Origin of the sequence: Bacillus multifaciens (assembly GCF_030756675.1) — a bacterium.
In the GTDB taxonomy this organism is placed as follows: domain Bacteria; phylum Bacillota; class Bacilli; order Bacillales; family Bacillaceae_G; genus Bacillus_A; species Bacillus_A multifaciens.
Map to the genome: position 1 here is coordinate 1 of NZ_JAVBXD010000028.1, position 57,671 is coordinate 57,671.

Genomic DNA, 57,671 nt, shown 5'->3' on the forward strand with positions numbered 1-57,671 from the left:
TTCCTACTTTCAGTCAATCAGTTGTTGTTATCAAGTTGATAACCCTCCTACTTCATGCTTACACATTTATAAGGAAACGTGTCGCGCAAATAACGATTTTGTTTAGTTTTCTAACCTGTTTCATCGACGTTTTGTTCTATATATTAACAGACCAATATATGTTAAAATATACAATTGTAACTATTTATTACTAGGAGGCTTAATTATGTCATTTGCAGTAGGAAGTGCAATTTTTATGACTTTAGTTGGAGCAATATCTGGAGCAATATTCGGTACAATTTCCTCTAAAAATAAGAGTAAAAGTACCAATTAGAAACTCCAAATAATAAATGTTAATATCTATTTGAATGACAGCTGATACGTCTTTGACATTTCAGCTGTCATTTTCTATTAAAATAAGGATTTTGTTTAGTTTTCAGAATGTATTTCTGCACAATATACTGTAATCTCTTCTCCATCGAAATCAGGATCATCAGCAGGTTTCCACTCTTCTTCTCCGACAATTATTTCTGTTACATGCGGTTTAATAACAGTTTCTCGGCAACCTTTATTTTCTAATAGATATTTTTCAGCCTGTTCAACGAATTCTTTTTTACTTTTAAAATTTCTAACGTCGCTCAAAATGATTTGGCCGTCATAGTCTTCGAAAAAACCTTGAACTGGCTTTCTTTTTTCTATTTGAGCTTTTTGCCCTTCGATTACCTTGTCCCTTAAATGTTCTGGAATATCTTCAGCTAAAATATTTACATAGCATCTTTTTTGATGGAGTTCCAAACTCTTGTGTGCTTTTTCGATATTTTTACGTAACATATACTGTGCTTTAAGAAACGCTTTATATGCACTAACTAGTGAATGAGCAACAATTTTACCTGTTGTCATTTCAGTTATGACAAACATTCTTTTTGACACGCTATATCGTGAGAAAAGATGAATTCCTTCAATATTTCCGCAATACTCTTGCGTCTCCACAAATACACCATCAATTGCTCCAAAAACAACTTTATTAATAATCACGCCAACATCGTACTTTTCTCCTACAATCAACGGACCTTGAATTGCATTAAAGTAACGGTCTTCCTCATTGAACATGTTTGCTACCATTCCTGCGAATCTCATAATCTACATCCCCTTTTCTATCTAATAACTATTTTATTAAAAATCTTTAATGAGCTAATCCTTACAGTTTTGTAATACTAATGTCACTAAAATCAATTTTTTCACTATAAACTCTTTACTATAATTTTCCTTATACACAAACAAGAATTAATTAAGAAACCGTTAAGCCTCAGTTTAAAAATTTTTCACATAATAAAGTTATAGACACACAATAAGGAGCGATTTAAAAATGTCTTTTTCTCAATTAAATATTGATGCTTTTCGAGCTATCAATGATTTAGGGAAACAATATTCATCCCTAAACTCAACAATGGTATTTTTAGCGGAGTATATGGTATATTTTTTAGGTTTAATTATTATGGCTTATTGGTTTACTCAATCTAGAAAAAACAAAATGATGATTATTCAAGCAATGGTTGCTTTCGTAACTGCTGAAATTATTGGAAAGTTAGCAGGAAAATTGCACTTGAATTATCAACCATTTGCAGTTTTACCTAATGTTAATAAACTTGTCGATCATGCAGTAGATAATTCATTTCCTAGCGACCATACGATTCTATTTTTTTCAATTTGTTTTTCATTCTGGCTTGTTCGTAAAAAGGCTAGATGGTTATGGCCTATACTTGCATTCTGCGTAGCTATTTCTCGTATTTGGGTAGGAGTTCATTATCCTTTCGATGTCATAACAGGAGCTTTAATAGGAATTATTTCAGCACTATTTTCGTATTGGTTAACACCGAAAATTACATTCATCAAACAATTACTTAATCTTTACGAAAAAATAGAACAAAATGTAATACCATCCAAAAACAAGTCGAAAAACTTTTGATTAATCTCACAAAGCTAAAAAGATTACATATACTACCGAGTATTTTTCAATATTGTCTTGATCGAAGAGCGCTCCCTTGGGCGCTCTTTAATTTTAAAATAACGCTTTGGTTTAAATTTCTTTTACCTCTACTTCACAATCATTATCTTCACTTACCACATGGATATTAATAGCATCAAAGATTCTCCAATCATCTTCAGAAACTCCAATTGGCGGCTTTCCGTTTTCTAAAGGGATGCCATATCCTTCAATACACTCATGACCAAATCTAGCTCTATACTGAGCAATCATGTCTGCATGACCTTTTAAATCTTCAATGTTGTAAAAGTTATTTTTAAAGTTTTCTAACCAATCTGCATCCATTTTATTTTCATCTAATGCAATAGTGAATTTATCTACACGAGTTACCGTACACACAAACTTTTTCATCTTATTTTCCCCATTCCTTAATAAAATTCAAAATTGGTATCAAAGTAACTGTGTTTTCCGCTCACCAATACGAGTTACTTTTCCATTTTTATATACAAATGATTGTTCACCGTGTCCACTGCTTGGTGGATTTATCTCATGTATTTGTCCATCTTTCACTACATAAATCTTGTTTTCTTTTAAATCTATTTCAGCTTTCATTTCTGCAATATTTTCTTTAATAATCCCCACCGAAACCACTCCCGTTTATGCTATAATTACTTTGTCGAAGTTAGTCGGGAGTAATCTCGGCTTTTTTTATTTTGTGTAATCTCATAAATACTGCACAACATCTTCTGGAATAAATGATTGTTCCACTGACAAGTAAAGCCGTATTGGGATCGGTTGTTTATTATCCCTTGCTTGCTTACATAACTCTTCAGCTTTTTCCCAATCAAAGCGATGATCTTCCGCTCGTTTATATCGCCAAATTCCAATTGTATAATCCTCAAACAGTTTATACTTTTCTTCGTATGATGTTGTTTGTTTTAACTCATCAACCGCTTTAGCTCTACGAGGAACTTGAACCATCACATCTGTATAACGTACTTGAGAGTTTGAATATTGCATTTTAGCTCGCTTAATATTAAATTCAGACACTGGCTCAACATCAAAGATTGTTAACTGCTTTGGCATGTGTCTCACCCTTTTCCCTTCTCATCATCACAACACCACTAAGCCTCCTGCCTAGATTCGTTATCAAATCTACGTTCAAGATTAATAAACTTACTAAACTCTTTAATAAAAGCCAGTTCTACAACGCCTACGGGGCCGTTTCTCTGTTTAGCTAGGATAATTTCAGTCACATTTTTATTCGCTGTTTCTGCATCGTAATAATCTTCACGATACAAGAATGCAATCAAATCAGCGTCTTGCTCAATTTGTCCAGTCTCACGTAAATCAGATAACAACGGCCGCTTATCTTGTCTATTTTCAACCGCACGACTTAACTGTGATAAAGCAATTACACAAACTTTTAATTCTCTGGCCATCAATTTCAACTTGCGGCTAATCTCACCAATTTCTTGCATACGGTTTCCCTTATGCTTTGGATCACCAACGATAAGTTGTAGATAATCGATTGCTATTAATACCTTTTCATTTGGATATTTACGTTTTAATTTTCTTGTCTTTGCATAAATTTCTTGCATTGTTACATTTGGCTTATCATATATTTCTAGCGGCAGGTTATTAATTAATCCCATCGCTTGACTAATCTTTTCCCAGTCCTTGATGTTACATAGTTTTTTAGGGTTCTTCATTTTTGTTGCATCAACGTTTCCAGCGCTCGAGATTATACGCTTAAGCAATTGCTCTTCTCCCATCTCTAGTGAAAATATTCCTGTCGCTGTATCTGAACTTGCTGCATTATACGCGATGTTTAACACAAATGCGGTTTTCCCCATCGATGGACGTCCACCGACAATGATTAAATCTCCTTCCTGTAATCCTGATGTCATTCTATTCAAGTCGTTGTAACCAGTATTTATGCCTGTTAAATCTCCAATATCAACCTGCATTTTTTGATATAGCTCTACAAGAGTTCCTCTTAAATCAAATTCACCTGCATATCCTGTCTCTTCAATAGCATTCAACTCATCTATTGTGTTGCTAATCGCGCTAATATCCTTGTCATTTTTAAGATTGTTATATAAATTGACAACTACTTCTTGAGCATGCCTCATCCTCCAAGCTTCGATAACTAGACCTTCGTGATAAGAGAAATTCTTTGTTGTTGAAACTACATCAGTTAAATTAACAAAAAACTCTACACCGCCAATTTGGTGGATAAATGTTTCATCAAATTTAGCAATTAACGACACAAGATCTATCGGGCTCTCAGCATCATCTAATTCCTTCATAGCCCTAAAAACAATTTGATGTGCTGGATGTGATAATTGTTTTTCTCTTAACTGACAATCTTTAATTAAATCACCTTCAAGAAGGATACTACCTAAAACACTTTGTTCGGCTTCTATATTGCGAATGATCTCGTTACTCATTGCATCATCCATCCGTTCTGTTTGTTAAGCGCTGCGAGTTCTTCATCAGTAGGTGCATTTTGTTGCCAAGACTCTTGCTGCTGCAATACTTGCTGAGTTGATTCAGATAAACCTTTTTGTTGATAAGTTGGTTGTTGCTTCACTTGTGCTGTTTTCTTAGCGCGAAATGCTTTATCGGCCGCCTCAATATCAGCTGCTGTCTTAAGACCTTTAAGGTGCCAATCTCGTAAAATTGTATTTACGTAAGACATGTTTCTAGTATTTTTTTCTAAAGCGATTTCCATTGCTTTAACAACAAGCTCTGCATTTAAATCATCTATCCAAGCATGAATACCCTCTGCGATAAATGATGTAATGAATCCAAAATTTTGTTCGTAAAAAGAAATCGGATTAACTTCAACAACTTCTTCCGCGCTCGCGCGTTCTTCTTGTTGTTGTTCTTTTTCTTTTTCTTCTTCTTTTTCTTCTTCTTGCCCACCTGTCGTTGACGTATCGTCGGACGTATCGTTAGCAACAAGAAATTCTTCGAAAATGGAACAAATTTTATCGTTTTTAACTTTTTGTGCAACTAAGCCGACCAGACTAACATCTGATACTCCATCTAATTCTTTACGGATACAATCCTCAATCGGTTTACCACCTCTATTAAGGTTGTATTTTCCCCAGTTGATAATCGCTAATTCTCGTGTTTCTGGATTATACTTAACTAATTTATGGTGCTTTTCAAAACGATCTAAGAGTGAATTAATACTTTCCATGGAGTATCCTAAATCGAAAGCCATTTGCTTTTTCGTAATTTGGTACACACCAATTTGTGTAGTACGTGGGTTTGTAAGAAGATACAGATTAAACAATTTATCTTCCGGAGTCATCTCTTCAATAACCTTTGCATCCTGCCAAAATGAAACTTGTACTTGTCTATAAACTGCCATGTTATTCATCCTCCTGTTTACATATCGCAAATCCATCTTCTATACGTAATAAGCGATAATTCTTATATCCTTTTACAAGATACTGCTGCACTAAATGAATGAGATGTTGCTTTGATGTCGATTGCTGAAATATCTTAGGATTCAGCAACACTCTATGTATTTTCTTGTCTAAAAGCATGCAACACCCTCCATTGTTATTCAGCGCTTAATTTGGTATAATTACCCTAACTTAATTTTGAAAAGCACTTAATCTATCGCTCGGCAAAGCGATAGATTTTTTATTTCCTTCGCTTCACTAAAGAAGCATTAACTCCATTCGCTTGGAGCCCCTTAATCACCACACGATGGCTTTTAGATACCTCATGTTCTTCTTTTGCATCACGAAGCATTTTAAATTCTTTCATGCATCGATCCAGTTCTTCTTCCCAGCGATTTGATTCTTCTGCTGATTTTGCATTAAACATGTTGTAAATGCATGTATTCATGCAATCATGAAGTTCATTTGCAAACGAAAAGTCTCCTAGAAGAACAAGATCATGAAGACGCTCGTATTTATGTGTCATGAATCACACCCCTTTTCTATTTAAATTGATGCTGTACGCATCGTTACAACCAGAAAGAAGAATCGTTTTAAGGGGATGGGGTAACAACCCTTTCTGGTCATAACGACAAGCACAGTGCTTGTCTAGTTTTATAGAAATATCCAAAAATCTATTATTTTGGTATAATATTCCTTGAAAGGAGGTTTAACCAATGAAACTAAATCACGATTGTATAAGAGATCTTCTTCTTGAATTAGAAGAAAAACTTACTATCAATGAACATTTTTTATTACCACATTTCAATAGTTTAAATACCGTTTCAAAACACGGGTTTGATGACACTTACTATAGTTTTTTAAAGCTACTTGAAGCTAACTATTTAAACGGAAACTATAAGTATGCTAGTGATGAATTGATTCATTTGTCAGTTTCTTCTATATCATGGGATGGTCACCAATTTTTAGATACTATTCGTGACAATGAAATATGGTCAAAAACTAAAAAAGCTGTAGGCTCATTGTCAAGCGCATCAATTTCCATAATGTCATCATTAGCAACTAGTTATTTAAAACAGAAGTTTGGATTAAAATAATTAGATACCTATTGGCTTTTTTTAATAAATTCATCAATAAATTTATTAAATGTAATCAAAAACTGTGTGAATTTATCTGGGGAGTAGTCATTACTATCAAACACTAAGGCCAGTGTTAAATGACTCTTTCCTTTTCCTTTTAAATCCCTGATATCAAAAGATGTTGGATTTTTAATTTCATAACTTGCAATCGAGATATGCACATATCTTTCTTTGTTTACTTCCGGAACATGATACTCCAATTAACTCACCTCCCCTCAATTCGAAACCTTACGGTTCATTTCACGTAATTTTTGTTTTGCTCTTTTCTCATTTATAAACATTTGTGCCGGACTATTTCGAACCTCAGCACACTTTTGTCTCACTTCTGCTGCTGTCATTAACTTGCTTGCCGACAAAACTCCATTCATGTTTTTCACCTTCTTTCTAGTTTTTTCGAAAAATAACGACGTCATTTTTCGACATTTAAAAGCTAAAAAAAATGAAGTACTCATTTATCCATCAATGGACAGCTTGTTCCTTTATCCACATAAGTAAAAAGTTTTCTGTTTCTACTGCCGGAAAGTACCATTTTCCACCTATTTTGTATTTTGGAAAACGTTCGTCATAGAAGAACTTCTCTTTGATGGTGTTTTCACTCATACTTGTTTGCTTACAAAGCTCTTTCATATCCCATAGAATTTTTCTCCGCTCAATTTGATCAAGTCGTTTTCTTAACTCTTCAACAAAGCGCTGTTCGATAATTTTGTTATCAAGTTGAATGTTAAGCATATTTTCACCTTCTTTCTCACCAAGAAAATCCGCCATTTTCTTTTCAAAAAAGTGAGGATTCTCCTTGTCACAAACTACCTTTAAACGGTAGTTTTAGTCAAAAAAAAATCATCATCATACTTCCCATCATTAATAATAGGTAATCGAATATAATCAGATGGTATTTTGTATACTATAGATGCTTTCTTCAAAACGTGACCCGGAATAGCTGTAATACCTTGTTCGTAATTTCGCAGCTTCTTCCTGTCTTAATTCAGCATTAACTCTAGCCGCTTTTAATGTTATCTGAAACATATAATTACCTCTTTTCGTAATTTCTACACTCAATATACTACCTTTAAACGGTAAAATGTTATTAGAAAGCGAGGTGATATCAATGAGTAGCCAACAACAAATGAAAGATATCATGGCAAACAACTTAAAAAAACAAGCAAGTAAAAAAGGTGTTTTCCAATCAGATATAGCCAAAGAATTAGACTTACCAGAAACAACAGTTTCTAATTGGTTTAAGGCTAAAACATATCCAAGGCCTGATAAAATACAAATGTTAGCTGATTATTTCAAGATCAATAGATCTGACTTAACTGAAGATAAACCTTCAAATATATATGAAGCTCCTATTCATCCAGTAAAAGTACCTATTTTAGGAAAAATAGCTTGTGGGTTACCTATATGTGCAGAAGAAAACTTTGAAGGATACCGTTATGAAATGCCAGATATTTTACCACGAGGTGAAGTATATTACCTAGAAGCTAAAGGTAATTCGATGGAACCTACTATACCTAATGGATCTTTTGTTTTAATTAGAAAACAAGATGATGTAGAAAATGGAGAAATAGCTGCAGTTCAAGTTAATGGAGATACTGAAGCAACTTTAAAAAGGGTAAAGAAACAAGGGGGTGTCATAATGTTAATGCCTGACAACCCTTCATATGAACCTTTAATCATTACAGCAAGTACTCCTGCGCGAATTATTGGAAAAGCAGTAAGATTTACAAGAGATCTTTAAATTTCTAGCGCTAGAAATTTAGCATCAAAGAGTAGGCGACGGTCTACTCTTTTTAAACAAAAGAAAGGAGCTGACTTATGGCTAGTTTCCATAAATACAAAAAGAAAGGGTCTAACAAAGACTATTGGGAATATCGCATCTATTATCAGGATCCTCTTACTAGAAAAACTAGAGAAAAATCTAAAAAAGGATTTACTAGCAAAGCAGAAGCAAAAATAGCAGCTGAAGAAATAGAAAGACAATTACGCGATGGTACTAATCCCACTGACGAATCTTTAAAGTCATACCTTGAAACATGGTTAAATGAATATAAAAAAGGAACTGTGGCAAAGAATACATTTTCACTACATCAATATAGTGTTAAAAACCACATTATTCCTTATTTTAAAAACATCCTTTTAAAAGATGTTAAGCCTGTTCTATACCAAAAGTTTATAAATTATTTAACTGAAAAAGATTACAGTAGACGAACTATTGAAATTGTTCATGGAACTATGTATAACGCCATGGAAAAAGCGATAATTTTAGAAAAAATCCCAAAGAACCCCTGTATTGGCGTAGAAATAAAAATTAAAAAGAAAGAGTCAAATATACAGTTTATAGAATCAGAATACATTTCTGGTTTCTTGCGAAAAGCCTATAAATATGATTATATTTACTGGATATTTTATAAAACATTAATTGAGACAGGAATGCGTAAAGGTGAAGCTGCCGCTCTACAATAGACCGATATTGATTTAAAGGAAAGAACTATCAATATTAATAAATCGCTAGATTTTAAAGTCGCAGCAAATAATCCTGAAATGATGTTTGGAGATACAAAAAATTATAATTCAAAACGAATTATTACAATTAGTCAGGGTCTTGCGAATGATCTACATTTTCATCAGAAATACCAGAATCAAAACAAGCTTGCCTTAAATGATAGTTATCACTTTGAGCTAAATTTAGTTTTTTGTAGAAATGATGATAACTATATGCCAAAATCAAGTCTTTTTAATTCATTTTCTAGAATTTTAAAGAAAGCTAATCTACCTACTTTACCAATACACTCATTACGCCACACACATGCAGTATTACAACTTGAAGCTGGCGTTAGCATGAAGTATTTACAAGAACGTCTTGGTCATGGTGGTATGCAAATTACATCTGATGTTTATTCACACATCAGTAAAAAGCTAGATAAGGAAGCAATAAATAAATTCGAGGAACATATGAGAAATGTCCTTGAATAATTTTTTTAAAATAAACCCGGGCAGTTATCGGGCAGTTGATGAAATAAACAATTTCTCAATAAGTTGCCCGAAAGAAAAAAAGCCCCGATACCTGTAGTATCAAGGCTTCCAACTCTTAGTAAAGAGTCATATATTGATCGCGTTCCCATTGGTGAACTTGCGTTCTGAACATATCCCACTCGATTTCTTTCGCTTCGATAAAGTGCTCAAGTAAGTGTTCTCCTAATGCACCGCAAATGATTTCGTTTGATTTTAGTTCATTTAGCGCTTGTGCTAATGTAGCTGGTAAATCAATAATACCTGCTTTTTCACGTTCTTCTGGAGTCATTACATAAATATTGCGATCTACTGCAGGTGGTACCGCAAGTTTATTTTTAATTCCGTCAAGACCTGCTGCTAGTAATACAGCCATTGCTAAATATGGGTTTGCAGCTGGATCAACGCTACGTACTTCTACGCGTGTACTTACACCGCGAGATGCAGGGATACGGATTAATGGGCTACGGTTTTGTGCAGACCATGCTACGTAACAAGGCGCTTCATATCCAGGCACTAAACGCTTATAAGAGTTTACAGTTGGATTGGTTACCGCTGTAAAACTTGATGCATGTTTTAAAATACCTGCGATGAAATAGCGAGCATCATCACTTAATTGTAAATCACCATTTTGATCGTAGAATACGTTCTCACCATTTTTGAATAGTGATAAGTTACAGTGCATACCAGAACCATTTACACCAAATAGTGGTTTTGGCATAAATGTTGCATGTAAGCCGTGTTTACGCGCGATTGTTTTTACAACAAGTTTAAATGTTTGAATATCGTCACATGCTTTAACTGCATTTGCATATTTGAAGTCAATTTCGTGTTGTCCAGGTGCAACTTCATGGTGAGATGCCTCGATTTCAAAGCCCATTTCTTCCAATTCAAGAACGATGTCACGACGACAGTTTTCTCCTAAATCCATCGGTGCAAGGTCAAAGTATCCGCCATTATCATTTAATTCTAATGTTGGATTTCCTTTTTCATCAACTTTAAATAAGAAGAACTCCGGTTCTGGTCCAAGGTTGAAATCAGTAAAGCCTAGTTCTTCCATTTCTTTCAAAATACGTTTTAAATTATTACGCGGATCACCATCAAACGGTGTTCCGTCTGGATTATAAATGTCACAAATTAGTCGTGCTACTTTCCCTTTTTCAGCAGTCCATGGGAAAATTACCCATGTATCTAGGTCTGGATATAAGTACATGTCGGATTCTTCAATGCGAACAAATCCTTCAATAGAAGATCCGTCAAACATCATTTTGTTATCTAGAGCTTTTGTTAACTGACTAACTGGAATTTCTACGTTTTTAATACTTCCTAAAAGATCCGTAAATTGTAGACGGATATACTTTACATTCTCTTCTTTCGCCAAGTGGAAAATATCTTCTTTTGTGTACTTTGCCATTTAAAATTCCTCCTTAGTCCCTCTAAACATTCTCAAAATTATCAATCATCAATGAAAAAACCTTGAAATATCACCTTGTCGTAAAGATGTTCGATTAAATCTGCCTGTATGTTGCAGTTCATCTCGAAGAATTTTACGAAGCTCAGATTTCGAAATTTCCTTCACTTCTTCTCTTACTTGTATCACTTCTGATTGATTTTCCTTCATTAGTAGTACCTGCTTAATACCAGCCATGTTTAAACCTTGATCTAACAAATCTTTAATCTCTAACAATTTATCTACGTCGTTAAATGAAAATAATCTGCGATTTCCTTTTGTACGGGTTGGGGAAATCAATTTATGTTCTTCATAGTAACGAATCTGACGCGCAGATAACTGTGTTAAATCCATAACTATACTTATCGGAAACAGCGGAGCAGAACGTCGATCATGTTGTGTCACTTCAGTTCCTCCTTCGCCTTAACTTGATTCTCATTTTATATCATGTTATGTTTCATGTCAACAGATGTTAGCTTTTCTAACATGATTTTTTATAAAATTTTTTCACTTTTATTAAAATGTCTAAATCCCTTACTTATATACAAAAAAGCTGCCAAAATTGACAGCTTTCATTTATGAAATTACTAATAGATTTTTTTCAATTAGCGTATCAATAGCAGAACAAATCGCAATCTTCACGTGCGAATATGTCAACCCGCCTTGTACATAAGCAACATAAGGCGGACGAATTGGACCATCTGCTGATAATTCAATACTCGCACCTTGAATAAATGTACCTGCAGCCATAATTACATCATCTTCATAACCAGGCATGTAATTCGGATACGGTGTAAAATGCGAATTGATTGGTGATGCATATTGAATCGCTTGGCAAAATGCAATCATCCGTTCTTTATCATCAAATTGAACCGATTGTATCAAATCTGTTCGCGGCGCATCCCAAGTTGGTGATGTGTTCATACCAAGCTTCTCTAAAAAAGCCGCTGTAAAAATAGCACCTTTTAACGCTTGACCAGCAACATGAGGAGCTAAGAAAAAACCTTGATACATCTCTTGCAAACTATATAAAGATGCACCAGCTTCTGCTCCGATACCTGGAGACGTTAAACGATATGCGCACGCTTCTACATATTGCTCTTTCCCAACAATATAGCCTCCCGTTTTCACAATGCCGCCACCTGGATTTTTAATAAGTGAACCAGCCATTAAATCCGCACCGACATGACATGGTTCTAACTCTTCTATAAATTCTCCATAGCAGTTGTCTACAAACACAACAACATCCGGTTTAATTTCTTTTACAAATGCAATCATCTCTTTAATTTCAGCAATTGTAAATGATGGGCGTGTTGCATAACCCTTTGAACGTTGGATTCCAATCATTTTTGTGTTTTCATGGATTGCCGCTCGCACTGCAGCAAAATCAACGTGTCCCTCTTCTGTTAAAGAAACAGCCTGGTAACCAATATTATACTCTTTAAACGAGCCAACACCTTTTCCGCGAACACCAACGATTTCTTCTAACGTATCATACGGCTTCCCTGTTATATATAACAATTCATCACCAGGTCGTAATATACCAAACAACGCTGTAGAGATTGCATGGGTTCCAGAAATAATTTGCGGACGTACAAGCCCTGCTTCTGCCCCAAATACATCAGCATACACTTTCTCTAACGTATCTCGGCCAATATCATCATAGCCATATCCTGTTGTTGGAATAAAATGCGCGTCACTAATTTTATGATTACGAAAACTTTCTAACACACGAAATTGATTACTTTCAATTACTTCTCCAATCTGTTTATGTATATCCTCAATTTGCATTTCTACTTCTTTAACAATCGGGGCAATCTTTTCCCCATTCTTCAATCGATTAAACATCTTCTTTGTCTTCTCCTTTTCTCGTTGAATATTTATTGATTTGGCCGTTTAGCGGAGAATGAGCAAAAATATACCCTGTACATTCGTATGCTTGCTTCTCTTCTTGAAACGTCATTGCTGTTAATACTGTTTCTGTTTTTAAAAGCGTCAACAATCTGCCTTCACTTACCGGAATCATTAATTCATACGAATCCATTCGCTTCATCATTTCTATTTCTACAACTTCTTTTAACCTTTCTAAATCCACTTCATCAAAAGCGCTTGTCATAATAAAATCATTCTTTGGGAACGGAATGAAGTTTGGATGCAACTTATCTTTTTTATTGTACACAGTAATAATTGGAATGTGATCAACTTCAAGTTCTTGCAATAATTTTTTAACTGTCTCTTCATGCCCTAAATAATTCTGATCAGCTGAATCAATAACATGCAAAATTACATCCGCTTCATTTACTTCCTCTAATGTAGAACGAAACGCGGCAATTAAAGACGTCGGTAAATCTTGAATGAATCCAACTGTATCTGTTAATAACACTGTATAGCCACACGGTAATTGCATTTTACGCGTTGTCGGATCAAGTGTTGCAAACAATAGATCTTCCTCAAACGTATCAGCGGCCGTTAATCTATTAAACAACGTAGATTTCCCAGCATTTGTATATCCAACTATAGAAACCTGAAAAACTTGATTTTCTCTACGACGCTCTCGATATCTCTTACGGTGTTCAACCACACCAGAAATTTGCCTTTTGATTTCATCGATACGAGAGCGAATATGACGACGATCTGTTTCTAACTTTGTTTCTCCCGGACCTCTTGTTCCAATACCACCGCCAAGACGAGATAACGCTTGCCCTTGTCCTACAAGACGAGGCAACGCATATTGAAGCTGCGCAAGTTCCACTTGCAATTTACCTTCTCTGGACTTCGCGCGTTGAGCAAAAATATCTAATATAAGCTGTGTACGATCAATAACCCTCGCATCTAACTGCGCTGATAAATTTCGAATTTGACTCGGTGTTAATTCATTATTAAAAATAATAACATCTGGCTCTAGTTCTTCTGCAAGTACAGAAAGCTCTTCTAACTTCCCTTTTCCAACATACGTTGCTGGATGAAACTTAGTACGTTTTTGAACCGTCATAACTAACACTTCTGCTTGTGCTGTTTTTGCTAATGATGCTAACTCTTCCATTGAATGTTCAAAACGCTCATCATTATCTTCGGGTAATTGACAGCCAACTAATATCACTTTTTCTTTTTTTTCTAACAAATATTCTCACGCATCCTTTTCGAAAATTAAACCTTCTAATATAATAGCAGAGTAAGAACATTTCATCTAGTTAGTGAGGGAGAATTTCATGGCATGGGATTTATTTAGCATCATTGGTACAATTGCGTTCGCTTTAAGTGGAGCAATCATCGCGATGGAAGAAGAATATGATATTTTCGGGGTTTATATTTTAGGGATGGCAACCGCATTCGGCGGAGGTGCGCTGCGTAATTTATTAATCGGCTATCCAATTGTTGCGTTTTGGAAACAAGATATGTTATTTCAAATTGCACTATTATCAATCACTATTATCTTTTTATTTCCAAACAAACTTATCAAGCATTGGAAGCGCTGGGAAAATATCACTGACGCAATTGGTTTATCTGCTTTTGCGATTCAAGGGGCACTATATGCACAAAAACTAAATTTACCAATTAGCGCAACGATTGTAGCATCTGTCTTAACCGGAATCGGCGGGGGAATTATTCGCGATTTATTAGCACGCCGAAAACCACTTGTACTACGAGCAGAAGTCTATGCACTTTGGACAATTATAGCTGGACTTTTAATTGGGGCTAAAATTATTGTGAGCGACTGGGCATTATACGTATTATTCGTTCTTATCGTATGTCTCCGTATGGTCTCACTCTATTACAAATGGCACCTACCACATCGTAGTATAGAAAAGATTGAACATTTCAGCGAGAGATAACAAATTAACCCTTTACTTTTTTTGTAAAGGGTTTTTCTATTTTCCCCTATCCTAATAAAAAAAACATTCCACTTACTCCTCCTTATCATCATTAGAAACGAAAAATACCACTCATAAAAGGATTATTTTATTGCATGTTTTTTGTACATATTCGCAAATACTATTTCTTAAAGAGAGGTGAAACAAATGACAAAGCATGTAAATAAAGGTGCACAAAGAAGTTCCGTAGATCAATTTGGGCATGATCTAAATTCATCATACGAAAAAAGCAAAAAAATGGAACGTTATCACAAAGCTTATCAACAAAAAGCAAAAGAAGAACAGGAGTGAAATAATATGGCAAAAGGAAACAACCAACGTAATCGAGGAAAAGGTAGTAGCGTTAATCCACAAGGACTCGCTTCAGATGTAGCTGATCAAAGTCCAAAAAGTCAATTAGAGCAGCGTGCCAAAACAAAGAATACGAAATAAAACACGAAGCGTAACGCTTCGTGTTTTATTATAAACAATTTATGGACTATGCACTTCTTCTTCAAGTGTTAAATCGCTACTAGAAATTGTTATTAAATCATATTTATCATAGGCTTCTTCCTGAAGCAATCTCATCGCTTGTGTACGAATCGATTTTTCCACAATATTACGAACATAACGTCCATTACTAAAAGAAGTAATATGCGATGAATATTTTACTGCATTTAAATGATCGCGAAGATTCCACTCTGCTTCTTTTGATAACTGATACTCTCTTTCTTCATACATCTGCTTCCCAATTTCTAATAGTTGATTGACTGTGTAATCTGAAAACTCAATAATGAAGGGAAAGCGAGATTGCAAACCTGGGTTAAGTGACAGAAAATGATTCATCTCCCGTGAATACCCTGCTAAAATGAGTACAAAAGCATGCTGTTTATCTTCCATATGTTTAACGAGCGTATCAATTGCTTCTTTTCCAAAATCTTTTTCTCCTCCGCGTGCAAGCGAGTATGCCTCATCAATAAACAAAATCCCTCCCATTGCTTTTCGAATGAGATCTCGCGTTTTTTGTGCCGTATGTCCAATATATTCACCAACTAAATCCGCACGTTCCGCTTCAACTAAATGCCCTTTCGATAACACATTCATTTCAAATAATAATTTCCCTATCATTCTAGCAACAGTTGTTTTTCCCGTCCCCGGATTGCCTTTAAATAACATATGAAGAACTTGTTTCTCTGATTTCAAACCCATTTCTTGCCGTTTTTTATTTACATAAATCCATGCATAAATTTCTTTTATAATTTTTTTGATTTCCTGCATCCCCACAAGCTTGCTCATTTCTTCTTCAATCCGCTGCAACATTTCATGTTTTGTAACAGTTTCATTTGAAAGATTTTGCTTTTGTTCTGGAGAAGAAACAGAAATTTTATTTCGGTGATTTAGCACAATGTTAATTTGATTATTGTTCTTCTTTCGCATCGACTGTTCCATACAATCACCTCATTTTTTATCATCTCACTGACGAATATTGTCAACATTTGCGCTTTCCCAAGAAATAAACATTTTCTGAAAATTTTTGTTATAATGTAAGAAAACTAGGGAGGTGGGACTATGTCAACAAAAGAACTAAACGATACATTACAGGCTTTCTGCGCTTTTTTATTAAATAAGGGGCGAAAACCTTCGACCATTAAACGATACGTCTACGACATTGAGGATTTTGTTCATTGGTTAGAAAAGTACAAAAAAATTTCTTCTAATAATATATGGGAGACACTTTGTACAAAAGACTATGAAGATTATTTTTCAGACTTAAAAATAAAACGTCATTACTCTGAAAAAACAATGCATCGTGTTTTTATTGTATTAAATCGACTGTATTATTTCTTAAACTTGCCTAGCCCCCTGAAAGATATGGAACTTGTTATACAACCAGATCGTACATTGCGAGATGAAGATTTCATTTCGCAACAAGAAGAACAGCGTTTAAAATATATTTTAACTTCTTTGGAAGGACTGTCAGATAAACAACGGCCTGTACGTCCATTACTTATGGATCGAAACGTATGTATTATAATGCTTCTTCTTGATTATGGTTTATCATTACAAGAGCTCATCTCGTTGAATATGCATCACGTTCATTTTGAAAACAATACACTCTCCATTCCCGCTGTATCTGGAATAGAGCGAGTTATTACATTAACAAAAGAAGATAAAAAAAAGCTATATCAATACTATAAAAATATCCCCGAGCCAGTACGTCCAAAATACCATAGCACGGATTCATTATTTGTGGCCTTTGATTTTAATCGAAATACATTCCGTTGGGTATATGAAAATGACGCTCCAAAAGGATTAACAGAGATTTCCGTACAAAAAATGATTCGACTTGAAGTAGCGCGTGCAGGGCTACGCAAAGGTATCTCTGCCCAGCATTTACGCAATACTTTTATTTTACGCCTCATCCAAAATCATGTTCCGGAACAAGAAATTATAAAACGAATCGGTTTTAAATCAAAAATTTCATTAAAAAGATATTATAACTATGCAAAGCAAAAAGAAGACGCCTCGTAATAGGCGTTTTTATTATTTTTTATAACAATAACCCGTCTCCCTATTCCTTTTTATACCTTACTTGCATTTACTAAGATAAAGTTTTTCAACATGACAATTAGGAAGGAGACTTTCAATGTCTTATTTTAATGATAATGAGAAAAATGTTTCAATGCCTTATTTCCCAATACACTCCCACCGAATTCCATCCGTTCATTACACTCATGCTTCTACACCATCCATCAACCGTTTTCAAAAAACATTATGTGACTTAACTCATATAATTCCATCTGTATTTTCAACGCCATCACAATCAAACGTAACGGAACTCATAAACATATTAGAATCAATACAAGGGGATCTAAAACACTTAAACGTATCACTAATACAACGAGAAACCGCTATTGAGATTACTAGGGATTTAATCACTATTTTGAACAATCAACCGTTTTCGGCAAATGCAGTATATATTGGATTACAAAATTTACTCAACTTTTCGTTGCATATTATAAAATCATTCAAAATGAATCACCATGTATCTGAAAGTATTTTTAAACAAACAAAGAAATTACAAATAGCTTTACTACAAATAATGCCACTCGGAATGGATGATCAACTTCAAGATGATCAAGAGCAGCAAGACGAATACCACACACAAGAGGAATTCGAACTTCTAGATGAACACCGTGTACTAAGTGAACTTGAGCTTTTAGATGAACACTACGCACAAAACAATCTTACACTTTTAGATGAGCAACAGCAGCAAGATAAGCAACTTCAAGAAAGCGAGGAGGAGCTAATCTCCCTACATCTATCTGTATAATACGTAAAGTCGACTCAAAATGCCCGTTTAAACACCTTTTCCAACATAAGTTTTCAATAAATAAGATACATTTCTAGCTATCGAAGAAGATACATTTTTACTTTCAACAACATTTTAAGAATCAGCCTTTTTATTTTCATTCTATAGACAGGCAACAAAACATCTAGATTCTCTACCTCCTAACTAGATTTCCATGTATTTTTTAGAAATAAAAAAAGAGCGAATCATTCGCTCTTTTTACTATGTACAATTCTTTTACTATTCTAATTCGATTGAAACGTTCTTTTGTGGAACAAATGTAGAAATCGCATGTTTATAAATAAGCTGTTGCTTACCTTCTGTTTCCAACAATACAGTAAAATTATCAAACCCTTTAATTAAACCACGAAGTTGGAAGCCATTTAATAAGTACAGCGTGACAAACGTATTCTCTTTACGGAGTTGATTTAAAAATTGATCTTGAATATTGATTGATTGCTTCATGTCGAATCCTCCTCTTTTTCTCTACTACTTATTATTCGCCTTAAGTTGTAGCTTTCCTTCTGTATACTGTAAAATTTCTTGATTTTTTTCACCGCTTGTAACGTCAAACCACTTAACATCCATTTTATTCCGGAACCAAGTTAATTGTCGTTTTGCATAACGGCGGGAATTCGTTTTTAAAGCGATTACCGCTTCTTCTAACGAAATTTTTCCATCAAAATATTCATACAACTCTTTATAACCAATCGCTTGAATAGATTGGCAATCCCGAATTCTTTCTTCATACAAGCGCTTAACTTCCTCTAATAAACCTTGCTCCATCATAATATCTACACGTAAATTAATACGGCTATATAATAAATCTCGATCCATTGTTAAACCAATTAAAGCCACGTCATATAACAATTCATTTTCTTGTTGCTCTAATTGGTCACTCATCTTCTGCCCTGTTGTATGAAAAATTTCTAAAGCACGAATGACACGTCTTACATTATTTGGATGAATGCGCTTTGCACTTTTCGGATCAACTTCTTCAAGCTTTCCGTGTATATACTCTACACCATGTTCCTCTACTACTTGTTCTAACTGTTTACGGTACACAGGGTCTCCTGGCTCATCAGAAAACTGGTAATCATATAATACAGATTGTATATATAAACCCGTCCCGCCAACAATGATAGGTAGTTTACCACGACTTGTAATATCTGCTATATGACCGCGTACAAGTTCTTGAAACTCAGCAACGGAAAATGCATCTTCTGGATTTTTTATATCAATCATATAATGCGTAATTCCGTCCATCTCTTCTTCTGTAACTTTCGCCGTACCTATATTCATACTACGATAGATTTGCATGGAATCGCCGCTAATAATCTCTCCATTTAACGCTTTTGCCAATTCAATGCTAAGCTTCGTTTTTCCAACTGCAGTTGGTCCAATAATAACAACAACCTTGTCCCGCTTTTCTTCTCCCATATACTCCAACTCTCTTTATGTATAGTTATACATCTGATTATTATATCCAATCTTACCAATTTTAATAGTTAAAATGCAAGTAATCTTATTATGGTAATTGAAATTATATATATATTTGTTAAAAATATAATCTATTTTGCATGTTTTGTCCAATCACTTCATATACATGATAAAAACCAAAATGGAGATGATACGATGAGAATTGGACAAGCTACTATTGATTTTCGCTCGTTATCAGAAGAGTTAATTTTAGCAACAGCAACAAAAGAAAAGAATTGCTCTCAGGAAGAGTTATACTTTGCGCTAAATTGTATTTTGCGTTCGTTCCATGCGATAGTTACAAATGAAGAAACAAATATAAAAACTAACGAATATACACAATCACAGTTTTGCACTGCATATAACATCTTGACAGGACAAACGATATATCCATTCTAAATAATCTCCCTATCCCCTCTTCTGCCATTTCATAATAATGAAATTTTAATTATATTTTAATATTACCCTAACGTTTGCCCTTGCAAGTAAACAGTAACTTCTCCAGTTCCTTTCCCCTTTACAACGACTTTTGCAAATTTAAGAAACCGAACTGGAGAAATTGTTGCTATTTGAAGAGGTTCAATCTTAAATGTGATTGTATCTGTAAAGTAATGAACAGAGTCTGGGCTAATTTGTACATAGGCTTCAATGGCAGCATTTGTATTATTTATGATTGCAAAAGTGTACCGATTTAGCTCTGAAACGTCAAATATTACAAAGTCCCCTTCCCCTTCAGATATATGTAAAATAACTTCTCTATTGAAAAACATTTTTCTCATTACTGGCATATCAACGCCTAATGGAGCAAAGCAACTCATGTAACCCAATTGCTTATATTTTTCATACAATTTACTCTTTTTCCCATAATTATTTCCCTTAAATGTCTCTTCTTCTTCACCTTTTACACTATATTCCTTTGTTAATAAATATCCTTCATCGTCCACTCTTAACGGTCTTGCTTCTTCATTCTCTGTTATTCCATATAAAAATAGGATTGGTTGTTCTTCAACTTCTTCTTGTATCCCGTTTCTTTGTTTCTCTTCATTTTCTTCTCGTAATGCGATCTGTTTTGTCGTCATTCCAGATTGTAATGGAGGAGGTAAAATAGGTTGACTTTTCTTTTGAGCTGAAAACGGTGAAAAAATATCCTTTTTTCCTTTCTCGCTATGCCCCTTATTTGATGATCCCTTTTTACCTGCCACCTATATCACCTTCTTTATCCGTTTTCTCAAATACAGCTATCTAGAATGAATGTAAAGAAATATTTTTAACAAACGACTCCAATCAATATTTGTTATTTCACCATTACTTTTCTTATACTGTTCCAAGTCAAATATGTTGCATTGCATCAAATGATGAAAGCACCGTTCTGCCCGTTTCTTTTTATGTGATGCTAAAGCTAAACATGCGCCGATCATATAATCTAGGGGTTGCCTCACATGCTGATTCCATATTTCTTCAATTGTCTTTAAATGATTCACTGAAGCTTTTTCAAAATAATAACATACGTTGTAGTCTACGATATCTTTTAACGAATATTTGATCACTAATTTTTTAAATACCGAAAGAAATGCACACCAATTATTCGTCATAATTAATATATTCAGTACTTGTTTCATATGAATTCCATTTTGTAAACTTATCTCTTCCCAGTTATATATACAACGATTTTCAACGCCTTCTTTCCGCGACAAGTAATATAAGACGGAATAATCAGAAATAAAACCCCCTACTACTTTCTGTGCTTGCAAATCCCCATAACTTTCTCCAATTATTTTATAACTAATGAACCGTTGATCATCACATAAAGATTTTTGTAAAATGGACTGCAGCAATGAAACCTCCCCTGCTTTAGCTAAAAACTTTAACATTTGTAACGCATCCGTATACAACAACGGAAACAATTTTTCAATTTCATCTAAAATCTCTTTCTGTGTGGAGGTAATGCACAATATTTTTAAATATCTATATTTCAAATCTTCATGATTTGAATGTGCAACTAATTGCTTATAATATTCCTGCACTTCTTTAAAGGCATACTTTCGCTCCGCTACAAGTGCTAGTAGCAACAAACACGACTCCTTGCTAACCTCTGAAGAAGTTGAATAGTAATGTTCATGTTCGCATGTTTCCAAGCAATGATTTATCGCTTTCTCTCCCTCTGTATATTTGTTCATTTTTAAAAGAATTATAGATTTAGCATAAAAAAAATCTGGGAAATCCAAATACCTATCTTGATATTGTTCTATCAATTTTAAAGCATTCTCATACTGCATACAGCCCATATAGCTATATATTGTTTTTATAACTAAATCAGAAAAAAAAGCTTCTTGTTCACAAGCAAATAAAAGTGGTACATAAACAAGTAATGCTTCCTTATATTTCTCATGTTGAAAAAATTCCGTTGCATATGCATATTGCATATACGCATCATCACAGCGTTTTTCCAACGTTCGCTTTAGAATTTTCATATTTCTGCTTTCTTTTCCCTTTCGATATACTTCCTCTTCTAAATACCCCGTATGTTCAATCACAATGTTCGTAAATTGGATTTGTTCTTGTGAAAATGCATAGGTTATATCTTCATGAATAGCACCTCTATACGTAAGATAAGGTTCATTTTTAAACAATCGACAACAATAGTCCATCATATAACGAGTTATATCCTTTTTCTTTCCGTAATAGCTTTTAATTTTTACATAATATGCTCGTATACCTTCAGTTAATAGCAATTGTAAATATTGTTTTTCTACATGCAATGTTTCATCTGCATCTAACACAAGTATCCAGTCACTCGTTGCATACATTAATCCAGCATTTCTTGCCTTGGCAAAATTATTTTCCCATTTATGTTCAACTACAATTGCACCATACTTTCTTGCAATATTTACTGTACAATCTTGCGATCCTGTATCAACAATTACAATTTCTCTTACAATACCTTTTACTGACTCTAAACAAATTGGCAAATTCTTTTCCTCATCACAAACAATCATGCATAACGTTACATTTAAAGGTTGCATCATCATCTAACCCTTTTATTTATAAATTGGCTGTATAGAAACTCGTTTATTTATATATACCTCCGGAATTTTCGCAATATGTAAACTATATACATATTGTCTATATACCTGTTCCTCTTTCCCATTCACAGTCGATATAAAGTAACGCCACAATGACGTGATTTGCCATAGTTTGTGGTGATTTTCTTTTTGTAAGGCTAATTGAAATCCATATTGAACACATAGCCAGTCTTCTTCGCTTGGTAATATGTCATCAGACCATTCACCTGTTCGTAAAAAAGATATAAAAACATGCGTCTTATTTTTCATTCTTAATTGTTTATTTTCTACCCAATCATGAAATGCTGTTATAATAGATTGGTGAATCGTACGATACTCCATATATGCAGCCATGTCATATAGTAAGTCGTTAGATAAATTTCCTCTTTCATATATATAAAGAATTAGCGAATTTTTTTGCTGTTGAAAGAACATTTCACATGTTTTTTGTAATAAGGGTAAATCGTCCCAATAATGAAACATTTGAAATATATCTTCCACTTCTTCTATACTCTCTAGTAATGCCATTATCCTTTCTAATACTTCTCTTTGCTGGGCATCATGTTGTAAAACCTTCTTATACAAAGCAAGCGCTTCTTTCCGATTTTTTCTTTCCAGTAACTTTGCAAGTTCAAACGGCGCCTTCTTATTAATAATTCCTTCGTCCATTGTATAGTGCAATGGTACTTCCGTTATTGATACAATGATGCTATATATACGAATAGCTTCTGCAAATAAACCATTCTCAGCTGCAACACGCCCCCACATAAAAAGTAAATCCGGAAAATAAGGAAAGCGTTTATTCTCTTCGCGGCATACATTCAATACCTCTTTTTTTCTATCCAAGCTATATAGTGTAAAAATTTCCTTTTTTATTGTTAAAGGCCCAAACCCCATATGACTAATATCACAAAGCTCCTTTACCTTTCGCAAATGAAACAACGCATCTTCTAGGCTCCCTACACGTATATACTCACCAGCTAAGTTATAATGATGAAAAGGGTTATCTGGCTCTTTCCTTACCTGTTTTAAGACTAACGTCATATTACGTTCTTTTTTCTTTTTTTCTTGAACAATTTCTTCTAAATATCCATAATGGTGAATTTGAATTTCTGTATAAGCAACTAACTCATTATGATATACTCCCGCAATCGTACCACCAATTTGTTCGTGCACCTCACCTGTAAAACGAATTCGGTTATCATTCCGAAAAAAACGTAATACAGGACATGTTTCTACAATCGTTTCTCCCTTATTAGATATATGGTTAACAATTTGTAGAAAATATGCCGGATGTTTATTTTCAGTAGCAAGGGAGCGTAATAACGGTGCGGTATGCTCATCTAATTCTTCATCTGCATCTAAAAATAAAATCCACTTCCCCGTTGCGTGCTCTAATGCATAATTACGAGCAGCTGAAAAATCATCATTCCATTCAAAATGAAGGATTTTCGTTGCGTAACGTTCTGCAATTTCTACTGTGTGGTCTATAGACCCTGTATCGACAACAATAATTTCATCTACAATACCCACAATACTTTTTAAGCAAGCCCCAATCCTCTTCTCTTCATCCTTACAAATCATACAAAATGAAATGAGACTCATAAATGATAATTCCCCCTTTGCACAAACGTTCTATTTGTCATCCACTCCTTCTCATCCATCGCTTGTAATGATTGCATAACGATAGAAAGTTGCCGATTAAGAAAAGAACGATTCGAAACACCTTCTTTTATATTTTGCAAACGCTCATAAGCCTCATATAAATACGCCTGTGCAGCTGCCATTCTAGCCTTTTCATGGTACGGATTATATTCTAAAATTCTTTCTAATTGCGTGATCGCATGTGTATACTGCTTATTACGAAAGAGCATCTCTCCCATATAAAATAATATTTCTTCATCGTACTCTTCTTCTTTCATTAATTTATAAAATAAATGTCCGGCCCGTTCAATATAGCCTTCTTTATACAAACTTTTCGCATAATGAATGATCAGTTCTATATCATCTGCACTTTCAAGAATAGATTCACAAGCAGATAGAAGTTGAAGCTGAAGACACCTTTTGATAAAGTGTTTAACCTTATTTTTTTCATCATTACGCCACGTACTTACATCGTAAATAGAAAAGGAATAACCGTATTGTTCACGTATAACAAGAGGTGCTTCTTCTCCTTTAGCTATATACGTAAGAAAATGATCCACTAACCACCTATTCTTTTCTTCTTCTGTTAATGCTGGGCCAATATTCAATACATAATTTTGTATTAACAACGCTCGCTCTAATTGTCCTTTCCTTATGTAGCACTCATTTTGTACAAATAAATCTTTCTGAGAAAAAAATTCATATTCTTTATACAAATCAAGAATCCTATCATGAGCTCCGTATTCTTGTAAAATACGAATAAGAAGCTCTTTCTCTGCTCCTGCTTTCAACACTCTTTTTATAGCTTGTGATAATGTATAATCGGCACTTTGTAAACACATCTCAACAATAGCTTGGTACGCTTCTTGAAAATACGGTTGCAAAGCAATCGTTGCACAATAATCACGTAATGCAGCAACGTCATTTCTATTTTTACGATGAATCTCCCCGCGATAAAAAGATACGATATGGTGTAAATTTTCTCTTTCAGACACATAACGTGATGAATGATTCGTATATGTTTGTACCTTTTCAATTACTTTAAATACCTGATTATAGAGCCCTTGTTCATATAAGATTTGAATTTGTAATATATACAAGTCCATATAATCTTCATATTTTTGAAGCGCTTCCTCTAGTAATAATAGTGCTTCAGAACTTTTTTTAAGTTCCTTTTTAGTTAAAATTAAGTAGTAATATAATGTATGCAAATACGAAGCATTCTCTTTCTCTTTTGCCAAAGACAATTCAAACAAATCTTCACTTTTTTCATAATTTCCCAGCCGTAAATATTCAACTCCAAGATTATACATATAAAAAGCGGTCATAAATCCTTCCGAAATCGCCATCTCTAATAATTTCATATTCCTGCTTACTTTAGAAAACTTTTGTATGCGCTGCTCAGTATAGCCATAATGTGTAATAGTCAATTGACTTTCTTCTATATGTTCCAATGAAAAACTTTCTACAATTGTCATTAAAATTTGTTCATGTATACGACCTTTAAATCGAAATCGTTTATCATTTCGAAACAACCGCAACGCACGATGATACATACTATTATATGTGTCTGTCATATTCTTTACTTCAACCCAATATCCTTGAACAACATCTGTTTGTAAATACTGCCTTGTCTCAGCTCCAGTAGCAGTATATATTTCATCTGCATCCAATACTAAAATCCAATCTCCAGTTGAATGATTAATTGCTATATTTCTTGCTTCGCTAAAACTATCTTTCCATGTTGCTTCAACTAACTTTACGTTATACTGTTTTATTTTCATAATTGTCTCATCTGTAGAGCCAGTATCAACAATTACAATTTCATCTACCCATGATGCAACACTATGTAAACATTGTTCAATAGTATCAGCCGCATTTTTGACAATAATATTGACCGATAGCTTTACTTTATTCACTACATACCCCCTCCTTACCATTAAGGTATGAAAGCAAAAGCATGTATTAGTCATATTTAAGCCCATAAAATAGAAAAAGAGGGATCCCCCTCTTTTCCCTAATTATAGAAGTTCCACTTTATCCTTGTGCATTAAACCATACATCAATTGTACTGCTACCGCTCGTTACCTTATATGAAACACGTGTATATTTCATAAAATATTTCGGTGTTACCGGAACAACTGTATTTACTATATTAGTAATTTCTGTATCCGGATAATAATCTGTATCATTAGGACTAATTTCTAATAAAATATTAACGGTGTTCCCAGTTTGATTTTTTACAAAATAAGTATATATATCATAATATTCTGTGACCCTTGAAAGTGTAGCACTTGGTATTGGTGTGTAGCTTGTCGTAGTAACCGGAATATTAAGAGCGTTACTTTCAACAAAATTTTGCTGTGAAATTGCAACAACTGTTGTTACTTGATTAACTATATTTAACGTTCCGCCTTGGATTGTTGTTACCGTTGCTCCATTTACCGCATTCACTGCACTTACTGTGTTCACTACGTTTAACGTTCCACCCTGAATTGTTGTCACTGTTGCTCCATTTATTGCATTTACTGTATTCACTACATTTAACGTTCCACCTTGGATTGTTGTTACTGTTGCTCCATTTATCGCGTTCACTGTCATTACTTCTTCTACTACATTTATTGTTCCACCTAATATCGTTGTCACTGTTGCACTTTCTATTGAAGTAACAGATAAATTACCAACTACTTCAACCCTACCGGCCGTATCTGTTAATACAGGTCGTAATGTACCTGTCCCATCTTGTCCGTAAATGCTCGTTTGAAATTCTGCTGGATTTAAATTAAAAGTATTATAATTTGGCACATGACTCCCCTCCCCTAAAAATGATTCGCATACACATAACATATGTGTAAAAATATATATTGAAACTTACAAAAAGTATGTATGCGTAAAATTTTTATTTACATTTATTCGGTAGTTTCGAGAAGTTTTTTTAAAATCATAACTTCTCTCACCGCTTCTGCAAATATTATGTGGTGGGAATATTAACAAACAAAAAACACCTCTATTAATTTATCAAGACTTAAATTAAAAGTATCCTTAAAAAATAAAGGAGAGCACATATTATAAATGACTAACATGCGCTCCCCTTTTATTCAATTCATCAAGTATATAAGTGCCCTCATATTGAGCATATTATCCTCTTCTAATTATAGTACGTTTAACTAAAAAAAGTTTTTTGTTTGTTTATAACGATGCTTGATAAATCTTTACAACATCTTGTTTATTTAATTTTTTAAACTGTCCGAACTCACCATATGCCATTGCTTTTTCTGCCATAACATCAATTTGTTCTTCACCAATTTCATAATCTGCTAAACGAGATGGCGCTCCAATAGATGTCCAAAATTGACGCAATGCTTCAATTCCTTCTAACGCTATGTCAATATCCGCTTTATCTTCTGTTTGAACATGAAACACTCGAATTGCAAATTGTTTAAAACGACCTACATTTTCATGTAAAACATGTTGCATCCAATTTGGGAATAATATCGCTAAACCACCGCCATGCGGAATATCGTATACTGCTGAAACAGCATGCTCAATGTTATGCGTTGCCCAATCTCCTCGTACGCCCATCGCCAAAATACCATTTAGCGCCATTGTACCACAATATAAAATTGTTTCTCGATGCTCATAACTTTCTAAATCATTTAGCAGTTTCGGAGCTGTCTCAATAACCGTTTGTAAAATAGATTCACAGTAGCGGTCCTGTAATGCCGTATTTGTGCCTTGATGAAAATATTGTTCAAATACATGCGACATAATATCAACAATACCGTAAATGGTTTGATTGCGCGGTACAGATATTGTGTGATTTGGATCTAATATTGAAAATTGCGGAAATGTGACTGGACTTCCCCAGCCATACTTCTCATTTGTTTCCCAATTTGTAATAACCGAACCTGCATTCATTTCAGAACCTGTTGCAGCTAAAGTTAACACTGTTCCAAAAGGCAATGCTTCTTTTGCGATCGCCTTTTTCGTAACAAGATCCCACGCATCTCCATCATATTTGCTACCAGCCGCAATCGCTTTTGTGCAATCAATTACACTTCCACCACCCACAGCTAATATAAATTCGACATTATTTTCTTTACAAATTTGGATCCCTTTATTTACTGTTGATAAACGTGGATTAGGTTCTACACCACTCAGCTCCAAAATTTCTGCATCTATTTCTTTTAACATAGATATCACTTGATCATAAATCCCATTTTGTTTAATACTTCCACCACCATATACGAGTAACACCTTTTTCCCGTATTGAGGTATTTCTAGTTTCAATTGTTCTAATTGGCCCTTTCCAAAAATAAGCTTTGTTGGATTACGAAACACAAAGTTTTGCATACACTTCATCCTTTCTAGATAAAAGTAACTATACTTTTGTATAACATATATTTAGCTTTTTACAAAAAAATTTGCTTATACAAAAAAGAGTCTCAGCTGAAACTGAGACTCTTTTAATAATAAGGTGAAATCATTAAGTATACGATAACTCCAGTAAGGCTTACATATAACCAAATCGGCATTGTCCAACGTACAATTTTACGGTGGCGAGTCAATTGGTTTGTAAATCCATACACTAAAGAAAATAATGCAAGCGGTACAATAATAGCAGCAAGGAAAATATGTGTAATTAAAATAAAGAAATATACATATTTAATGATTCCTTCTCCACCAAAATGCGTTGCTGGTGCTAAATAATGATACGTCAAATACGAAACACAAAATAGCAATGTTGTTGTAAATGCGGCAAGAATAAATCCCCTATGTAGATTCACATTCTTTTTAATGATTGAGAACAACGCTGCTAGTAAAAACACGAATGTAAAACTATTACAAATCGCATTAATAAGTGGCAAAATTGTTACATCAAAATGCACTTCTCCTTTGTATCCAACCGATCCAAAAAACAAAAATAAAATAATCGCATTGACGATCACAGAAAGCGTTATTACAACAGGAGCATAGCTCTTCTGTTTCACAGAACCATCAGTCAAATTGTTCACTCCCTCATTCTTCTTAAAATATATAGTAGCTTCATTATTTTAACATATTATTCACAGTATAAATGTGACAAATGTTTGAAATAATCATGTAATGTTAAGCTTCCAGCGTTGATAATCTTTTCATTCACAAGTAGCAAAAAATAAACAATCCTCCTTAAGTCTTTGACTTCTTAAGAAGGATTGTATCGTTTCACACTACAAATTTCAAACCATAGCTTCTGCTTTTAGTTTTTATTAAAAAACATATCGCTATATGCTTGAAAAATCTCAGTTAATTGAAAACCAATTAAAGACATTGTGTATACACTATGACCTTATTTTCCTATTAATTAAAATCTAACTTGAATAATAAACCATACCCCACCATTATTGATGAAATACAAAACGTAATGCCCCGCTTAAAACGGTTGGTACTACAGATATGTGATTTTCTTCATCAGCTTCTTGAAACAAAAATCGTAATCTATTATGTTGTATCTTTAATAATCGCTCTGATAATGCCCTTGTATCCTGAACCATATGATCTTTTTCTAATGATCCTACTGTAAGAAAAACACCAACTTTAGAATCTATTTTATTTAACTCATTTATAAAATTAGACTCTCTTTCAAGAATAGATTGATTATTCCACCAAATAGAAGGGCTGCTTATAAAATATGTTTGAAATGCATGTATGTTTGTATATAAGACGTGCAAAGCAAACAGTCCGCCTAGCGAATGACCAAATAATGTTTGTTTCTTTATATCAATTGGGAACGATTTATTAAGCTCTGGTTTTAACTCTTCTTCAATAAAATCTAAAAACTCATTTGCCCCTCCTGTTTTCGGCCACAGCTTACCATCTGGTCTTGGCGGTAAAGTAAGAGACGATGTTGGAGGAGTGAAATCATAAAATCGATATGCGGAAACAAAGTTTTCTTCTATTGGATAGCCAATCCCAACAATCATCGCCGGTACAACTCCTGTTTTTTCAGATCTACCAGATTGTACCCGTACAGTTTCTTGAAATGTTTGAAAGAAAGCATTTCCATCTAACACATAAATAACAGGATATCCAGAAGGTGGTGCTGTCTGTTTCGGCTTTGCTATATAAATTTGGTATTGACGATTTTCTCTTTTCGAATACATCGTCCATTGTTCTGTATTAGAAATCATGACATTTTGTGTCTCTGAACAGAATTGCATCTTATCCCCCCTTGCATTTTTAACTTGTTACATAAACTTCTGCATGTTCTTCTTGTAATGCACTATCATATCCAAAACATACAGGAGCACCATTATAAGGATCTATCATTACTCTTGCATCAATATGAAACACACTCTTCAATACTTCTGTTGTAATGATTTCTAATGGGCTGCCAATCTTAATAATTTCTCCTGCTTTCATCGTAATGATTTCATGTGAAAAACGAGCTGCATGATTAATATCATGTAAAACCATAACAACTGTACATTTATGTTCTTGGTTCAGTCGTTCAACAATTTGCAGTACTTCTAATTGATGAGCCATATCAAGATATGTAGTTGGTTCATCTAATAATAAAACTTCTGTTTCTTGTGCTAAAGCCATCGCCAACCATACTTTTTGCCGTTGTCCTCCTGATAAATTTCCAATTTGACGGCTACGAAAATTTATAGTATTAGTAATAACCATTGCCCATTCAATCATTTCTTTATCTTTTAATGATAATTTATTTACATTGTTCCGATGCGGATATCGTCCGTAAGAAATAAGCTCTTCTACTTTCAATTCTGATGGCGCAATTGGATTTTGTGGTAATAACGCAAGTTGCTTCGCGATTTGTTTCGTTGGAATAGTATGCAAATCTTGCCCCTGTAAATACACCTTTCCATTCGTCTGTTTTAAAATTCGTCCCATTGTTTTTAGTAGTGTAGATTTCCCGCACCCATTTGGCCCAATAATCGTAGTCACTTTTCCTTTTTGTATTTCTATATTTAAATCACGAAATACCGTAAACTTTTCATAACTTGTTTCTAAGTGTTTTGTGCTTAACACACTCATTCCTTTTCACTCCTTTTACGCCTTCGCTTTAAATAATAAATATAGAAAATATGGTACACCGATAATTGAAATGACGATTCCAACTGACAATTCTACTGGTGCGAAAACTGTCTTTGCAATAAAGTCAGAGACGATAACAAGTAACATACCAATCACACCACACACCGGAATCACATGATTATGCTGAATTCCAACAAGGCGTTTTGCAATATGCGGAGCCATCAATCCAACAAAACCAATACTTCCAGAAACAGAAACGCAAGCACTTACTAAACCAATAGCGCTTAATAATAAAATGGATTTCTCTTTTTCAACTGAAATTCCTAAGCTTTTTATACTTGTCTCTTCTAGTTGAAACATATCAAGTAAATATGTTTTTCTTTTAATAATAGGAATTAAAAGAATGAACCATGGCAACATCGCAACAATATATTTCCAGTTTGCATTATATATGCTCCCCGAGACCCAAACTGCCGCCATTTCAAAATCCGTGGCTTTCATTTTCAAAGATAAATATAAAGAAAAAGCACCAAAACCTGAACCAATTGCTATTCCGGTTAATAAGAGGCGCTGTGAATCTAATCTTCCGCTTTTCCAAGAAAAACTATAAATTAAGATTGCAGAACAAAGTCCTCCAACTAAACCGAATAATGGCATAAGCATAATAGAAAACCAGTCCGTACTCTTAATTTGTCCTTGGAAGAAAAACATAAAGACAACAATTGCTGCCCCGGCCCCTGCATTAATTCCTAAAATACCTGGTTCAGCCAATCCATTTCGAGTAACACCTTGAATAACAGCTCCTGCAATCCCAAGACCAAGCCCTACTAGTGCTGCAATTACGATTCTCGGGAGCCTAAAATCAAATATAACTAAATCATGTTCGGGCACTGGATTCATCCGAAATATCGTCTGAATGACATCCATAACTGTCATATCGAACGTACCATTCGTTAAACTAATATAAATTGCCACTACAACTAAAAACAGGATCACACTAAATGTAACTACATAGCGCTGCCTCGAATCTCTATGCATGCTTCTCTCCTCCTCTTGTTCGAATTAAATACAGGAAGAAGGGAATCCCAATCAATGCAGTAACAACTCCAATTGGTGTTTCAAACGGATAATTGACAAATCTACTCAATACATCGCATAAAGCAAGAAATACTCCGCCGATTACCCCCGCACATGGCACAATCCATCTATAATCTACTCCAACTAAAAAGCGGGTAATATGAGGAATAATAAGTCCAACAAAGCCAACCTTCCCTACTATAGCTACAGCAGTACCTGTTAAACACACAACGGATAGGATTGCAGCAGCTTTAACAAGTTTTGGACGTTGACCTAAATTAATAGAAACTTCTTCTCCTAACGAGAGAATTGTAATAGATTTGGATATTATAACCGCTAAAATGATACCAATTACACCAAATAGAATTGATAGTTTTAATATATTCGGATCAATTTGATGTAATTTCGCATTATACCAAAAGCTAACATTTTGGGTGAGCTGGAAATAAGATGCGATTGCTGTTGCTGTACTGCTTAAAAATGTCCCAATAACTGTTCCAATAATGGCTAAACGAACTGGTGACAATCCATTTCGAAGCAATGAGCCAAAGCCGAAAACAATTCCCGCTCCTAATGCTGACCCGAGCATAGAACATAAGATCATATTTACTGAGGACATTCCAGGAAAAATCACCATACAAATGGTAATAACAAAAACCGAACCATCTGTTACACCCATAATAGAAGGAGATGCAAGATAGTTTCTTGTCATCCCCTGCATAAGTGCCCCTGATATAGCCAAAAATGCTCCTACTAAAAGTGCCCCAATTACTCTCGGTAAACGGGACGTAATAATAATATTATGATTTACATTTCCCGAATCAAAATGAAATAGCGCATTCCAAACTGTTTCAAAACTAATATTTTTCGCTCCATATAAAATAGATAACATAATTGCAAATATAATTAACACAGGTGCCAAACATAAAATTATCATTGGTACTGCACTCATTTTCCGCATATCTTTCAACGCACCTTATTATTTAGATAAATTTTTCTCTGCAGCTTTTAAGAAAGCTGTCTTACTCCAAGCTGTACCACCTTGTGCCATAGGATCAACGGCGTTTACAAATACTTTTTTATCTTTTACAGCTTTAATACTTTGCCAAATTGGATTGCTTTGTAAGTCTTCTAACGCTTTCGGATTATCTTTATTTTCAGTTTCTTCAAATTGTAAGAAGATATAGTCTGGATTGATTTCAGCAAATTTTTCTAAAGAAATTGCTTCTTGTGCTTTTACAGCTTTCATTTGTTCTGGGACAGTTAACCCTAAATCTTTATAAATAACGGGATTGAAATATACTCCTTCCGGATAAAGATTCAAACTACCAGCCCTTAATCTTACTACAATAACTTTTTTATCTTTTAATTGATCTGCTACTTTTTCTTTTGTTTTCGCAGCATCTGCTTTATAGTCTTTTATAATTTTTTCAGCCTTATCTTTTTTATCAGTTAGCTCACCCATTAATTTCAAGTTCTCTTCCCAATTTGTTGAAATATGAGAAACCGGGAATGTTGGTGCTACTTTTGTAAATTTTTCAGCTGTCTCTGCTGGGAATTTAGAACTAGATGTAATAACATCTGGCTTTAAATTCAGAAGCGTTTCAAAATTCGGCTGCATTTTTTCACCGATAGATTCGGCACCCTTTAAATCTTCAGCTAAATATTCAGGTAATTTCCCACCTACCGTAATTGCACCTACTGGTTTCACTCCAAGTACAGCTGCATCTTCCATCGATTCTAAACTGGCTGTTGCGATTTTTGTTACTTTTGCAGGAACTGTATATTCTTTGCCGAGGTATGTGATTTTCTGTTTTTCACCTTTCTTCGCTGTAGCTTCTGCACTTTCTGATTTCTTTTCACCCGAGCTTTTTTCTGTGCTATTGCATGCAGCAAGGCTGAAACTTAATACTGTAACCATTCCAAGTGTAAATAATTTTTTATTCATATTTTAAAGTACTCCTTTCAAAACTAATAATTAACCACCTTGTCAACCTAACGAAATATTATTCTTATCTATGTATAGCGTTACAATTATATATATCCAAATTAAAAAACCGACATAAAAACCTCTTTCTTTTTAGGGGAGGACGAGAGCATCTGGCCGTGCATAGAAGCGGTCAGGGCCTTTTCCTGCCACATACGATGTTTTAAAACAAAGGGAAAAAGCGAGTACAGGTGGTGTTGCAGTCTGCATAACAGCAACTTATATGTCGAAAAATTAAAATTGATTTATATAGCCAATATTGAAGCTCTCATTTTTCACTTCCTCTATTAAACATAGTATCTGTTCCTTCTTAATTTTTTGATAATGATTATCATTATTGATTATATGGTTAAAATAAAATTATTTCAATAATAATCGAAAATTTTTAACAAAAAATAGAAAATAATATGTAAAAACCCCGAATAGCACATCGCTATTCGGGGTTTTTACGTATTATACTTTCTCTTCAAACAATCGTGCAATTTCAATAATAACTTGAACCGCTTTTTCCATGTTATCTACAGACACATATTCAAATTTACCGTGGTAGTTTTCCCCGCCTGTAAAAATATTTGGTGTCGGTAATCCCATATATGATAACTGTGAACCGTCAGTTCCTCCGCGAATCGGTTGAATATTCGGTTCGATATTAAGATTTTTCATTGCTTCATATGCAATATCAACAATCTCTTTCACCGGTTCAATCTTTTCAAGCATATTATAATATTGATCATTCATCTCAAGTATGATATTTTCCGAACCATATTTCTCTTGCATTTGTTTTGTAATAGCTGCAATGTTCTCTTTTCTAGTATTAAAATGTTCGCGATCAAAATCACGAATAATGTAAGTAGACTGACTTCGCTCGACATCACCATTCATAGAAATAAGGTGATAAAATCCTTCATATCCCTCTGTATACTCCGGCGCTTCTTCTACTGGTAGTTGTCTATGGAATTCCATTGCGAGCTTATTAGCATTTTTCATTTTATTTTTAGCTGTTCCTGGATGAGTGCTATTCCCTTTGAAAGTGAGCTTGGCACCAGCAGCGTTAAAGCTTTCATACTCTAATCCACCTAGTGGACCTCCATCCATTGTATATGCAAATGAAGCTCCAAAAGCTTCTACATCAAAATGAGCTGGACCACGGCCAATTTCTTCATCAGGTGTAAATGCTACTCTAATTTCCCCATGTTTAATTTGTGGGTTATGTAATAAATAATTCATTGCCGTCATAATTTCTGTAATGCCTGCTTTATCATCTGCACCAAGAAGTGTTGTTCCATCTGTTGTAATTAATGTATGCCCTTCATAAGATGAGAGCTCTGGAAATAATTCTGGAGTTAATACAACACCTAGCTCCTTATTTAACGTAATTGTCTTACCATCAAAATTTTCATGAATTTGTGGCTTCACATTTTTCCCTGTAAAATCTGTTGCTGTATCTAAATGAGCTAAAAAACCAATTACAGGAATTTGTTTGTCCGTATTCGCAGGAAGTGTCGCCATGACGTAGCCATTTTCATCCATCGTTACTTCTGATAATCCAAGCTCTATTAATTCTTCTACTAATTGCTTTGCAAACTCAATTTGGCCAGGCGTTGATGGAACAGTATGACTTTCTGCATCAGATTGCGTATCCACCTTAACATATCTTGTAAAGCGTTCGATAATTTCTTGTTTCATGCTACTTCACTCCTTTTCGTCTATCTGTATATATTATAAACCTTTGTGAAACGTTTTTTTATTTCTTTTGACTTTATCTTTTAAATTTCAATGAACAATCAAAAAAAGCAGGCCTTTATTCCAAAACAAAGGCCTGCTTTTCTAATATTATTCACCTAAATCAACATTGTGATACACTTGCTGAACATCATCTAAATCTTCTAATGCATCAATCATTTTTTCAAATTTCACTTGTGCATCTTCTGGAAGTTCTACTTCATTTTGTGCAAGCATTGTTAGTTCAGCAACTGTAAATTCAGTTATACCAGCATTTTTAAATGCCTCTTGCACTGCATGGAATTGATCCGGTTCCGCGTAAACGATAACTGCTTCCTCTTCTTCCAAGATGTCACGTACGTCTACATCTGCTTCCATTAAGATTTCAAGTGCTTCATCTGCTGTTTTACCTTCAAGACCAATAACAGCAGTTGCATCAAACATATACGCTACCGATCCGTTTACTCCCATGTTACCAGCATTTTTGCTAAATGCAGCACGTACATCTGCTGCAGTACGGTTCACGTTATTTGTTAATGTATCTACAATTACCATTGATCCATTTGGCCCAAAGCCTTCATAGCGAAGTTCATCATAGATTTCTTCTGAACCGCCTTTTGCTTTTTCAATCGCACGGTCAATAATTGTTTTCGGTACGCTGTACGTTTTTGCACGTTCAAGTACAACTCTTAAAGTCTGGTTAGATTCAGGATCTGGTTCTCCTTGTTTTGCTGCTACAAAAATTTCACGTCCAAACTTCGCATAAATACGACTCGTATTTGCATCTTTTGACGCTTTTTTGTCTTTAATATTGTTCCACTTACGTCCCATACTTGTTCCACTCTCTTTCAACTTTGAATCTACATAAAAATAGTAATATAAAATATGCTGTTTCTTCAACATTTTTTTATTATATTTCACATTGTTAACAAAAAAGACAAATTGAAGATGTCACATTTATTCACTACATTATATTATACCTTATTACAAGTTTAATAATCAAAGAAAGATAGGTTATTCTTATCTATATACAAGTTAAAAAACAGAATAAAAACCTCTTTTTTTAGGAGGGACGAGAGCATCTGGCCGTGCATAGAAACGGGCAGGTCCTTTTTCTACCACATGCAAGGTTTAAAACAAAAGAGAAAGCAAGTAGCGAATCATCCTTTATTCTGCATAGCAGCGACTTGTATGTAAAAAATTAAAATAGATTTATATATAAATACAAAAACATACAAATCCTTTTTTTAGACGGGCAAGAGCATCTGACCATGCATAGTAGCGGTCAGAACCTTTTTCTGCCACGGGCAATGGTTAAAACAAAGAGAGAAAACGAGTGCAAGGCGCTTTTTTCTCTCTAGTAACAACTTATATGCCGGAAAATTAAAATGGATTTATATATTGATGTATACTACCAACTCCATTAAATTTTTTGAAGGTGTTTCGAGCGATAGTTCATTTTTCAAATTATTATGACATATCTTCATACAGCAAAGCTTAAACAACCTTTTAAAAATAGCAATATATTCAAAATATCAATTCTGTATAAAATCACATAAATTATACAAGTAATTCTTCTTTTCAACTCATTTCTTCAAATCTATTTTCTGAAATATTCTCTTCACTTATATGACTATGCTTTTTTGAATACGCGAAGTATACAAATGCTCCGATCGCTAACCATATTCCAAAATATAACCACGTTGTGAAAGGTAGATTAATCATTAGAAATACACAACATACAATTGAAATAATAGGTAAAACTGGCACAAGCGGAACCATAAATCCACGCTGTAGTCTCGGGTGCGTTTTACGAAGAATAATTACAGATACACCGACCATCGCAAATGTTAAAAGTGCCCCAATATTCGCTAAATTTGATAACTCTTTTAAATCGAAAAACCCAGCAATTAAAGCGCTTCCGATTCCTGTTAACCATGTTGTAAATACTGGTGCTTCTGTTTTTTTATTAATTTTCGCAAATGATTTTGGAAGTAAACCATCACGGCTCATCGCGAAAAATACACGTGTTGCCGCATAGATGTATGCAAAAATTACAGCCATAATACCAATTACTGCTCCAATTGCAATCACACCAGCCACTTTATCTTGTCCAACAACTTCTAATACATAAGCCATCGCTTCCGGTACATTTAATTCTTTGTACGAAACCATTCCTGTCATAACAAGACAAACTGCAATATAAATGATTGTACAAATAGCGAGTGATGCAATAATACCAATCGGTAAATCGCGCTGCGGATTTTTTACTTCTTCTGCTGAAGTTGCCAGCGCATCAAATCCTAAAAAAGCAAAGAATACAGCCGCTCCGCCTGCAAAAACACCACTTAAGCCATACGGTGCAAATGGAATCCAGTTTGCTGGTTTAACATAAAACATACCAACAGCAATAAATAATACAACAATACTAATTTTAATTAACACCATTGCATTGTTCACACGTTTACTTTCTTTCGTCCCACGTGATAATAACCATGTTAGTGCAAGCGTAATCATTACTGCTGGCAAATTCACAATACCGCCCTGTGATGGAATTGTTAGTAACGCCTTTGGTATTTCTAATCCAAATCCACTTATTAGGTTGTGAAAATACCCCGTCCATCCACCAGCTACTGCCGCTGTTGTTACGACGTATACGGATAGTAACGTCCATCCCATTAAGTGTGCTACAAACTCTCCAATTGTTACATATGAATACGTGTATACACTACCTGATACAGGAAGTGTAGAAGCAATTTCGGCATAGCATAAAGCTGCAAATCCACAAACAATTGCTGCAATCATAAATGAAAAAATTACCGCCGGCCCAGCATCTCTTGCTGCAACTAATCCAGTGAGCACAAGAACTCCTGTGCCAATTATCGCACCAATACCTAACATTGTTAGGTCAAACGCGCCCAATGATTTCGTTAAAGTTTTACTTTGACTTTCTTTTAACAACTGGGTAACAGATTTCTTTTTAAATAAATTAACTATCATAATTACCCCCTTATATTAAGAAAAGCTAAGAGGATCTCTCTTAGCTCTTCCCGTGTTCTATGAACCTATTTCTCAGTCGCGTTTTTTATTTAACAATTTTCAAATCATTATTTTACTTCGTTCGCAAAGAAATGCTCACATACGCTAGAAATACGAGTTAAATCAACATTTCCACCAGAAATAATCGCTGCTACTTTTTTTCCTTTTATATAGGAATCAACTTTACCAGCAAGAAGTGCAGCTGTCGCTAATGCTCCCGCACCTTCTACAACAGCTTTTCCGCGTTGTAATAAATCTTTCATAGCTACTTCTAATTCATCTTCTGATACAGTTACAACGTCATCTACTAACTCTTTTACAATTTCAAAAGTTAAAGTTCCTGGAATTTTAACTGCACATCCATCAGCGATAGTAGGTGCTTCGAAATGCTCTGTAATTTCGCCTTTATCATATGAAGCTTTCATTCCATGAACATTATCAGCTTGAACACCAATTACATTGATAGAAGGATTAAAAGATTTAAGGGCTACCGCGATTCCGGCAATAATTCCGCCGCCGCCAATCGGTACAATGACAGTATCAACATCCCACATATCATCAAGAATATCGATGCCAATCGTTCCCTGACCTGCCATTACTTCTACATCATCATATGGATGTAAATATGTTTCTCCCGTTTCTTTTATAATTTCTTCACATTTTTCTTTTGCATCATCAAACGTATCACCATATAAAATAACTTCTGAACCGTATCCTTTTGTTGCTTCAACTTTCGCTTTTGGAGCAGAAGTTGGCATTACAATTTTACTTTTAATTCCAAGTAAATGTGAAGATAATGCAACACCTTGTGCATGGTTACCAGCTGAACAAGCAATAACGCCACGAGCTTTTTCTTCATCTGTTAAATTAGAAATTTTATTGAATGCCCCGCGAAATTTAAATGATCCTGTTAATTGCATATTTTCTAATTTTAAATATATTTCCCCGCCTGTTTTACTTGTTAAATAAAAGGATTTAACAAGCGGTGTTTTACGAGCGTTTCTATCAAGAACTTGTTTGGCTTTTTTTATATCAACAATATTTAGCGGCAAAGTTTTCGTAATCATATTAACACTTCTTTCAATTGTTTATATTTTAACCTTAACGTTGTTCCTAAACTTTTATAAGACTTCTTTCAATTGTTTATAATCTAACCCTAACGTTGTTCCTAAATTTTCATACGTAATGGTACCTTTATAAATATTAACACCATGTACTAATGCAGGTTTATTTTGAATCGTTTCTTCTAAACCATCGTTAGCAATTGCTAATAAATAATCGATATTTCCATGCGCTAACGCCATAGTAGAAGTACGTGGGGTCGCCCCAGGCATATTTGGTACAGCATAATGAATGACATCGTGCTTAATAAATACAGGATCATTATGTGTTGTATAGTGATCAATCGTTTCAATCGTTCCACCCTGATCGATTGAAATATCAACAACAACACTGCCCGGCTTCATGGACTGAATCATGTACTCTTTCACAATTTTTGGTGGTCTAGCACCCGGAATTAAAATTGTTGAAATAAATAAATCTGCAGTTTTAATAGCTTTCTCTAAGTTTTCAGTAGTAGATTCGATAACTTCAACTTGATCATTTGCGTATTTTTCTTTTAAATAAGCAATTTGTGTTTGATTTAACTCTAAAATCGTTACGTGGCAACCGATTCCAACGGCCATATCACAAGCATTAATTGCAGCGTTACCTCCGCCTAAAATTACAACATTACCAGCTGGAATACCTTCTATTCCTGATAATAAAATACCTTCTCCTTCATGTTGTTTTTCTAAATAATAAGCTCCCATAAACACTGCTCGGCGCCCAGCAATTGCACTCATCGGTTTTAATAATGTTAAAACGCCATTCTCACTAATTGTTTCTCCAGCAATAGCAGTTGTTCCCGCTTTTCTCATCGCTTCCACACACTCTTTGGAAGCTGCTAGATGTAAAAATCCCCAAACAATTAAGTCTTTCTTAAAATATTTATACTCTTCCACTAAAGGTTCTTTTACTTTTACTACCATATCAACATCCCAGGCTTGCTCTTGATTAACTAAAATAGCACCTGTATTTGTATACTCTTCATTTGTATAACCTGATCCCACTCCAGCATCTTTTTCTACTAAGACTTCATGTCCAGCTTTAATTAATTTCTGGGCATTTTCTGGTGTCATACCAACACGTGCTTCACCTTTTTTAATTTCTTTAACTACGCCAATTCTCATGCTGACACATCCTTTTAAAATGTAATATACATTACATTATTTGTTATACGATTCAAATAAATTCGCGGAATATATCAAACACTTCGATACTTCCTAATTTGTTTGAATCGCCTGTTCACACCTACAAGATAGCACTCTGGAAAATATTGAGTCAACATTTTGTGAAATATTTCACAAAATGTTTTTTTTTATTTTGAAATAAAATTTTTCTCACAAAGAAGCATTGAACACGCTTAAAAAGTGTGCTAGACTTTGTCACAAGTAACATCTCTTATGAATTCAAATGAAATACAATTTTTATTTTTTTTAGTTATGTTTGTGAATTTTTTCACAATTGAAATTTAGAAATATCTTTAAAAAGATTGTATATATTTCTATAAAATTGCGAATTATATCACAAATAAAATTAAATCTTATTTGTATACAGCACTTTTAAAAAAATGAGAGGATCTATTATTATAATAAGAAAAAAATGAATTCATTCGAGGTTGTATGTATTTTGCGAAACAGGAGTGATTATTATGTCACAAGAACAACTAAAAAAAGAGATTGGCTTCTTCGCAGCATTAACTACTGTTATTGGTACCGTTATTGGAGCGGGTGTATTTTTTAAGCCTACTGCACTTTACGGCGCAACTGGTTCAGCAAGTTTAGGATTACTTGCATGGGTAATTGGAGGAATCTTAACTGTTTGCTCAGGTTTAACTGCGGCTGAACTATCGGCAGCTATTCCTGAAACTGGTGGAATGATGGCATATTTAAAACGTACTTATGGAAACTTAACTGCTTTCCTACTAGGCTGGGCACAAACGGTCATTTACTTCCCAGCTAATATTGCAGCACTCGCTATTATTTTTGGAACACAAGCAGTTAGTTTATTTGGATTAAATGCAAATGAACATAAAATGATGATTATTGGAATTGCTGTTGTTACGGCAGCATTCGTAACTTTGATGAACTTCTTAGGCGCGAAGGCCGCCGGAGGAATTCAAACCGCATCAACTATATGTAAACTAGTTCCTTTAGCATTACTTATTATTTTTGGATTATTGCACAAAGGCGACGTGACTCTTCAACTATTTCCTGTAGAAGCAGGACCAGGTAAATCCTTTATCTCTGCACTTGGCTCTGGCCTTCTTGCAACAATGTTTGCTTATGATGGATGGATTCATGTAGGAAATATCGCTGGGGAAATGAAAAATCCTAAAAGAGACTTACCTAAAGCAATTGTAATCGGGTTATCTACTGTTATGGTTGTTTACTTACTGATTAATATTGCATTCCTTATGGTAATGTCTGCATCAGCACTTGCAGGAACTGATACACCTGCATCTCAGGTAGCGACAATTTTATTTGGAGCAATGGGTGGAAAATTAGTTACAATCGGAATTTTAATTTCCGTATTTGGAACAATCAATGGATACATTATGACAGGCATGCGTATCCCTTATGCAATGGCATTAGAAAATAAACTACCGTTTAGTAAATGGTTTGCAACATTATCTAAAAATAGTCGCGTTCCTTATAATTCTGGAATCTTTATGTTATGTGTTTCTATCATCATGATGGTTATCGGCGGATTTAACGCATTAACAGATATGTTAGTATTTGTTATCTGGATATTCTATACAATGACTTTTGTAGCAGTATTCATTTTACGTAAAAGAGAACCGGATCTTGTGCGTCCTTATAAAGTACCACTATATCCTATTATCCCTATAATTTCCATTGTAGGTGGATCATTTATTGTTATTAATACTCTTTTCACACAAACGCTGTTAGCATTATGTGGTATCGGCTTAACTGCCCTAGGTCTTCCGATTTATTTTGCAATGCGAGACAAGCATGTAAATAAATAATTGTTTTGAAAAATATTGTAGGCGTGTATGAAATCCTTATTCTAAATAGATGATGGATTTTATACACGCCTCTTTCTATTATCAATCCTTGTTAGATTCATCTAACCAACATTTTCAGCTCAATTCCTTATCAGATTAAAATCTGTTATAAAATCTCTACGAATTGCTTAGCCTGTCGATCTAGAGAACTTGCGGATTCAGAAATGGATTCAAATTCATCAACGGTTTCGTCAATTAGCATTTTTCCTTCTTTAACACTTTCTGAAACAGCCTCAATACGTTTTGACATTCGATTAATTTCTAATGTAATACCTTCAACAGTATTTTTCACCTCACTAATAGAAAGTGAAACTTTATCAGAAAGATTTCGTACTTCTTTTGCGACAACATCAAAACCTCTTCCATACTCTCCAGCCCGTGCTGCCTCAATTGCTGCATTTAAAGCTAGCATATTTGTTTGTGCAGCAATATCTTGAATTGTTTTAACGATTCCTGATATAGAATTTGCTTGTTCATGAAGCTGAGATAAATTCGTTACGTTTTCATCAGATTCATCATTAATTTGCTGAATTTTACTGAGCAGAGACAAACCTCTCTCTTTTCCAACTTCAGATTTTTGAGAAAGCGTTTCTGATAAAACTTGTAATTCATTAGCTGTACGTAAAATACTATTTTGCCTATTCGTTATATTTGTAGCAATTTTAGAAACCCCAATTACTGTTTTCCCGTCATCCTTAAAGATAGGCATATATGTAGCTTCTAACCAAATTCGATTCCCTGCTGCATCCATGCGTTCAATTTTATCTTGATAACTTTTCCCATTTAATAAATCACGCCAAAACTTTTCATAGCTAAGACTGTTAGTAAAATCAGGGAAGCAAAATTCTTTGTGCAATTTCCCAATCATTTCAGTTTGCAAGTACCCCACCGTTCTTGCAAAAAGATCGTTAACATAAGCAACTCGGCGGTCAACATTAAAGCGGATAATTGCAAGGTTTTGTTCCATTGCTTTCAAAACTAACCGATCTGATCCTTCATCAATGGATAAATTCTCTCTACCATTCATTTCATTCATAAAATAATCCTCTTCTCTTTTACCCATAACCTTCATTCTAAAACACATGAAATACCCCATAATCGTTATATCAAAAATAAATAATATTGTCTACAATTTCCCCCATGCGAATCAACTTAAGAATTCAACTCAAGTGAACTAATTATCATAACTACTCAGCTATACCTTTTAGAAATTTAGAAAAGGGTATGATTCTAGTGATGATGTGTCTCTCTATTACTTATAAATTCATTTCTTGGCATATAGACTGCTGTTATGCAAACAAGTGCAGGATCCTGCACTTGTTGTCTACTTTTATTTTCAAACCTTGCACGTGGTAGGAAAAGGCACTGATCGCTCCTATACATCGCCAGGCCCTCTCGCCCATTTAAAAAAATGCTTTTCTGTCGGTTTTTCATAAAGTAATTGAGTAGTTACTAACTTATCTTTGTTATTTTTAGAAGACTTACTACTATAAAATGTATATCTTGAAACTTCCTAACATTAGTAAAGAAAGGAGGAGGACATCTCCTTCTTTCTTTATACATTTCTGATTCGTTTAAGAGATATTAGCGAGTGAAACACACCAACCATATCAAGCTGTTTCCTTCTCATTTCTCAATATCCTCTTTGTTGTAAATGCGATTACAATCATCGCAATACTTACAAACAGTATAGGAACATAAACCTTTATACTAAAAGCTTCAAATATAACACCATATATGACCTGACCTACAGGTGCCATACATTGTGCAACCCCCGTAATAATCGCCATGACTTTCCCTAAATTTTCATTTGGTGTTTTCTTTTGCACAGCGGTAATGACAAAAATAGAGATAATAATCATCACCATCGCAATAAGGATCGCACACAAGATAAAGAGTATAAATGACGGATAGTATCCAAAACTAAGTACAAAAGGCGTGATCGATAAAGCCATTGGTACAATCAATACGGCCATTATGAGAAACCAAAGATAAAGTTTTTTCATTTGCATCTTTTTCGCAAAAAAACCGATGGACAATGCCCCTAAAATTGTAGCAAAATCTATGAGTCCCATTCCAACGCCATACATTGTGTCACTACTTTGCAAGATTACCCGTAAAATGATGGGACCGCCAACAACAAACAACGGCGTGAGAATTAAATTGAGGAAAGCTGCAAGGATTATGCATTTCAAAATAAAAGGTTGCTTAACTACATAGATAACACCAACTTTTAAGTCGTTTACGATAGTCGATATGATATGTCCATCTTGTTTCCTTTTCACAAACGGGATATTAATAAAAATCGCTAATACTGCAGCTAAGAAAAAAGCAAGACAACTCATCACAACAAGCATTTTTACCCCTACAATACCATACAATACTCCGCCTAAAACAGGTGCTGCTACGCTTGATAGTGCTTGAACACCGTTTACAATACCGTTTGCCTGCTCCAATTTATTTTCCGCAACTAACAAAGGAACACTTGCCATGACAGTTGGGGAATACATGGCGCTAATAAACGCTAGCAAAACCATAACAACACCGATAAGTATCACGGAATTATTACCAGCCGCCAACAATAAAATAAAACAAAATACAATGGCACTACTTATAAAATCAAAAATCACCATGAGGTTGCGGCGGTTGAATCTGTCAGCAATAGCCCCGCCAAGAGGTGATAACAAAAGTGGTACATTTGATACAGCATACAACGTAGCATATATGTCTGCCCGGCCTGTTATGTCCAACACATAGAGAGATAAAGCAAAACGTAGGAGAGAGGAACCTAATACTGATATTATCTGTCCAATTACCATGAAGTGAAATGATTTAGAAAAAGGCTTTATATTACTATTATTTTGCATAATATACACACCTTTCATCATGAGATTAGACCGACTGTCGGTCTGAAATCTTATATAAAATACGAAAGCTAAATGTAGAGACAAGTATATTGATACTTATGAAGAAACTTGCTCTACATTTTTACATGATCTTATTCGTCATTTTCAGACTGTCTCATCAAAATATCTAAAATGTAATCAAAGCTGCCTTTTTTAGCTCCCAGAGTAGTCTCCATCATGTTAATAAACGCCTTTGCCCTTTTCATCATTTCATGAGGTTGCCAATGAAACAGTCCTTCATCAAATATTACTTGTGCAGAAGCGAGCAAAAATTCTATTGTTTCTTGTGGATAATCCGTCACAAAAACCTGTTCATTGATTCCTTGCTTAACCACCTCCGTCAAAACAGGTGTTAAATGTAAAATAGACTGAACTAAACTTCTCTGATGCATTTCAGCATTACTTGGCTGATGAAATTGTTCAATCATTTTTTCTTTGTTTCCCCCAGTTTTTGGTGCTTGCGCCATTAAAATATGAAATAATTTATCAAGTACTGGGATGTTAGGATCTGAAGCAATCTTTTTGGCTGCCGCTACATCTGCATTTACAATCCGTATAATAATAGCATCCATCACTTCCTCTTTTGATTTGAAATAATGATAGAATGTTCCTTTTGCGATACCGATTTCCTGCAGAATATCGTTTACGGTCGTTTTCATATATCCTTTAGAAGCAAACAATTTTTCTGCGGTATCTAAAATTTCATTTCTTCGTTCTTCATATTCTTTTACGATTCTCATGAATAAACTCCTTCTCACTAGACCGACTGTCGGTCTAGTGTAATTATATGTAAACACTTCAAAAAGTTGCTCTCTTTTATAGCCATATTTATTGGATAACCAAACATACTCTTACTCCATTTAGGAAAAATCCACGAGGACATTAATTGCGTTCCTCTTGATTCATTATAGATTACACTCTAATGAATCCATTTCTACACCAACGTCCTATTTCCTTCTCAAAATTATTAGCCCTGCAAGTTCACAAATTCAACTTGTAGGACTAATTTATTGCTACACTTTATGAATAATTAAATAAAATCTTCGTTCAACCTCCCATGGTGAAGCAATGCAAGAAATGTTTTAAAAAATTTGTATGTTCAGCTATATGCTCAAGAAAACAGCCTAAAAAAAGGGCCATTTATTATGCCCCTTTTTCACCGTTCTGTGAACCACAATTCTTATTACATTACCACTCCTATCGCAAATCCATCGTATCCTTTGCTTCCCACAGTCTGTATTGCCGTTGAGGATAGTTGTGATTCAGATGCGAGAGTATCAAAAAAACGACGAATTTCCCCTTTTTAATATATTTCTCCAATCCAAATTTTCTCCTATTATACGAGAAATCCCCTATAAAATAGATCTTTTCAATGTCTATTCTATAGGGGACATCTTAACTGTGTAGAGGTCTTTTTTTCTGGTGTTTACACTTTAAATTATGTTAATTAATTCTGATACTACACGCTTTTTGATATCCATGAGATTCAGCCTTTCCGAAAAGCGAACTACAGAAAACGCAAGTTACATACTACCGTTAATTCTATTGATTAACTTATGAGTAACTTTAATTGTTCATTTCTTTTCTCCCGCTCTTCTTTAGATGCTAGGTCGTACTTTTTTAAAAGGTGAAATAGTTCATTTAATATTTGCTGTGAATGATTGCTCTTTAGAAATTCACGTAAGTCTTTAACCAAACACTCAGATAAAAAGCATTGTTGAGTTTCAAGTTTATTGATTACATCTTCAGAAGAATGATCTACATTACACATTCCCATGAAAATCCCTCCTTATATTTCTGTTTTCATTTTATCTTCCTAAGAAATAATTGTCGATTCCATTAATAAGGTACGAAGAATTATTTTAGCTAACTAGAAGATTTGCATAAAAAAATTTCTTTCTATTTTTATGCCAGCCTTTTCGTTTTCTGATAAAGTGAAACTTCCATCAGTTGGGTTTTCTTCATCCCCCACCTAACTTCTTTGCTTCTCTCTAAATTTTGAGGTTGGATCTTACTGCCCGCGAATAGCGGGATAAATTACCCTTTGTAGATAAGATCTTGAGCTAAAGATGTAAACATCTCTCCAACAAGCAAATCTTCATCATATACGGATGAACCTTTATTTTCGTCAGGATTTGCAAAAGGTATTTGTGCAATCACTTCTGTTTGCAGTTGTTCTGCTAACATTTCGCCGCCACCTTTCCCAAAGAGATAGTTCCTTGAACCATCCTGTTCCTCATAATATGCCATATTCTCAACGATACCTAAAATATCGTGTTTTGTATGCTTTGCCATTACCCCTACTCTGGAAGCAACAAACGAAGCTACATGATGAGGAGTAGTAACTATAATTTCCTTTGCGTGAGGAATCATCGCAGCCACATCAATCGCAACATCTCCTGTACCAGGAGGCAAATCAAGAAGAAGATAATCTAATTCTCCCCAGTGAGTGTTGGCAACGAAATTTTGAATCCATTTGTTTAGCATTGGTCCTCGCCACATAACTGGGTTATTACCCTCTGTAAAAAATCCCATTGACATGATTTTAACGCCATGACTAACGACTGGAATCGCTATTTGATCTATCATTGTTGGCTTTTGATTAGCTTCCATCATTGCTGGGATACTGAATCCATATATATCTGCATCTAAAATCCCAACCTTTTTCCCCATACGAGCTAAAGCAGTAGCAAGGTTAATCGTCACAGTTGATTTTCCGACTCCACCTTTTCCACTTGTCACAGCAATAAAACGTACACCTGAATCAGGTCGCAGCATACTAGGCATACCGGTTTCTGTTCTCGAATTTTCCTTTAAAGTTTCTGTTAATACAGCTCGTTCTTCCTTTGTCATGGTGCCGAAAGTCAAAGAAACCTTAGATGCTCCTATGTTCCGAAGAGAGTCTTCAATATCTTGTTGAATTTTTGCCTTTAATGGACAACCTGGAATAGTTAAAATAACTTCAAGGTAAATCTGCGTGCCATCAATTTGAATATTTCTTACCATGTTTAATTCCACAATACTTTTGTGCAATTCTGGATCTTCTACATGGCTTAAAGCGTTCATAATTTGTTTATGAGTAATCATAAAACTCATTCCTTTCCGTCTCCTTAATTTGTATACAAAAAACACCATGAATAATAAAACCTAATACAATCGGCTTCATTACTCATAGTGGAATAGATTACTAGCAATACTTACTAATATACCAATCCAACCATTTTGGCTCTTCGTTCCAGTACGAGAAATTACTCATAGTTATCCTCCTTAATGCTGTATTCGAGCTGAAAAGAGAATAAAAAGAATTATCCTCCGCTTACAGGTGGGATAAACGCAACGGTATCTCCGGCTTTTACAATATCTTCGTCGATTACGAATTCTTCGTTAATAGCTACCATAACTTTATCCAACGATTGTAAATGATAATTATCTTTCAGCCATTCTTTTAATTGATGAACATTTATCTCTTGTTTTTCTATTATTACTAATTGATCTGAGCCGACTTCTTCTCGCAAATTTGCGAACAGTAAAATTGTAATCATCTTCTCATTCTTCCTTCTTCGGTTTTCCTTCTGGATACGGAGTATTTTCAAGCTGATCTCCAATCCACATCGTTCCATCTTCCCAAAATTCTTTTTTCCAAATTGGGGCGATTTGCTTAATACGTTCAATTGCGTATTCATTCGCTTCGTAGGCCACTTTACGATGTGGTGACGAAACTGCAATTACAACTGCAATATCCATTATTTCTAGTCGACCCACCCGGTGTGTAATTGCTATTTTTGCATCCGGCCACTTTTTTTTGATTTCTTCACCAATTTGAGTAAGCATTTTTACTGCCATAGATTTATATGCTTCATACTCTAGATGTAAAGTTCGTTTTCCTTTTGTTAATTCTCTTACTGTTCCAATAAAGGCTGTAATCGCACCTGCTTCTCTTCTTGCTACCTTATTCGTTACTTCTTCGACTAATATCGGAGTATCTACGATTTCAAATAGTACTTGTCCCATCAGAACCCCTCACTTTATAAGTTGGAATAATATCATACCAAGGCCATTCACTACCTTCGTTATCCTCTAATAAGAAAACATCTACTAACATCTCTTTTTTATATCCTCTCGTACCGCCTGGGAGTACGATAAAAGCGTTTAATTCTGCCAATGAAGAAACTGCACTAGACTTATCAAATCCTGATGGATAGGCAATTAATTGTTCTTCGTTATATTTGAGCTTTGCTCGTACAAATCTTGTAAATGGATTAGGTTTTAGAAAATTTTCTCCCAGCAGTGCTTTTTCTCTTTTTAAATGCGGCTTTTCACTAAACATATAGGTACGAATGCTAGGTCTTACGAATAACTCAAAACCTACATAACAAGCAGAGGGATTACCTGATAATCCAAATAATAATTTTTTATTTAATTGTGCTACGGTCGTCACGCTTCCAGGCCGCATTGCAACTTTGTTAAAAAGAACTGATGCCCCTAGTTTATTGTAGATAGCTGGCAAATAATCATAATCCCCTACCGAAACACCACCGGTTGTAATTAACATATCCACTTGACTTAACGCTTCTTTTACGGCTGCGTGGCACGTATCAAAATCGTCACTAAACTTCCCAAAGTATTTCACTCTTCCTCCTGCTCTTCGAATTTGGGACAATATCATGTACGTATTACTATTTCGAATTTTCCCAGGTTGTAGTGATTCATTTACGTCAAGAAGCTCACTCCCAGTCGCCAATACTCCAACTACAGGCTTTTTTGCAACGGGCACTTCGCTGTAACCAAAAGTAGCAAGGAGAGCTGAAATACCTGGATTAATGTAAGTACCTCTCTTCGCAAGAATCGTCCCTTTACGTGTATCTTCACCTTGAAAGGAAATATTTTCTCCTTTTTTGAATGAACGCTTCACTTCTATATAGGTTTTACCAACCTCCTCATATTGACGGGTCAGTTCTAACATCACAACCGCATTACATCCTTTTGGAATTTGTGCTCCTGTCATAATTCGAACTGCTTGAAACGGTCCTACCTCTTGAGGAAATATGGAACCTGCCCCAATCTCACCGATTACTTCGAATATAGTTGGATTCCCATAACTTGCCCATGCAGTATCTTCTGCTCTAATAGCAAATCCATCATAGGGAGAGCGATTGAAAGATGGAACATCATGATCAGCTACTAAATCCTCAGCTAATATACGTTCATAAGCTACTTCAAGTGGTATAAGTTCTTTTGAACCCTGCTCAGCAAATTCCATTACTTGATGGACGGCCTCTCCAACTGCAATCGGTATTCGTTTTTCTATCATTTTCCTCACTCCTTCTGTTACCCTAATAAACGATAGTATATTTTTTTCGCTTTTTGAATTTCGTTTGTCCCGTGGATAAATACACGCCCATCCTGAAACATAACCAAACGATAATTATCTAGTTGGCAACATAGCAAATACGGGTTTCGATTTACTTTCCCATGTTTTTTTAGCTGTTTTTCTAAATGGTCAAAATTGTAACGACTATTACGCGGCGGTCTAATTTGCACCGTATTTCTCCCACATAAAACAGCTGTCTTTGTTTGGTTTTCATAAGATAAATAAGGATAAGTTCTATGCGTACCGCACGAAGGACAATTGTCCTTTTTAATTTTTTCTAGTTTGATAGAATGGTGTTGATTACTCCATATATCAAACATTAAAAAGGTGTTTCTAATTGCCGAAAAATCTTCTACTAAAATTTTGAATGCTTCTGCCACTTGATACGCTGCCACTATTTGAACAGCGGGACTAATAATTCCAACTGTGTCACATGTCACTCCTGTAACTGGAACACTTTTAAGTACACAATGTAAGCACGGTGTTTTCTTTGGAATAATCGTATAGCTCATGCCATATCCCCCGACACAAGAACCATAAATCCAGGGAATATCATATTTTTGTGATAGATCATTTATCACAAATCGAATATCAAAATTATCTGTTGCATCAACGATTATATCGACATTGTCTAACAAAGCTTCCATATTTTCTATTCTTGCATCCATTACGAAAGCATGAATCTGTACCTCTGAATTGATTTGTTTCAACCGATTTTGAGCTGCAATTGCTTTTGGTAATTTTTCTATCGCATCTTGTTCAATATAAAGCTGTTGCCTTTGTAAATTACTCCATTCTACGTAATCACGATCAATAATCGTTAACTTTCCGATACCTGCACGAACCAACGCTTCTGCGCTTGCACTTCCTAATGCACCTGCCCCCACAATCAACACATGCTTATTTCTAATCTTCTCTTGTCCTTTACTCCCAATAGGAGCGAACAACTGTTGACGTGAATACCGCTCTATCATTAGATGGCCTTCCTTTCTAGTAAATAATGATCAATTAATTAAAAAATCTGCTGCATATGTGGTTATTATTTAAACATCTTTCTCTATATGACTTTGTTTCTGATAACAAGAAAAGTAAGCAAATCCAACAAATCCAGCTCAGCGATTTGTTCCGGTTTATGAATTGCCATAACCGATTCCTCCATTTATTCAAAATAAAAAAGCAGCTTCAAGAAACCCTTAACATAGTAAGGATTTTTGAATGCTGCTTAATCTCCCTGCACTTCTCTTACAGAGATATCAATCATCACTTTTACTATAAAATAGAAAATCTGCAAAACTTGCACACTTTCCACTTCGTATATTCAAACATTATCTATATAAATCCAAGTTAAAATCCCGACATATAAACCCCTTTCTTTTCTAGGTGGTCGAGAGCGTCTGGCCATGCGTAGAAGCGGTCAGTGCCTTTTTCTGTCACATGCGAAGTTCAAACAAAGGGAAGAAGCAAGTGCAGGAACTTTTTTTCTACATTGCAACAATCTATATGTCGAAAAATCAAAATCGATTTATATACTATAACAAAATGAATCTACCGATAGCTTTCTTTCCTAGTATTTTGAATGTCATCCTAACATATCATTTATTTCTCAGCCACCAATATGCGACATTTCAATTTTGGGCACTGTTTTTTTATTCGTGTTGTTCAACCGTTCATCCGAATAGCGATCTGAACGATTATTCCAAATGTCACGAATAACATCGGTAATCTCCTCATCGGTATACCCTGAACGAAGCAATTTTCTAAGATCATTTCCTTCGGAAGCAAACAAACAAGTATATAGCTTTCCTTCTGCGGAAATACGAGCTCTTGTACATGATGAACAAAAAGAATCTGTTACAGATGAAATAATTCCTATTTCCTCACCGCTATCGATATAACGATAGCGAGTGGCAACTTCACCAGGATAATTTGCTTCAATTCGTTCAAGCGGCATAACTTTATGAATTGTCTCTACTATCTCTTGTCTAGAGACCACTTCATCTAATTTCCAGCCGTTAAAATTTCCGACATCCATGTATTCAATCAACCGAAGAATATGCTTATTCTCTTTGAAGTATTGCGCCATTTGAATAACGTCCTGTTCATTTTTTCCTTTTTGGACAACCATGTTTATTTTAATTTTCATTCCAACTTCCGCTGCAGCCCGTATTCCTCCAAGAACTGTTTGCACTTTACTTCTATTACCATTTAAATAAGCAAATCGCTCTTCTTGCAAGGAATCTAAACTAACTGTCACACGCGATAAACCCGCCTTATATAAATCAACAGCAAACTTCTTGAGTAAGGATCCATTTGTAGTTACACCAATATCCTCTACTCCATCAATTTTATTAAGTCGTTCGATTAGCTCAGAAAGGTTTTTCCGAAGTAAGGGCTCTCCCCCAGTAATACGCAACTTTCTAACACCTAAAGAAACGAAAATGCGTGCTACCCTTTCAATTTCATCAAAAGATAAAATTTTATCATTAGACAAAAATGAATAGTCAGGACCAAATATTTCTTCCGGCATACAATATCGACAGCGAAAATTACAGCGATCGGTAACAGAAATACGCAAATCTCTTAAAGGACGGTGCAATTTGTCCAATGTGACAGCATTCATGTTTATTGCCTCACTTCTACATATATTATGATTCCGTACACATTTTATTTAAACCAATCGTTCAGCCAACATGCTAAACAGTAAATTAACGATATTGTTTGTATTCATTTCATATTTACAATACGCTCCGGATGAGTATATACATTTAAAGATTGATTACGAATAAAGCCTATTGCAGTAATCCCTAATTCTTCTGCTAGCTCTAGTGCTAACTCAGTTGGAGCGGATTTTGACAATATTACTTCGCAGCCAATTTTCGCAACTTTTAATAGAATTTCCGAAGATATACGGCCACTAAAAACAATAATTTTATCACCAATAGAAATGCTATTTTTTAAACAATAGCCGAAAATTTTATCTAAAGCATTATGTCTTCCTATATCCATTCGGCTTAAAACAATCCCATTCACATCACATAAGGCTGCATTATGGACCCCGCCTGTATTCTGAAAAGTAGCTGCAGATTCCTGCATATCATCCATTAATCGAAAACAATCCTGGACAGAGATCTTTACTCGAATATCATTCATTTTCTTCGCAGTCAACGCATCGTTTACGAAAACAAATCCTTGTCTACTCATTCCACAGCATGAAGTAATATAACGCTTATTTTGGATGTCACGATAATAAGGATTGATCTTTGTCGTCGTTACATGTACGTATCCTTCTTTATCTTGTACCCATATTTCATCAATATCTTCATATTTTCGGATAATACCTTCAGATGCTAAAAAGCCTATCACCATATCTTCAATATACTCTGGAGTACTAACCATTGTAACAAATTCCTGCCCGTTAATTTTAACCGTAACTGGAAACTCTGTTACAATGCTGTCCTCTATACACTTCATTTCCCCTTTATCATAACGAAAAATTTCCCGTTCCACCTGTATCGACTTCACAATCAGTATCCTTCTCTCACGTTATATTTTTATCAAAGACAAATACTGAAACTGCAATATCTTCATCCACTTTCATATCCGAAAACAGATGAACTAATTTTGCCCCAACAAGTTCCTCCAAATGATCACGAGAATTGACGGCATAAACCTCCTGAATCATTTTCGTTCTAGCCATATGAACCATTTCTGCACCATCCAACGTTCCAGAAATAAACTTCTCAGTTGGTGTCAAATTTCCATAAAGTGTGGCAATAGCCATGTTCTCAACAAATACAGTATGAATTCGTTCCGGTCCTTTTCCAAACAAATCTTTTCGAAGTTTTCGTATCATATCATTAAACTCATGTACCATTTTTGACATACTTGCATTCCTCCCCGATTCATTAATAATGCTTTTCGAATACTACTTCATCATAAACATTTTAACAAAATAACCTTTTCATCTGAATTATTCACTCAAATAATTAGACGAAAAGGCTCATCTTTTGCAATTATTTCAAACACATATAAAACGTATGAAATAATATTTTTCCGCTTACCTATTCGTCTTTTAACCCCTTACCCATACCTTTTAAGAAATGAAGACCAAATCCGATTGCACGGTTAATATCTGGATCCTTAAGTACTTTCATAAGGTCCAGTATTCCTACTTTTTTATTACTTTCCAGGTGCTCGTTTCCTTCATCCATACCTTTTAGTACACTACTTACAAGTTTTTTAGTAAGTTCCGGATCAAGTTCTGTTAAAGCTCCTGCAGCGCCCATCATATTATTAATCAAATTCGTGACTGGTTCACGAGTGACCTGTCCTAGAACAATTTTTGCAATTGGTTCTTTCGCTTTAAGCATAGAACTTGCAGCTTCTAGTATCCCGATGTCATTCAGTTCACCTACAATATTAAACATTTGATTTAAAGCTTCTTCATGATTAGCTAGAAGTGCCTTTAAATCTTCTAGCTTTTGTTGTTTTTGTTCTTCTTCAGTTAGCTCATGCCTTTGGATCGCTTTAATAGGTGCTGCCATATTCTTTTCTCCTCCCTAGTTATCCGTCAAGTGCACATATCCTGGACGAGTCCACTTGCGATTTACCTCAATCCCATTTTGAGGATGACGCTTTTTGTTACGCGGATTCGTTTTCGGCATCGGATTTTCCCCTTCTACTTGTAACACTTCCATACGAACTTTCGTTTGTTTATATGCAGGTGTATTCGTACGATGATCGACCGCAGGACCCGTTAAGAAATTAATTGCCGATTCGTTGTCTGTCGAGTTCATCGGTAAATAAAGCTCATTTGCTTTTACACGACCCGTTACAAGTGCACGTAATTTAAGTGCTCCAAAAGGAGAAACAAGGCGCACTAATGAACCCGTTTTAACTCCACGTTCCCTTGCAAGTTCTGGAGAAACTTCAACGAAAACACCAGGTACTTTAGCTTGAATCCCATTTGATTTATTTGTCATGTTACCTTCATGGAAATGTTCAAGCATACGACCATTATTAATATGAAGATCGTATTCCTCTGGGAATTCAGCTGGACGTACCCATTCAGCTATCGCAAATCGAGCCTTTTTATCCGGGAAGTTAAATCCATCTAAGAAAAGAAGCGGCGTATTCGTTCCGTCAAAGCTTCCCCAATGGAAACTATTCCAACCTTCAAGCACTTCATAGTTTGCTTTTGCGAAAAGTGGCGATAAACTTGCCATTTCAGCAAAGATTTCACTTGGATGGCTATAGTTCCAGTTTGCACCTAATTTATTTGCAATCGCTTGTACAATCCACCAATCTGGTTTCGCATCTCCAAGCGTAGGAAGTACTTGATATAGTCTTTGTACACGACGTTCTGTATTTGTAAAAGTACCTTCTTTTTCAAGAGATGGCGCCGCTGGTAACACTACATCTGCATATTGAGCAGTTTTAGAAAGGAATACATCTTGAACGACAAAGAAATCAAGACTTGATAGAACTTCATGTACATGATTTGCGTTAGAGTCTACAAGGGCCATATCCTCTCCAACAAGATACATTGCTTTCATTTTCCCTTCTTCAATTGCGTGAAGCATTTCAATGTTGTTGAGACCTAGTTTGTTATCAATTTTCACCCCGTAAGCTTTTTCAAATTTTTCGCGGGCTACATCATCAGTAACGTGCTGATATCCCGGAAGCCATCCCGGGAGCGTTCCCATATCACAAGCACCTTGTACGTTATTATGGCCACGAAGCGGATATGCACCAGCACCCGGACGGCGATAATTCCCTGTTGCAAGCAGCAAGTTTGAAATTGCAGCGGAAGTATCTGAACCACCCGTATTTTGCGTTACACCCATTCCCCAAAGAATACAAGTACCATCTGCATCACGAATCATTTCTGCCATTTTAACGAGTGTTTCTTTTGAGATGCCTGTAATCTCTTCTGCATATTCAAGCGTATACTCTGCAAGACTACCTTTGAAATCTTCAAAGAAGTTTACATTCTCATCGATGAATTGTTGATCATGCCAGCCTTGATCAA

General features: G+C 34.9%; 59 protein-coding genes and 4 pseudogenes (1 of these 63 running past the window's edge). 11 read left to right on the forward strand and 52 right to left on the reverse strand.

Translation table 11 applies throughout. The features are described from left to right. Window positions 1-408: 408 nt before the first annotated feature. Window positions 409-1,116 carry a hypothetical protein gene (locus Q9306_RS16725; RefSeq protein WP_306200527.1) on the reverse strand — a complete coding sequence of 236 codons (708 nt, stop codon included), beginning with the start codon at window positions 1,114-1,116 and terminating at the stop codon, window positions 409-411. Between the two features lie 229 nt (window positions 1,117-1,345). On the opposite strand from Q9306_RS16725, the gene Q9306_RS16730 reads away from it, so the two are divergent. Further along, the gene (locus Q9306_RS16730; RefSeq protein ID WP_306200529.1) at window positions 1,346-1,945 is read left to right on the forward strand and encodes an undecaprenyl-diphosphatase; all 600 of its coding nucleotides are present in this window, start codon (window positions 1,346-1,348) and stop codon (window positions 1,943-1,945) included. Between the two features lie 111 nt (window positions 1,946-2,056). On the opposite strand, the gene Q9306_RS16735 is transcribed toward Q9306_RS16730, so the two are convergent. From Q9306_RS16735 to Q9306_RS16765, 7 genes are all read right to left on the reverse strand, one after another. After that, window positions 2,057-2,374: a hypothetical protein gene (locus tag Q9306_RS16735; protein ID WP_306200531.1), complete on the reverse strand. Its 318-nt coding sequence runs from the start codon at window positions 2,372-2,374 to the stop codon at window positions 2,057-2,059. A 39-nt stretch (window positions 2,375-2,413) separates the two neighbouring features. After that, window positions 2,414-2,605, reverse strand: coding sequence for a DUF3954 domain-containing protein (locus Q9306_RS16740; RefSeq protein WP_306200533.1), 192 nt, complete (start codon window positions 2,603-2,605; stop codon window positions 2,414-2,416). Window positions 2,606-2,686: 81 nt separating this feature from the next. Next, window positions 2,687-3,049 (reverse strand): cell division protein SepF, encoded by a 363-nt coding sequence (locus Q9306_RS16745; RefSeq protein ID WP_306200535.1) that lies wholly within the window; start codon window positions 3,047-3,049, stop codon window positions 2,687-2,689. 38 nt (window positions 3,050-3,087) lie between these two features. Then, complete coding sequence (dnaB, locus tag Q9306_RS16750; protein WP_306200537.1) at window positions 3,088-4,416, reverse strand: replicative DNA helicase; 1,329 nt, start codon at window positions 4,414-4,416, stop codon at window positions 3,088-3,090. Continuing rightward, on the reverse strand, window positions 4,413-5,348 hold the full coding sequence (locus Q9306_RS16755) for a DnaD domain-containing protein (protein WP_306200539.1): 936 nt from the start codon (window positions 5,346-5,348) through the stop codon (window positions 4,413-4,415). The genes dnaB and Q9306_RS16755 overlap by 4 nt, the downstream gene beginning before the upstream one ends. A 1-nt stretch (window position 5,349) precedes the next feature. After that, entirely contained in the window at window positions 5,350-5,526 is a 177-nt protein-coding gene (locus tag Q9306_RS16760) for a hypothetical protein (protein WP_306200541.1), read from the reverse strand. A 100-nt stretch (window positions 5,527-5,626) separates the two neighbouring features. Then, window positions 5,627-5,911 (reverse strand): hypothetical protein, encoded by a 285-nt coding sequence (locus tag Q9306_RS16765; protein ID WP_306200543.1) that lies wholly within the window; start codon window positions 5,909-5,911, stop codon window positions 5,627-5,629. A gap of 190 nt (window positions 5,912-6,101) precedes the next feature. On the opposite strand from Q9306_RS16765, the gene Q9306_RS16770 reads away from it, so the two are divergent. After that, the gene (locus tag Q9306_RS16770; RefSeq protein WP_306200545.1) at window positions 6,102-6,482 is read left to right on the forward strand and encodes a DUF2513 domain-containing protein; all 381 of its coding nucleotides are present in this window, start codon (window positions 6,102-6,104) and stop codon (window positions 6,480-6,482) included. A gap of 8 nt (window positions 6,483-6,490) precedes the next feature. On the opposite strand, the gene Q9306_RS16775 is transcribed toward Q9306_RS16770, so the two are convergent. The 4 genes and pseudogenes from Q9306_RS16775 to Q9306_RS16790 all read right to left on the reverse strand — a co-directional run bounded on the left by Q9306_RS16775 (window position 6,491) and on the right by Q9306_RS16790 (window position 7,547). Further along, entirely contained in the window at window positions 6,491-6,724 is a 234-nt protein-coding gene (locus tag Q9306_RS16775) for a hypothetical protein (RefSeq protein WP_306200547.1), read from the reverse strand. Window positions 6,725-6,739: 15 nt separating this feature from the next. After that, window positions 6,740-6,892: a hypothetical protein gene (locus tag Q9306_RS16780; protein ID WP_306200549.1), complete on the reverse strand. Its 153-nt coding sequence runs from the start codon at window positions 6,890-6,892 to the stop codon at window positions 6,740-6,742. A gap of 91 nt (window positions 6,893-6,983) precedes the next feature. Next, a complete protein-coding gene (locus Q9306_RS16785) occupies window positions 6,984-7,253 on the reverse strand; it encodes a hypothetical protein (protein ID WP_306200551.1) in 270 nt (89 codons plus the stop codon). 80 nt (window positions 7,254-7,333) lie between these two features. Next, window positions 7,334-7,547 (reverse strand): annotated as a pseudogene (locus Q9306_RS16790) (helix-turn-helix domain-containing protein). An 82-nt stretch (window positions 7,548-7,629) separates the two neighbouring features. Here Q9306_RS16790 and Q9306_RS16795 point away from each other — a divergent pair. Beyond that, window positions 7,630-8,262 carry a LexA family protein gene (locus Q9306_RS16795; RefSeq protein ID WP_306200553.1) on the forward strand — a complete coding sequence of 211 codons (633 nt, stop codon included), beginning with the start codon at window positions 7,630-7,632 and terminating at the stop codon, window positions 8,260-8,262. 77 nt (window positions 8,263-8,339) lie between these two features. Next, window positions 8,340-9,497: pseudogene (locus tag Q9306_RS16800) on the forward strand (site-specific integrase). 115 nt (window positions 9,498-9,612) lie between these two features. On the opposite strand, the gene glnA reads toward Q9306_RS16800, so the two are convergent. From glnA to hflX, 4 genes are all read right to left on the reverse strand, one after another. After that, on the reverse strand, window positions 9,613-10,947 hold the full coding sequence (glnA, locus tag Q9306_RS16805) for a type I glutamate--ammonia ligase (RefSeq protein ID WP_306200555.1): 1,335 nt from the start codon (window positions 10,945-10,947) through the stop codon (window positions 9,613-9,615). Between the two features lie 48 nt (window positions 10,948-10,995). Further along, the gene (locus Q9306_RS16810; protein WP_051957390.1) at window positions 10,996-11,337 is read right to left on the reverse strand and encodes a MerR family transcriptional regulator; all 342 of its coding nucleotides are present in this window, start codon (window positions 11,335-11,337) and stop codon (window positions 10,996-10,998) included. A 222-nt stretch (window positions 11,338-11,559) separates the two neighbouring features. Further along, entirely contained in the window at window positions 11,560-12,831 is a 1,272-nt protein-coding gene (locus tag Q9306_RS16815; protein ID WP_306200557.1) for a methionine gamma-lyase family protein, read from the reverse strand. Next, window positions 12,824-14,104: a GTPase HflX gene (gene hflX, locus Q9306_RS16820; RefSeq protein ID WP_306200559.1), complete on the reverse strand. Its 1,281-nt coding sequence runs from the start codon at window positions 14,102-14,104 to the stop codon at window positions 12,824-12,826. Before hflX ends, Q9306_RS16815 begins: the two co-directional genes overlap by 8 nt. An 88-nt stretch (window positions 14,105-14,192) precedes the next feature. On the opposite strand from hflX, the gene Q9306_RS16825 reads away from it, so the two are divergent. From Q9306_RS16825 to Q9306_RS16835, 3 genes are all read left to right on the forward strand, one after another. Then, complete coding sequence (locus Q9306_RS16825) at window positions 14,193-14,816, forward strand: trimeric intracellular cation channel family protein (RefSeq protein ID WP_306200561.1); 624 nt, start codon at window positions 14,193-14,195, stop codon at window positions 14,814-14,816. A 186-nt stretch (window positions 14,817-15,002) separates the two neighbouring features. Continuing rightward, entirely contained in the window at window positions 15,003-15,146 is a 144-nt protein-coding gene (locus Q9306_RS16830; RefSeq protein WP_196060793.1) for a hypothetical protein, read from the forward strand. A 6-nt stretch (window positions 15,147-15,152) separates the two neighbouring features. Beyond that, window positions 15,153-15,287 carry a hypothetical protein gene (locus Q9306_RS16835; RefSeq protein ID WP_306200565.1) on the forward strand — a complete coding sequence of 45 codons (135 nt, stop codon included), beginning with the start codon at window positions 15,153-15,155 and terminating at the stop codon, window positions 15,285-15,287. A gap of 39 nt (window positions 15,288-15,326) precedes the next feature. On the opposite strand, the gene spoVK is transcribed toward Q9306_RS16835, so the two are convergent. Next, entirely contained in the window at window positions 15,327-16,283 is a 957-nt protein-coding gene (spoVK, locus tag Q9306_RS16840; protein ID WP_306200566.1) for a stage V sporulation protein K, read from the reverse strand. A gap of 120 nt (window positions 16,284-16,403) precedes the next feature. Here spoVK and Q9306_RS16845 point away from each other — a divergent pair, with 120 nt between their 5' ends. Both Q9306_RS16845 and Q9306_RS16850 read left to right on the forward strand, forming a co-directional pair. Next, window positions 16,404-17,366 (forward strand): tyrosine-type recombinase/integrase, encoded by a 963-nt coding sequence (locus Q9306_RS16845; RefSeq protein ID WP_306200567.1) that lies wholly within the window; start codon window positions 16,404-16,406, stop codon window positions 17,364-17,366. A 115-nt stretch (window positions 17,367-17,481) separates the two neighbouring features. Continuing rightward, the gene (locus Q9306_RS16850; protein ID WP_306200568.1) at window positions 17,482-18,168 is read left to right on the forward strand and encodes a collagen-like repeat preface domain-containing protein; all 687 of its coding nucleotides are present in this window, start codon (window positions 17,482-17,484) and stop codon (window positions 18,166-18,168) included. A 258-nt stretch (window positions 18,169-18,426) separates the two neighbouring features. On the opposite strand, the gene hfq is transcribed toward Q9306_RS16850, so the two are convergent. Next, window positions 18,427-18,651 carry an RNA chaperone Hfq gene (gene hfq, locus Q9306_RS16855; RefSeq protein ID WP_000813896.1) on the reverse strand — a complete coding sequence of 75 codons (225 nt, stop codon included), beginning with the start codon at window positions 18,649-18,651 and terminating at the stop codon, window positions 18,427-18,429. A gap of 24 nt (window positions 18,652-18,675) precedes the next feature. Continuing rightward, window positions 18,676-19,626: a tRNA (adenosine(37)-N6)-dimethylallyltransferase MiaA gene (gene miaA, locus Q9306_RS16860; RefSeq protein ID WP_306200569.1), complete on the reverse strand. Its 951-nt coding sequence runs from the start codon at window positions 19,624-19,626 to the stop codon at window positions 18,676-18,678. Window positions 19,627-19,827: 201 nt separating this feature from the next. Between miaA and Q9306_RS16865 the strand changes: the two genes are divergently transcribed. Beyond that, a complete protein-coding gene (locus Q9306_RS16865) occupies window positions 19,828-20,064 on the forward strand; it encodes a hypothetical protein (protein WP_306200614.1) in 237 nt (78 codons plus the stop codon). A 62-nt stretch (window positions 20,065-20,126) separates the two neighbouring features. Here Q9306_RS16865 and Q9306_RS16870 read toward each other — a convergent pair whose 3' ends face one another. From Q9306_RS16870 to ald, 17 genes are all read right to left on the reverse strand, one after another. Continuing rightward, a complete protein-coding gene (locus Q9306_RS16870) occupies window positions 20,127-20,867 on the reverse strand; it encodes a DUF6385 domain-containing protein (RefSeq protein WP_306200570.1) in 741 nt (246 codons plus the stop codon). A 36-nt stretch (window positions 20,868-20,903) separates the two neighbouring features. Beyond that, a complete protein-coding gene (locus Q9306_RS16875) occupies window positions 20,904-22,691 on the reverse strand; it encodes a glycosyltransferase family 2 protein (protein ID WP_306200571.1) in 1,788 nt (595 codons plus the stop codon). Window positions 22,692-22,703: 12 nt separating this feature from the next. Beyond that, window positions 22,704-24,332 carry a tetratricopeptide repeat-containing glycosyltransferase family 2 protein gene (locus tag Q9306_RS16880; RefSeq protein WP_306200572.1) on the reverse strand — a complete coding sequence of 543 codons (1,629 nt, stop codon included), beginning with the start codon at window positions 24,330-24,332 and terminating at the stop codon, window positions 22,704-22,706. Beyond that, a complete protein-coding gene (locus tag Q9306_RS16885; protein ID WP_306200573.1) occupies window positions 24,329-26,290 on the reverse strand; it encodes a glycosyltransferase family 2 protein in 1,962 nt (653 codons plus the stop codon). The genes Q9306_RS16880 and Q9306_RS16885 overlap by 4 nt, the downstream gene beginning before the upstream one ends. 118 nt (window positions 26,291-26,408) lie before the next feature. After that, the gene (locus Q9306_RS16890; protein ID WP_306200574.1) at window positions 26,409-27,176 is read right to left on the reverse strand and encodes a DUF6385 domain-containing protein; all 768 of its coding nucleotides are present in this window, start codon (window positions 27,174-27,176) and stop codon (window positions 26,409-26,411) included. 384 nt (window positions 27,177-27,560) lie between these two features. Further along, a complete protein-coding gene (locus tag Q9306_RS16895) occupies window positions 27,561-28,724 on the reverse strand; it encodes an iron-containing alcohol dehydrogenase (protein ID WP_306200575.1) in 1,164 nt (387 codons plus the stop codon). Between the two features lie 113 nt (window positions 28,725-28,837). Further along, window positions 28,838-29,386 carry a DUF420 domain-containing protein gene (locus Q9306_RS16900; RefSeq protein ID WP_371932393.1) on the reverse strand — a complete coding sequence of 183 codons (549 nt, stop codon included), beginning with the start codon at window positions 29,384-29,386 and terminating at the stop codon, window positions 28,838-28,840. Window positions 29,387-29,752: 366 nt separating this feature from the next. Further along, the gene (locus Q9306_RS16905; RefSeq protein ID WP_306200577.1) at window positions 29,753-30,571 is read right to left on the reverse strand and encodes an alpha/beta hydrolase; all 819 of its coding nucleotides are present in this window, start codon (window positions 30,569-30,571) and stop codon (window positions 29,753-29,755) included. 19 nt (window positions 30,572-30,590) lie between these two features. Further along, window positions 30,591-31,409, reverse strand: coding sequence for an ABC transporter ATP-binding protein (locus Q9306_RS16910; protein WP_306200578.1), 819 nt, complete (start codon window positions 31,407-31,409; stop codon window positions 30,591-30,593). 15 nt (window positions 31,410-31,424) lie between these two features. Continuing rightward, entirely contained in the window at window positions 31,425-32,447 is a 1,023-nt protein-coding gene (locus tag Q9306_RS16915; RefSeq protein ID WP_306200579.1) for a FecCD family ABC transporter permease, read from the reverse strand. Then, window positions 32,440-33,447, reverse strand: a complete 1,008-nt coding sequence (locus Q9306_RS16920) for a FecCD family ABC transporter permease (RefSeq protein WP_306200580.1) — start codon at window positions 33,445-33,447, stop codon at window positions 32,440-32,442. The genes Q9306_RS16915 and Q9306_RS16920 overlap by 8 nt, the downstream gene beginning before the upstream one ends. A gap of 18 nt (window positions 33,448-33,465) precedes the next feature. Further along, a complete protein-coding gene (locus tag Q9306_RS16925) occupies window positions 33,466-34,434 on the reverse strand; it encodes an iron-hydroxamate ABC transporter substrate-binding protein (RefSeq protein ID WP_306200581.1) in 969 nt (322 codons plus the stop codon). Window positions 34,435-34,926: 492 nt separating this feature from the next. After that, entirely contained in the window at window positions 34,927-36,159 is a 1,233-nt protein-coding gene (gene pepT / locus Q9306_RS16930; RefSeq protein ID WP_306200582.1) for a peptidase T, read from the reverse strand. A 147-nt stretch (window positions 36,160-36,306) separates the two neighbouring features. Next, entirely contained in the window at window positions 36,307-37,026 is a 720-nt protein-coding gene (locus Q9306_RS16935; RefSeq protein ID WP_306200583.1) for a YebC/PmpR family DNA-binding transcriptional regulator, read from the reverse strand. 750 nt (window positions 37,027-37,776) lie between these two features. Continuing rightward, entirely contained in the window at window positions 37,777-39,192 is a 1,416-nt protein-coding gene (locus Q9306_RS16940; RefSeq protein WP_306200615.1) for an amino acid permease, read from the reverse strand. A gap of 110 nt (window positions 39,193-39,302) precedes the next feature. After that, entirely contained in the window at window positions 39,303-40,301 is a 999-nt protein-coding gene (gene tdcB, locus Q9306_RS16945; protein WP_306200584.1) for a bifunctional threonine ammonia-lyase/L-serine ammonia-lyase TdcB, read from the reverse strand. Between the two features lie 54 nt (window positions 40,302-40,355). Continuing rightward, window positions 40,356-41,465, reverse strand: a complete 1,110-nt coding sequence (gene ald, locus Q9306_RS16950; RefSeq protein ID WP_306200585.1) for an alanine dehydrogenase — start codon at window positions 41,463-41,465, stop codon at window positions 40,356-40,358. Window positions 41,466-41,986: 521 nt separating this feature from the next. Here ald and Q9306_RS16955 point away from each other — a divergent pair. Continuing rightward, window positions 41,987-43,324: an APC family permease gene (locus Q9306_RS16955; protein WP_306200586.1), complete on the forward strand. Its 1,338-nt coding sequence runs from the start codon at window positions 41,987-41,989 to the stop codon at window positions 43,322-43,324. A 145-nt stretch (window positions 43,325-43,469) separates the two neighbouring features. Here Q9306_RS16955 and Q9306_RS24675 read toward each other — a convergent pair whose 3' ends face one another. From Q9306_RS24675 to fdhF, 16 genes and pseudogenes are all read right to left on the reverse strand, one after another. After that, the gene (locus Q9306_RS24675) at window positions 43,470-43,913 is read right to left on the reverse strand and encodes a methyl-accepting chemotaxis protein (RefSeq protein WP_371932394.1); all 444 of its coding nucleotides are present in this window, start codon (window positions 43,911-43,913) and stop codon (window positions 43,470-43,472) included. Window positions 43,914-44,006: 93 nt separating this feature from the next. Beyond that, a pseudogene (locus Q9306_RS24680) lies at window positions 44,007-44,459 on the reverse strand (PAS domain-containing protein); the annotation flags it as partial. A 514-nt stretch (window positions 44,460-44,973) separates the two neighbouring features. After that, window positions 44,974-46,248: an MFS transporter gene (locus Q9306_RS16965; RefSeq protein WP_306200616.1), complete on the reverse strand. Its 1,275-nt coding sequence runs from the start codon at window positions 46,246-46,248 to the stop codon at window positions 44,974-44,976. Window positions 46,249-46,361: 113 nt separating this feature from the next. Next, window positions 46,362-47,009: a TetR/AcrR family transcriptional regulator gene (locus Q9306_RS16970; protein ID WP_306200588.1), complete on the reverse strand. Its 648-nt coding sequence runs from the start codon at window positions 47,007-47,009 to the stop codon at window positions 46,362-46,364. Between the two features lie 443 nt (window positions 47,010-47,452). Beyond that, a pseudogene (locus Q9306_RS16975) lies at window positions 47,453-47,563 on the reverse strand (methyltransferase); the annotation flags it as partial. A 255-nt stretch (window positions 47,564-47,818) separates the two neighbouring features. Then, complete coding sequence (locus Q9306_RS16980) at window positions 47,819-48,040, reverse strand: hypothetical protein (RefSeq protein ID WP_371932395.1); 222 nt, start codon at window positions 48,038-48,040, stop codon at window positions 47,819-47,821. Window positions 48,041-48,306: 266 nt separating this feature from the next. Beyond that, on the reverse strand, window positions 48,307-49,356 hold the full coding sequence (locus Q9306_RS16985) for a P-loop NTPase (RefSeq protein ID WP_306200618.1): 1,050 nt from the start codon (window positions 49,354-49,356) through the stop codon (window positions 48,307-48,309). A gap of 218 nt (window positions 49,357-49,574) precedes the next feature. Continuing rightward, entirely contained in the window at window positions 49,575-49,811 is a 237-nt protein-coding gene (moaD, locus tag Q9306_RS16990; protein ID WP_306200590.1) for a molybdopterin converting factor subunit 1, read from the reverse strand. A 4-nt stretch (window positions 49,812-49,815) separates the two neighbouring features. After that, the gene (locus Q9306_RS16995; protein ID WP_306200591.1) at window positions 49,816-50,280 is read right to left on the reverse strand and encodes a molybdenum cofactor biosynthesis protein MoaE; all 465 of its coding nucleotides are present in this window, start codon (window positions 50,278-50,280) and stop codon (window positions 49,816-49,818) included. Then, window positions 50,261-51,577 carry a molybdopterin molybdotransferase MoeA gene (locus Q9306_RS17000; RefSeq protein ID WP_306200620.1) on the reverse strand — a complete coding sequence of 439 codons (1,317 nt, stop codon included), beginning with the start codon at window positions 51,575-51,577 and terminating at the stop codon, window positions 50,261-50,263. The genes Q9306_RS16995 and Q9306_RS17000 overlap by 20 nt, the downstream gene beginning before the upstream one ends. Before the next feature lie 20 nt (window positions 51,578-51,597). Continuing rightward, entirely contained in the window at window positions 51,598-52,614 is a 1,017-nt protein-coding gene (locus Q9306_RS17005; RefSeq protein ID WP_306200592.1) for a molybdopterin-synthase adenylyltransferase MoeB, read from the reverse strand. Between the two features lie 629 nt (window positions 52,615-53,243). Then, window positions 53,244-54,260 (reverse strand): GTP 3',8-cyclase MoaA, encoded by a 1,017-nt coding sequence (moaA, locus tag Q9306_RS17010; protein WP_306200593.1) that lies wholly within the window; start codon window positions 54,258-54,260, stop codon window positions 53,244-53,246. A 104-nt stretch (window positions 54,261-54,364) separates the two neighbouring features. Then, window positions 54,365-55,162 carry a formate dehydrogenase accessory sulfurtransferase FdhD gene (gene fdhD, locus Q9306_RS17015; protein ID WP_306200594.1) on the reverse strand — a complete coding sequence of 266 codons (798 nt, stop codon included), beginning with the start codon at window positions 55,160-55,162 and terminating at the stop codon, window positions 54,365-54,367. A 16-nt stretch (window positions 55,163-55,178) separates the two neighbouring features. Further along, a complete protein-coding gene (locus tag Q9306_RS17020) occupies window positions 55,179-55,523 on the reverse strand; it encodes a Na-translocating system protein MpsC family protein (protein WP_306200595.1) in 345 nt (114 codons plus the stop codon). A 178-nt stretch (window positions 55,524-55,701) separates the two neighbouring features. Beyond that, window positions 55,702-56,184: a helical membrane plugin domain-containing protein gene (locus Q9306_RS17025; protein WP_306200597.1), complete on the reverse strand. Its 483-nt coding sequence runs from the start codon at window positions 56,182-56,184 to the stop codon at window positions 55,702-55,704. A gap of 15 nt (window positions 56,185-56,199) precedes the next feature. Then, window positions 56,200-57,671 carry the 3' portion of a formate dehydrogenase subunit alpha gene (gene fdhF / locus Q9306_RS17030; RefSeq protein WP_306200599.1) on the reverse strand. Its footprint extends 1,468 nt past the window's final position, so the window shows 1,472 of its 2,940 coding nt (coding positions 1,469-2,940); its start codon lies beyond the right edge, outside the window — the gene reads right to left on this strand; the stop codon is at window positions 56,200-56,202.

Coding starts and splice junctions, on each gene's coding strand:
- Q9306_RS16995 (WP_306200591.1), bottom strand. CDS start 50,280: ATGGGACAAGTACTATTTGAAATCGTAGATACTCCGATATTAGTCGAA.
- Q9306_RS16760 (WP_306200541.1), bottom strand. CDS start 5,526: ATGCTTTTAGACAAGAAAATACATAGAGTGTTGCTGAATCCTAAGATA.
- Q9306_RS16770 (WP_306200545.1), top strand. CDS start 6,102: ATGAAACTAAATCACGATTGTATAAGAGATCTTCTTCTTGAATTAGAA.
- Q9306_RS16845 (WP_306200567.1), top strand. CDS start 16,404: ATGTCAACAAAAGAACTAAACGATACATTACAGGCTTTCTGCGCTTTT.
- Q9306_RS16925 (WP_306200581.1), bottom strand. CDS start 34,434: ATGAATAAAAAATTATTTACACTTGGAATGGTTACAGTATTAAGTTTC.
- Q9306_RS16825 (WP_306200561.1), top strand. CDS start 14,193: ATGGCATGGGATTTATTTAGCATCATTGGTACAATTGCGTTCGCTTTA.
- pepT (WP_306200582.1), bottom strand. CDS start 36,159: ATGAAACAAGAAATTATCGAACGCTTTACAAGATATGTTAAGGTGGAT.
- moaA (WP_306200593.1), bottom strand. CDS start 54,260: ATGAATGCTGTCACATTGGACAAATTGCACCGTCCTTTAAGAGATTTG.
- Q9306_RS16780 (WP_306200549.1), bottom strand. CDS start 6,892: ATGAATGGAGTTTTGTCGGCAAGCAAGTTAATGACAGCAGCAGAAGTG.
- Q9306_RS16830 (WP_196060793.1), top strand. CDS start 15,003: ATGACAAAGCATGTAAATAAAGGTGCACAAAGAAGTTCCGTAGATCAA.
- Q9306_RS16880 (WP_306200572.1), bottom strand. CDS start 24,332: ATGAGTCTCATTTCATTTTGTATGATTTGTAAGGATGAAGAGAAGAGG.
- Q9306_RS16835 (WP_306200565.1), top strand. CDS start 15,153: ATGGCAAAAGGAAACAACCAACGTAATCGAGGAAAAGGTAGTAGCGTT.
- ald (WP_306200585.1), bottom strand. CDS start 41,465: ATGAGAATTGGCGTAGTTAAAGAAATTAAAAAAGGTGAAGCACGTGTT.
- Q9306_RS16910 (WP_306200578.1), bottom strand. CDS start 31,409: ATGAGTGTGTTAAGCACAAAACACTTAGAAACAAGTTATGAAAAGTTT.
- moaD (WP_306200590.1), bottom strand. CDS start 49,811: ATGATTACAATTTTACTGTTCGCAAATTTGCGAGAAGAAGTCGGCTCA.
- Q9306_RS16915 (WP_306200579.1), bottom strand. CDS start 32,447: ATGCATAGAGATTCGAGGCAGCGCTATGTAGTTACATTTAGTGTGATC.
- Q9306_RS16745 (WP_306200535.1), bottom strand. CDS start 3,049: ATGCCAAAGCAGTTAACAATCTTTGATGTTGAGCCAGTGTCTGAATTT.
- Q9306_RS16980 (WP_371932395.1), bottom strand. CDS start 48,040: ATGTGTAATGTAGATCATTCTTCTGAAGATGTAATCAATAAACTTGAA.
- Q9306_RS16875 (WP_306200571.1), bottom strand. CDS start 22,691: ATGATGCAACCTTTAAATGTAACGTTATGCATGATTGTTTGTGATGAG.
- Q9306_RS17025 (WP_306200597.1), bottom strand. CDS start 56,184: ATGGCAGCACCTATTAAAGCGATCCAAAGGCATGAGCTAACTGAAGAA.
- Q9306_RS16920 (WP_306200580.1), bottom strand. CDS start 33,447: ATGCGGAAAATGAGTGCAGTACCAATGATAATTTTATGTTTGGCACCT.
- Q9306_RS16765 (WP_306200543.1), bottom strand. CDS start 5,911: ATGACACATAAATACGAGCGTCTTCATGATCTTGTTCTTCTAGGAGAC.
- Q9306_RS16785 (WP_306200551.1), bottom strand. CDS start 7,253: ATGCTTAACATTCAACTTGATAACAAAATTATCGAACAGCGCTTTGTT.
- glnA (WP_306200555.1), bottom strand. CDS start 10,947: ATGGCAAAGTACACAAAAGAAGATATTTTCCACTTGGCGAAAGAAGAG.
- spoVK (WP_306200566.1), bottom strand. CDS start 16,283: ATGGAACAGTCGATGCGAAAGAAGAACAATAATCAAATTAACATTGTG.
- Q9306_RS16905 (WP_306200577.1), bottom strand. CDS start 30,571: ATGCAATTCTGTTCAGAGACACAAAATGTCATGATTTCTAATACAGAA.
- Q9306_RS16810 (WP_051957390.1), bottom strand. CDS start 11,337: ATGGATTTAACACAGTTATCTGCGCGTCAGATTCGTTACTATGAAGAA.
- Q9306_RS16935 (WP_306200583.1), bottom strand. CDS start 37,026: ATGGGACGTAAGTGGAACAATATTAAAGACAAAAAAGCGTCAAAAGAT.
- Q9306_RS16730 (WP_306200529.1), top strand. CDS start 1,346: ATGTCTTTTTCTCAATTAAATATTGATGCTTTTCGAGCTATCAATGAT.
- Q9306_RS16895 (WP_306200575.1), bottom strand. CDS start 28,724: ATGCAAAACTTTGTGTTTCGTAATCCAACAAAGCTTATTTTTGGAAAG.
- dnaB (WP_306200537.1), bottom strand. CDS start 4,416: ATGAGTAACGAGATCATTCGCAATATAGAAGCCGAACAAAGTGTTTTA.
- Q9306_RS16965 (WP_306200616.1), bottom strand. CDS start 46,248: ATGAAAGGTGTGTATATTATGCAAAATAATAGTAATATAAAGCCTTTT.
- miaA (WP_306200569.1), bottom strand. CDS start 19,626: ATGGGAGAAGAAAAGCGGGACAAGGTTGTTGTTATTATTGGACCAACT.
- Q9306_RS16795 (WP_306200553.1), top strand. CDS start 7,630: ATGAGTAGCCAACAACAAATGAAAGATATCATGGCAAACAACTTAAAA.
- Q9306_RS16755 (WP_306200539.1), bottom strand. CDS start 5,348: ATGGCAGTTTATAGACAAGTACAAGTTTCATTTTGGCAGGATGCAAAG.
- Q9306_RS16735 (WP_306200531.1), bottom strand. CDS start 2,374: ATGAAAAAGTTTGTGTGTACGGTAACTCGTGTAGATAAATTCACTATT.
- Q9306_RS16850 (WP_306200568.1), top strand. CDS start 17,482: ATGTCTTATTTTAATGATAATGAGAAAAATGTTTCAATGCCTTATTTC.
- Q9306_RS16985 (WP_306200618.1), bottom strand. CDS start 49,356: ATGATTACTCATAAACAAATTATGAACGCTTTAAGCCATGTAGAAGAT.
- Q9306_RS16815 (WP_306200557.1), bottom strand. CDS start 12,831: ATGTTTAATCGATTGAAGAATGGGGAAAAGATTGCCCCGATTGTTAAA.
- Q9306_RS16970 (WP_306200588.1), bottom strand. CDS start 47,009: ATGAGAATCGTAAAAGAATATGAAGAACGAAGAAATGAAATTTTAGAT.
- tdcB (WP_306200584.1), bottom strand. CDS start 40,301: ATGATTACGAAAACTTTGCCGCTAAATATTGTTGATATAAAAAAAGCC.
- Q9306_RS16725 (WP_306200527.1), bottom strand. CDS start 1,116: ATGAGATTCGCAGGAATGGTAGCAAACATGTTCAATGAGGAAGACCGT.
- Q9306_RS17005 (WP_306200592.1), bottom strand. CDS start 52,614: ATGATAGAGCGGTATTCACGTCAACAGTTGTTCGCTCCTATTGGGAGT.
- Q9306_RS17020 (WP_306200595.1), bottom strand. CDS start 55,523: ATGTCAAAAATGGTACATGAGTTTAATGATATGATACGAAAACTTCGA.
- hfq (WP_000813896.1), bottom strand. CDS start 18,651: ATGAAGCAATCAATCAATATTCAAGATCAATTTTTAAATCAACTCCGT.
- Q9306_RS16955 (WP_306200586.1), top strand. CDS start 41,987: ATGTCACAAGAACAACTAAAAAAAGAGATTGGCTTCTTCGCAGCATTA.